The organism is Alteromonas sp. W12, assembly GCF_001924945.1.
Classification (GTDB): domain Bacteria; phylum Pseudomonadota; class Gammaproteobacteria; order Enterobacterales; family Alteromonadaceae; genus Alteromonas; species Alteromonas macleodii.
This window is the reverse complement of sequence record NZ_LQXH01000007.1, coordinates 346,028-403,698: the sequence shown is the minus strand read 5'-3', so window position 1 is coordinate 403,698 and position 57,671 is coordinate 346,028. Positions and strand designations below refer to the sequence as shown.

The 57,671-nt window shown below is 45.1% G+C and carries 54 protein-coding genes (2 of these 54 running past the window's edge); 21 read left to right on the top strand and 33 right to left on the bottom strand.

Features of this window, described 5'->3' with window-relative positions:
* The 5 genes from ftsL to AWH61_RS09345 form a co-directional block, all read right to left on the bottom strand.
* On the bottom strand, positions 1 to 69 hold the 5' end (the start) of the coding sequence (ftsL, locus tag AWH61_RS09365; protein ID WP_014950436.1) for a cell division protein FtsL. It extends 267 nt beyond the left edge of the window; only the first 69 of its 336 coding nucleotides appear in the window; the start codon lies at positions 67 to 69; its stop codon lies beyond the left edge, outside the window.
* Complete coding sequence (rsmH, locus tag AWH61_RS09360) at positions 66 to 1,007, bottom strand: 16S rRNA (cytosine(1402)-N(4))-methyltransferase RsmH (protein ID WP_014950437.1); 942 nt, start codon at positions 1,005 to 1,007, stop codon at positions 66 to 68. The genes ftsL and rsmH overlap by 4 nt, the downstream gene beginning before the upstream one ends.
* Positions 1,004 to 1,462, bottom strand: coding sequence for a division/cell wall cluster transcriptional repressor MraZ (gene mraZ / locus AWH61_RS09355; RefSeq protein WP_012519465.1), 459 nt, complete (start codon positions 1,460 to 1,462; stop codon positions 1,004 to 1,006). The genes rsmH and mraZ overlap by 4 nt, the downstream gene beginning before the upstream one ends.
* A 491-nt stretch (positions 1,463 to 1,953) precedes the next feature.
* Positions 1,954 to 2,778 carry a putative porin gene (locus AWH61_RS09350; protein WP_075176894.1) on the bottom strand — a complete coding sequence of 275 codons (825 nt, stop codon included), beginning with the start codon at positions 2,776 to 2,778 and terminating at the stop codon, positions 1,954 to 1,956.
* 158 nt (positions 2,779 to 2,936) lie between these two features.
* Positions 2,937 to 3,698, bottom strand: coding sequence for a SapC family protein (locus AWH61_RS09345; protein ID WP_075176893.1), 762 nt, complete (start codon positions 3,696 to 3,698; stop codon positions 2,937 to 2,939).
* A 393-nt stretch (positions 3,699 to 4,091) separates the two neighbouring features.
* On the opposite strand from AWH61_RS09345, the gene AWH61_RS09340 reads away from it, so the two are divergent.
* A complete protein-coding gene (locus AWH61_RS09340) occupies positions 4,092 to 5,306 on the top strand; it encodes a dipeptidase (protein ID WP_075176892.1) in 1,215 nt (404 codons plus the stop codon).
* Positions 5,307 to 5,391: 85 nt separating this feature from the next.
* Here AWH61_RS09340 and AWH61_RS09335 read toward each other — a convergent pair whose 3' ends face one another.
* The 6 genes from AWH61_RS09335 to AWH61_RS09310 form a co-directional block, all read right to left on the bottom strand.
* Positions 5,392 to 8,667, bottom strand: coding sequence for an efflux RND transporter permease subunit (locus AWH61_RS09335; protein WP_075176891.1), 3,276 nt, complete (start codon positions 8,665 to 8,667; stop codon positions 5,392 to 5,394).
* On the bottom strand, positions 8,660 to 10,372 hold the full coding sequence (locus AWH61_RS09330; RefSeq protein WP_075176890.1) for an efflux RND transporter periplasmic adaptor subunit: 1,713 nt from the start codon (positions 10,370 to 10,372) through the stop codon (positions 8,660 to 8,662). Before AWH61_RS09330 ends, AWH61_RS09335 begins: the two co-directional genes overlap by 8 nt.
* Positions 10,373 to 10,384: 12 nt before the next feature.
* The gene (locus AWH61_RS09325) at positions 10,385 to 11,779 is read right to left on the bottom strand and encodes a TolC family protein (RefSeq protein WP_075176889.1); all 1,395 of its coding nucleotides are present in this window, start codon (positions 11,777 to 11,779) and stop codon (positions 10,385 to 10,387) included.
* Positions 11,780 to 11,967: 188 nt separating this feature from the next.
* Positions 11,968 to 12,438, bottom strand: coding sequence for a hypothetical protein (locus tag AWH61_RS09320; protein WP_249922641.1), 471 nt, complete (start codon positions 12,436 to 12,438; stop codon positions 11,968 to 11,970).
* A gap of 226 nt (positions 12,439 to 12,664) precedes the next feature.
* Complete coding sequence (locus tag AWH61_RS09315) at positions 12,665 to 13,753, bottom strand: alpha/beta hydrolase (RefSeq protein WP_170870507.1); 1,089 nt, start codon at positions 13,751 to 13,753, stop codon at positions 12,665 to 12,667.
* 84 nt (positions 13,754 to 13,837) lie between these two features.
* The gene (locus AWH61_RS09310; RefSeq protein WP_014950446.1) at positions 13,838 to 14,578 is read right to left on the bottom strand and encodes a glutathione peroxidase; all 741 of its coding nucleotides are present in this window, start codon (positions 14,576 to 14,578) and stop codon (positions 13,838 to 13,840) included.
* A gap of 225 nt (positions 14,579 to 14,803) precedes the next feature.
* On the opposite strand from AWH61_RS09310, the gene AWH61_RS09305 reads away from it, so the two are divergent.
* The 4 genes from AWH61_RS09305 (at position 14,804) to AWH61_RS09290 (ending at position 18,379) form a co-directional block, all read left to right on the top strand.
* The gene (locus AWH61_RS09305; RefSeq protein WP_014950447.1) at positions 14,804 to 15,499 is read left to right on the top strand and encodes an AAA family ATPase; all 696 of its coding nucleotides are present in this window, start codon (positions 14,804 to 14,806) and stop codon (positions 15,497 to 15,499) included.
* Positions 15,459 to 15,782, top strand: coding sequence for a replication protein RepA (locus AWH61_RS09300; RefSeq protein WP_075176888.1), 324 nt, complete (start codon positions 15,459 to 15,461; stop codon positions 15,780 to 15,782). Before AWH61_RS09305 ends, AWH61_RS09300 begins: the two co-directional genes overlap by 41 nt.
* A 128-nt stretch (positions 15,783 to 15,910) precedes the next feature.
* Entirely contained in the window at positions 15,911 to 18,043 is a 2,133-nt protein-coding gene (locus AWH61_RS09295) for a GGDEF domain-containing protein (protein WP_075176887.1), read from the top strand.
* An 18-nt stretch (positions 18,044 to 18,061) separates the two neighbouring features.
* Positions 18,062 to 18,379 (top strand): GFA family protein, encoded by a 318-nt coding sequence (locus AWH61_RS09290; RefSeq protein WP_039227925.1) that lies wholly within the window; start codon positions 18,062 to 18,064, stop codon positions 18,377 to 18,379.
* Between the two features lie 93 nt (positions 18,380 to 18,472).
* On the opposite strand, the gene prsR is transcribed toward AWH61_RS09290, so the two are convergent.
* The 4 genes from prsR to AWH61_RS09270 form a co-directional block, all read right to left on the bottom strand.
* Positions 18,473 to 19,834, bottom strand: coding sequence for a PEP-CTERM-box response regulator transcription factor (gene prsR, locus AWH61_RS09285; protein WP_014950451.1), 1,362 nt, complete (start codon positions 19,832 to 19,834; stop codon positions 18,473 to 18,475).
* Between the two features lie 75 nt (positions 19,835 to 19,909).
* Positions 19,910 to 21,982 (bottom strand): XrtA/PEP-CTERM system histidine kinase PrsK, encoded by a 2,073-nt coding sequence (gene prsK, locus AWH61_RS09280; RefSeq protein WP_014950452.1) that lies wholly within the window; start codon positions 21,980 to 21,982, stop codon positions 19,910 to 19,912.
* 146 nt (positions 21,983 to 22,128) lie between these two features.
* Complete coding sequence (locus AWH61_RS09275) at positions 22,129 to 23,253, bottom strand: beta-ketoacyl-ACP synthase III (RefSeq protein WP_014977238.1); 1,125 nt, start codon at positions 23,251 to 23,253, stop codon at positions 22,129 to 22,131.
* Between the two features lie 407 nt (positions 23,254 to 23,660).
* The gene (locus tag AWH61_RS09270) at positions 23,661 to 25,463 is read right to left on the bottom strand and encodes a choice-of-anchor I family protein (protein ID WP_075176886.1); all 1,803 of its coding nucleotides are present in this window, start codon (positions 25,461 to 25,463) and stop codon (positions 23,661 to 23,663) included.
* 502 nt (positions 25,464 to 25,965) lie between these two features.
* Here AWH61_RS09270 and AWH61_RS09265 point away from each other — a divergent pair.
* Positions 25,966 to 26,763, top strand: a complete 798-nt coding sequence (locus tag AWH61_RS09265) for a M48 family metallopeptidase (RefSeq protein WP_014950456.1) — start codon at positions 25,966 to 25,968, stop codon at positions 26,761 to 26,763.
* A gap of 144 nt (positions 26,764 to 26,907) precedes the next feature.
* Here the strand turns inward: AWH61_RS09265 and AWH61_RS09260 are convergent, their stop codons facing one another.
* Positions 26,908 to 27,750 (bottom strand): mechanosensitive ion channel family protein, encoded by an 843-nt coding sequence (locus tag AWH61_RS09260; RefSeq protein WP_014950457.1) that lies wholly within the window; start codon positions 27,748 to 27,750, stop codon positions 26,908 to 26,910.
* Between the two features lie 908 nt (positions 27,751 to 28,658).
* Between AWH61_RS09260 and AWH61_RS09255 the strand changes: the two genes are divergently transcribed.
* The 4 genes from AWH61_RS09255 (at position 28,659) to ruvX (ending at position 31,598) form a co-directional block, all read left to right on the top strand.
* Positions 28,659 to 29,387 carry a 16S rRNA (uracil(1498)-N(3))-methyltransferase gene (locus AWH61_RS09255; protein WP_075176885.1) on the top strand — a complete coding sequence of 243 codons (729 nt, stop codon included), beginning with the start codon at positions 28,659 to 28,661 and terminating at the stop codon, positions 29,385 to 29,387.
* Positions 29,388 to 29,525: 138 nt separating this feature from the next.
* Positions 29,526 to 30,479 carry a glutathione synthase gene (gshB, locus tag AWH61_RS09250; protein WP_014950459.1) on the top strand — a complete coding sequence of 318 codons (954 nt, stop codon included), beginning with the start codon at positions 29,526 to 29,528 and terminating at the stop codon, positions 30,477 to 30,479.
* A gap of 128 nt (positions 30,480 to 30,607) precedes the next feature.
* Positions 30,608 to 31,174, top strand: coding sequence for a YqgE/AlgH family protein (locus AWH61_RS09245; RefSeq protein ID WP_014950460.1), 567 nt, complete (start codon positions 30,608 to 30,610; stop codon positions 31,172 to 31,174).
* A complete protein-coding gene (gene ruvX / locus AWH61_RS09240; RefSeq protein ID WP_014980071.1) occupies positions 31,167 to 31,598 on the top strand; it encodes a Holliday junction resolvase RuvX in 432 nt (143 codons plus the stop codon). Before AWH61_RS09245 ends, ruvX begins: the two co-directional genes overlap by 8 nt.
* A gap of 46 nt (positions 31,599 to 31,644) precedes the next feature.
* On the opposite strand, the gene AWH61_RS09235 is transcribed toward ruvX, so the two are convergent.
* From AWH61_RS09235 to AWH61_RS09225, 3 genes are all read right to left on the bottom strand, one after another.
* Entirely contained in the window at positions 31,645 to 31,962 is a 318-nt protein-coding gene (locus AWH61_RS09235) for a putative signal transducing protein (RefSeq protein WP_061095730.1), read from the bottom strand.
* A 140-nt stretch (positions 31,963 to 32,102) separates the two neighbouring features.
* The gene (locus AWH61_RS09230) at positions 32,103 to 33,215 is read right to left on the bottom strand and encodes a PilT/PilU family type 4a pilus ATPase (protein ID WP_014977241.1); all 1,113 of its coding nucleotides are present in this window, start codon (positions 33,213 to 33,215) and stop codon (positions 32,103 to 32,105) included.
* A gap of 8 nt (positions 33,216 to 33,223) precedes the next feature.
* Positions 33,224 to 34,267, bottom strand: coding sequence for a type IV pilus twitching motility protein PilT (locus tag AWH61_RS09225; protein WP_014950464.1), 1,044 nt, complete (start codon positions 34,265 to 34,267; stop codon positions 33,224 to 33,226).
* Between the two features lie 27 nt (positions 34,268 to 34,294).
* On the opposite strand from AWH61_RS09225, the gene AWH61_RS09220 reads away from it, so the two are divergent.
* The 5 genes from AWH61_RS09220 to AWH61_RS09200 all read left to right on the top strand — a co-directional run bounded on the left by AWH61_RS09220 (position 34,295) and on the right by AWH61_RS09200 (position 39,422).
* Positions 34,295 to 34,981, top strand: a complete 687-nt coding sequence (locus AWH61_RS09220) for a YggS family pyridoxal phosphate-dependent enzyme (RefSeq protein WP_075176884.1) — start codon at positions 34,295 to 34,297, stop codon at positions 34,979 to 34,981.
* A 70-nt stretch (positions 34,982 to 35,051) separates the two neighbouring features.
* Positions 35,052 to 35,873 carry a pyrroline-5-carboxylate reductase gene (gene proC / locus AWH61_RS09215; RefSeq protein ID WP_014950466.1) on the top strand — a complete coding sequence of 274 codons (822 nt, stop codon included), beginning with the start codon at positions 35,052 to 35,054 and terminating at the stop codon, positions 35,871 to 35,873.
* A gap of 20 nt (positions 35,874 to 35,893) precedes the next feature.
* Complete coding sequence (locus AWH61_RS09210; RefSeq protein WP_014950467.1) at positions 35,894 to 36,430, top strand: YggT family protein; 537 nt, start codon at positions 35,894 to 35,896, stop codon at positions 36,428 to 36,430.
* Between the two features lie 96 nt (positions 36,431 to 36,526).
* Positions 36,527 to 37,000, top strand: coding sequence for a DUF4426 domain-containing protein (locus AWH61_RS09205; RefSeq protein WP_039227913.1), 474 nt, complete (start codon positions 36,527 to 36,529; stop codon positions 36,998 to 37,000).
* Positions 37,001 to 37,331: 331 nt separating this feature from the next.
* Positions 37,332 to 39,422 (top strand): NADPH-dependent 2,4-dienoyl-CoA reductase, encoded by a 2,091-nt coding sequence (locus AWH61_RS09200; RefSeq protein WP_075176883.1) that lies wholly within the window; start codon positions 37,332 to 37,334, stop codon positions 39,420 to 39,422.
* Between the two features lie 30 nt (positions 39,423 to 39,452).
* Here AWH61_RS09200 and AWH61_RS09195 read toward each other — a convergent pair whose 3' ends face one another.
* From AWH61_RS09195 to AWH61_RS09180, 4 genes are all read right to left on the bottom strand, one after another.
* On the bottom strand, positions 39,453 to 40,613 hold the full coding sequence (locus AWH61_RS09195; protein ID WP_075176882.1) for a tetratricopeptide repeat protein: 1,161 nt from the start codon (positions 40,611 to 40,613) through the stop codon (positions 39,453 to 39,455).
* A gap of 97 nt (positions 40,614 to 40,710) precedes the next feature.
* Positions 40,711 to 41,046 (bottom strand): VOC family protein, encoded by a 336-nt coding sequence (locus AWH61_RS09190; protein ID WP_014950470.1) that lies wholly within the window; start codon positions 41,044 to 41,046, stop codon positions 40,711 to 40,713.
* 209 nt (positions 41,047 to 41,255) lie between these two features.
* Positions 41,256 to 43,100: a DUF885 domain-containing protein gene (locus AWH61_RS09185; RefSeq protein WP_039232067.1), complete on the bottom strand. Its 1,845-nt coding sequence runs from the start codon at positions 43,098 to 43,100 to the stop codon at positions 41,256 to 41,258.
* 237 nt (positions 43,101 to 43,337) lie between these two features.
* Positions 43,338 to 43,979, bottom strand: a complete 642-nt coding sequence (locus AWH61_RS09180) for a glutathione S-transferase family protein (protein WP_075176881.1) — start codon at positions 43,977 to 43,979, stop codon at positions 43,338 to 43,340.
* Positions 43,980 to 44,398: 419 nt separating this feature from the next.
* On the opposite strand from AWH61_RS09180, the gene sodC reads away from it, so the two are divergent.
* Positions 44,399 to 44,944: a superoxide dismutase family protein gene (gene sodC / locus AWH61_RS09175; protein ID WP_039218751.1), complete on the top strand. Its 546-nt coding sequence runs from the start codon at positions 44,399 to 44,401 to the stop codon at positions 44,942 to 44,944.
* Between the two features lie 172 nt (positions 44,945 to 45,116).
* Here the strand turns inward: sodC and AWH61_RS09170 are convergent, their stop codons facing one another.
* Positions 45,117 to 45,551, bottom strand: coding sequence for an OsmC family protein (locus AWH61_RS09170; protein WP_061486425.1), 435 nt, complete (start codon positions 45,549 to 45,551; stop codon positions 45,117 to 45,119).
* Positions 45,552 to 45,980: 429 nt separating this feature from the next.
* Between AWH61_RS09170 and msrA the strand changes: the two genes are divergently transcribed.
* The gene (gene msrA / locus AWH61_RS09165) at positions 45,981 to 46,592 is read left to right on the top strand and encodes a peptide-methionine (S)-S-oxide reductase MsrA (protein ID WP_014950475.1); all 612 of its coding nucleotides are present in this window, start codon (positions 45,981 to 45,983) and stop codon (positions 46,590 to 46,592) included.
* A gap of 28 nt (positions 46,593 to 46,620) precedes the next feature.
* Here the strand turns inward: msrA and AWH61_RS09160 are convergent, their stop codons facing one another.
* Genes AWH61_RS09160 through AWH61_RS09150 form a run of 3 tightly spaced genes read right to left on the bottom strand, consistent with a single transcriptional unit; the run spans position 46,621 to position 48,162 of the window.
* Positions 46,621 to 46,962 carry an AzlD domain-containing protein gene (locus AWH61_RS09160; protein WP_014950476.1) on the bottom strand — a complete coding sequence of 114 codons (342 nt, stop codon included), beginning with the start codon at positions 46,960 to 46,962 and terminating at the stop codon, positions 46,621 to 46,623.
* On the bottom strand, positions 46,952 to 47,674 hold the full coding sequence (locus tag AWH61_RS09155) for an AzlC family ABC transporter permease (RefSeq protein WP_014950477.1): 723 nt from the start codon (positions 47,672 to 47,674) through the stop codon (positions 46,952 to 46,954). The genes AWH61_RS09160 and AWH61_RS09155 overlap by 11 nt, the downstream gene beginning before the upstream one ends.
* Positions 47,671 to 48,162 carry a helix-turn-helix domain-containing protein gene (locus tag AWH61_RS09150; protein ID WP_075176880.1) on the bottom strand — a complete coding sequence of 164 codons (492 nt, stop codon included), beginning with the start codon at positions 48,160 to 48,162 and terminating at the stop codon, positions 47,671 to 47,673. Before AWH61_RS09150 ends, AWH61_RS09155 begins: the two co-directional genes overlap by 4 nt.
* 663 nt (positions 48,163 to 48,825) lie before the next feature.
* On the opposite strand from AWH61_RS09150, the gene AWH61_RS09145 reads away from it, so the two are divergent.
* Positions 48,826 to 50,085: an MFS transporter gene (locus AWH61_RS09145; protein ID WP_075176879.1), complete on the top strand. Its 1,260-nt coding sequence runs from the start codon at positions 48,826 to 48,828 to the stop codon at positions 50,083 to 50,085.
* Positions 50,086 to 50,145: 60 nt separating this feature from the next.
* On the opposite strand, the gene AWH61_RS09140 is transcribed toward AWH61_RS09145, so the two are convergent.
* Genes AWH61_RS09140 through AWH61_RS20025 form a run of 3 tightly spaced genes read right to left on the bottom strand, consistent with a single transcriptional unit; the run spans position 50,146 to position 51,560 of the window.
* Entirely contained in the window at positions 50,146 to 50,499 is a 354-nt protein-coding gene (locus tag AWH61_RS09140; protein WP_075176878.1) for an RNA recognition motif domain-containing protein, read from the bottom strand.
* Between the two features lie 44 nt (positions 50,500 to 50,543).
* Complete coding sequence (gene yaaA, locus AWH61_RS09135; RefSeq protein WP_075176877.1) at positions 50,544 to 51,320, bottom strand: peroxide stress protein YaaA; 777 nt, start codon at positions 51,318 to 51,320, stop codon at positions 50,544 to 50,546.
* A 15-nt stretch (positions 51,321 to 51,335) separates the two neighbouring features.
* Complete coding sequence (locus AWH61_RS20025) at positions 51,336 to 51,560, bottom strand: hypothetical protein (protein WP_139308981.1); 225 nt, start codon at positions 51,558 to 51,560, stop codon at positions 51,336 to 51,338.
* Between the two features lie 402 nt (positions 51,561 to 51,962).
* Here AWH61_RS20025 and tal point away from each other — a divergent pair, with 402 nt between their 5' ends.
* The 3 genes from tal (at position 51,963) to AWH61_RS09115 (ending at position 55,125) form a co-directional block, all read left to right on the top strand.
* On the top strand, positions 51,963 to 52,922 hold the full coding sequence (gene tal / locus AWH61_RS09125; protein WP_075176875.1) for a transaldolase: 960 nt from the start codon (positions 51,963 to 51,965) through the stop codon (positions 52,920 to 52,922).
* Between the two features lie 14 nt (positions 52,923 to 52,936).
* Positions 52,937 to 54,586: a glucose-6-phosphate isomerase gene (gene pgi / locus AWH61_RS09120; protein ID WP_075176874.1), complete on the top strand. Its 1,650-nt coding sequence runs from the start codon at positions 52,937 to 52,939 to the stop codon at positions 54,584 to 54,586.
* A gap of 362 nt (positions 54,587 to 54,948) precedes the next feature.
* Positions 54,949 to 55,125, top strand: coding sequence for a DUF3545 family protein (locus AWH61_RS09115; protein ID WP_012519516.1), 177 nt, complete (start codon positions 54,949 to 54,951; stop codon positions 55,123 to 55,125).
* 259 nt (positions 55,126 to 55,384) lie between these two features.
* Here the strand turns inward: AWH61_RS09115 and ung are convergent, their stop codons facing one another.
* The 3 genes from ung to thrB form a co-directional block, all read right to left on the bottom strand.
* On the bottom strand, positions 55,385 to 56,056 hold the full coding sequence (gene ung, locus AWH61_RS09110; protein WP_014950484.1) for a uracil-DNA glycosylase: 672 nt from the start codon (positions 56,054 to 56,056) through the stop codon (positions 55,385 to 55,387).
* Entirely contained in the window at positions 56,056 to 57,339 is a 1,284-nt protein-coding gene (gene thrC / locus AWH61_RS09105; RefSeq protein WP_014950485.1) for a threonine synthase, read from the bottom strand. Before thrC ends, ung begins: the two co-directional genes overlap by 1 nt.
* Positions 57,340 to 57,457: 118 nt before the next feature.
* On the bottom strand, positions 57,458 to 57,671 hold the end of the coding sequence (gene thrB / locus AWH61_RS09100) for a homoserine kinase (RefSeq protein ID WP_014950486.1). 731 nt of this gene lie beyond the right edge of the window; 214 of the gene's 945 nt are visible here — the last part of the coding sequence; the start codon falls outside the window, past its right edge — the gene reads right to left on this strand; its stop codon occupies positions 57,458 to 57,460.

The window sequence follows — 57,671 nt, the reverse complement described above, 5'->3', positions numbered from 1 at the left end:
CAAATCTGAAACAATTATTAGCAGTAATTTAAAATTAGTGCTGGCCTTGTCTGGCGCGGCTTTGGTCATAACTTTTCTGCCACACGTAATACCGAACTGCGAGAGCGAACGTTGTTCGCAATCTCCTGTTCTGAAGGTTTTATCGCTTTACCCAAGGCTTTTAACACTTTATCTGCATCTATTTCAGCCTGAGTGATCGGTAAGTTGTGTGGTACTGATTTCCCTTTACTTTGATCCTTAATGAAGCGTTTTACTAAACGGTCTTCAAGCGAGTGAAACGAAATAACGGCAAGGCGGCCTTCTTTAGCCAACACTTGCGTCGCCGCTTTAAGGCCAACCCGAAGTTGCTCAAGTTCCGCATTGATATAAATGCGAATACCTTGGAATGCACGGGTTGCCGGATGTTTAAACTTATCCTTTACAGGAACCGCTTCGTCGATAATTTTGGCTAGCTGAGCTGTGCGCGTGATGGGTGTTTCTTTGCGCGTGTTTACAATGGCATGGGCTATGCGTTTGCCGAACTTCTCTTCGCCAAACTCTTTAATAACCTGCGTAATGTCTTGTTCTTCGGCGTTAGCCAACCAGTCTGCAGCACTTTGTCCACGTGAGGTGTCCATACGCATATCCAGCGGGCCGTCACGAAGGAAGCTAAAACCACGCTCGGCATCATCTAGCTGAGGTGAAGACACCCCCAAATCCATAAGCACACCGTCAATCTTACCAGTTAGTCCCAGCGCTTCGATTTCTTCTGCCATATCACCAAACGGTGAGTGGATAATGCTAAAACGTTTATCATCAGCGAAGCGTTCTGCCGCTTTGATTGCTTGCGGATCACGGTCGAAGGCGATGAGTCGCCCGTGTTCGCCCAATGCATCCAAAATATGTGCTGAGTGCCCCCCACGGCCGAAAGTGGCGTCGATGTAGATACCGTTCGGTTTGATCGCTAGGGCTTCAATGCATTCATCAAGCAATACTGAAATATGTTTAAATTCGCTAGGCTGCGTCATAGAGAAAAGTCCTGTAATCGTTCGGTAAGTTCAAATTCGCCTTTGCGTTCGGTGTCTATATCAGCTTCAACTTGTTGTGCCCAAATATCGGCATCCCAAATTTCGAATTTGTTTAACTGACCAACTAACATGACTTCTTTTGAGAGTTTTGCGAAACTTCGCAGTGGAGTAGGAACAAGAATGCGCCCGCTTTTATCCATCTCACCTTCTGAAGCATAACCTAGTAGCAATCGCTGCAAGCGACGCTCAGCTGGGATCATGCTTGAAAGTTTAGAGAGTTTAAGCTCAATCTCTTCCCATTCGGGAAGTGGGTAAAGTAGCAAACAACTTTGTTGTGTATCGACTGTGCAGACCAGTTGTCCCTGACAATCATCCAGCAGCGACTGACGATACTTCGTCGGTATAGCCAGTCTGCCTTTTGTATCCAGATTGATTGCGTTAGCGCCGCGGAACATTCCCCTAGCCTTTTATTATTTGCTCTTGGTTTTCTTGTTTTTTGAGTACTAATCTGCAAAGTGATGATGATTTGATCCACAATTCGCCACATTTACCCACTGAGATACAGTTTAGGTATCAATGATCCCCACTGTCAAGTAGAAAAAAGGCGTGAAGGCCGCATAAATACTGGGTTAAAACTGTTTGGATATACAGTATTTTTAGGAAGTGTATGATTAGGCGTGTAAAAAAGATTAAAAAATATTCAGGTGAGAAAAAATAAAGGTGTAATTAATCGATGAACTGCTGTTTTTGACTGTAAATAAGCGGCGAGATCTCACGATTATGTTTAACGCTGTTTTCAGCGGTATTGCACGTATGCTGAGTCGTAATTCAAACAGCTGCGCCTCATCAGCACGTTAAAAAACGAGTGAGTTAACACGACTAGTGCTAACTCACTGCATTTACATCAACGCGTGCTAACGCATAGCGATAATCAAGGTGCCCTAACTTAGAAACGATAGGATGCGGTAAGTGAAGCCACGTCGCTATCTACATCGCTATCAATATCTGTTTCATAGCTAGCTGACACTGAAAACTGCTCATTTACCCAGTAATCAAGCGCAACACCTGCGGTTTTTACATTATCGAACCCATCTGGTGCATTGGTATAGCTATAGCTTCCCTGAACGCTCAAACCTGGAGTGAAGAAATATCTGGCGCTGCCTGATAGAACGTCAATATCGTCTGCTACGTACTGAGCAGTAAAGTCCCAGCCTGTTCCCCCATTCCCTACCGTGGTATAACGTGTAAATACAAGTGGTGAAGTCTCATTTGCACTTTCGCTGTAACTTTCCGTACCATTATTAAAGTCGTAAGTGGCACGCTGATAGATGACACCTGCACCAATTTGCCATTGACGGGATAAGTTAAATCCTACCTTTAGGTCAATATTGGTATAATCTTCGTCACTGAATTCGTCGTCAAATTTACTGTGAGCGCCTTCTATGGCAAGCATCCACGTATCGTCTAGGTAAAAAGTACTGCCTAAATTAAATACGTCAATACCATCTAAATTGGCGTAACCACCAGATAAACTAGATACACGCTGAAGATAAGGGTTGATAAGGTAAGCGCCGCTGTTTCCGCTAACTTCTTCAAGGTAGCGCACATATCTTGCACCGTAGAGGTTGTCATCTAACCCTTCAAAATCGACAGCAGTTACCTGTACTTCGTTTTGTGTAGCTGCATGGGCTGCTGAGACTGTAAATACTGAAGCCGTGATAAGTGATAGTACAGTTAGCGTAGTTTTTAACTTATTAGTGTTAGTGTTCATGTCTTTTGTCCTTAAAAAATGTGTTGGGAACGAGATGTAAGATAAGACATTAAAACTTAACGGTTTCTGAACGAAACATGACGAAGTCTGAACAAGTACAAAAGACACAAAAAAACCCGCCGTTAAGCGGGTTTTTAATATTTAGAATTGAGAAGCAATTAAGCGTTTGGTGCCGCTTCAGCGTCAGCTTTTACTGCTGAAAGTTGCATGCTGCGAATTGGGTTCGCGGTGTCATTAGAAAGCTCAACAAGGCGGTTAAGCTGGCCAACAGACATCATAACTGCATAGATAGCGCCTAGGAAGCCTTGCTTATGTAGTTCAAGCACCTGCTCTTCAGGTAGCTCAAGAAGCTTCTTCTCGTTGATGCTCATCATGCCAGTAACGTTGCGCTGCTTACCGTCTTGGTAAGTAAGACGAATTTGAATTGGGTCAAGAAGGTCTAATTCCACAACTTTAGCAACAAAACGCTGAGTTAGCATCTCGCTGTTCGCAAGGTCTGCCAAAAACTTCTGACGGCTATCAAGGAATTCACTGGCTTCACCGGCTTCAGTAAACAAAGGCTGGCCTTCGTCAGAAATAAGATCAGAGTTTTCGTCAATGAAAACACCAAGCTTGTCGCCGTCTGGACGTACGTCGAACGGGTAGCGAAGAATATTCATTGGCACGTGAGGGCCTTTCCAGCTGTCGCCAGTTAGGAAAAGGTTTTGACCTTGTTCCATACCAAGCATAGTCACAACATGGTGGCGCTGGGTGTTATTGTCTTCGATAAATACTAGCGGCATAGTGGCTGCTAGTTGAGCAAACTCACGGATTGATGCTGCTGCAAGGTGTGTACCTTTCGCAAAGCTGAAAGATGTATTTACCGCAACCTTTAGGTCTTTATGCTTTTCTTTATCTAGCGGTACAAAATTAATAGCCATATTTATTTCTCATACTTGTTAGCTGTGGCCCCGGCTTGATTATGTGAGAAGAGCGGGTGCCACTAAAAAATTACGTCGGCCGCGCTGATGCATAGTAGTCATCGATAATTGGCGGAGCGCTTGGGAGTATCCCGTATTCGCGCAATGAAGTCACGCAGTCTTCACCATAACAAGTTTTAAATTTTTATTGCAATGTAAACTTGAAGTAAACAAGCACAAGCGCTCTAAAAATGAGCAATATCGACTAATTTATGGGTTAACGAGAGCAATCTGAGGTAAATGCATAGCAAGTAAAAGCCTATTGTCGTAGTGCGCATTATCCTTTAGTCTCGTATTGCTATTAAGTTAGCGGTTGTTGACCTAAGCGATAAAAAAACAAAATAAGGATTTTCTATGAAGGGGCGCTTCCCACTCTCATCTTGCGCATTACTTATCTCTGCGCTTTTTGCTTCACACTCTGTACTTGCTGAGGCCTCTACTTATTCAGCATCTGAAAAAGCTATCAAGATCGCACAAGAAACTATTATTGTTGATGGACACATTGATGTTCCTTATCGCGTAAAGGAAAAGTGGGTTGATGTCACTAAAGCCACGCAGGATGGCGACTTTGACTACCCGCGCGCAGTAGCCGGTGGTTTGAACGCCCCTTTTATGAGTATTTATGTGCCCGCTAGTTTAGACAACTCTCCAGAGTCTACACAGCTTGCCCATGAGCTCATCGATTCAGTAGAAGCCATTGTAGCCCGTGCACCTGATAAATTTGCCATTGCTAAAAGCCCTTCTGATGTAAAATCCCAGTTTGAAAAAGGGTTAATTTCACTACCAATGGGTATGGAAAATGGTTCTCCTATTCAAGGTGACTTGGCGAATCTAACGGCTTTTTACGAGCGCGGCATCCGCTACATTACCCTCGCTCATAGTCAGGCCAACCACATTTCTGATTCTTCGTATGACCTGCGCAGAAAATGGAAAGGCCTTAGCCCGTTTGGCAAAACCTTAGTGGGCGAAATGAACAACATCGGCATCATGCTAGATATTTCCCATGTCTCTGACGACGCCTTTTATCAGGTTATTGAGTTAACAAAGGTGCCAGTCATAGCATCACATTCTTCACTGCGCCGCTTTACTCCTGGTTTTGAGCGCAACATGGACGACGAGATGATCAAAAAACTCGGCGAAAATGGCGGTGTTATTATGATTAACTTTGGTTCTAGTTTTGTTTCTAAAGAAGCTGGCAAGTGGCGTAGTGGACTTACTGCAGCGCGCAAAGCGTTGGTTGAAAAAGAAGGCGAAGACAGCCCTAAGCTAGAGAACTTTGAAGAGAATTATCGCAAAGAAGTGCCATACCCTTATTCAACCCTTGATGAAGTGCTTGACCATATCGATCACGTGGTAAAACTGATTGGTGTTGATCACGTGGGTATTGGTTCAGACTATGACGGTGTAGGTGACTCACTCCCCATTGGGCTTAAAGACGTGGCGAGTTTTCCAAACCTAGTACAAGGATTGCTGGATAGAGGTTATAGCCGTACCGACATTGAAAAGATATTGAGCGGAAACCTTTTGCGCGTTTGGCAACAAGTGGAAGACTATGCGGCAGCGCACTAGTCGCGCAATGCTTTAAAAATGAAGCGTAGGGAAGCGTGTTATCGCTTCCCCATGCTTTATCTACTCTACTGCACTTTCAACTCTATTATTTTTTGCGTGACACAATTAAGTAAAACGTGCTTGGCAATACCAACAGTGTTAATACCAGTGCACTCGCCATACCGCCTACCATAGGCGCCGCAATGCGCTGCATCACTTCACTACCAGTCCCAGTGGCATAAAGCACAGGCAACAAGCCAACAATAATAGAAAGCGATGTCATCATAACTGGGCGAAGTCTTGCCGAGGCGGCATGGACAATAGCCTTTTTCACAAGCGCATCTTTTTTAGTGTTGCCATTTTCTGTTTCGTGGCTAGTGAGTGCATCTGATACATATTGGTTTAGATAGACCAGCATGATAACGCCTATTTCTACCGCTACACCTGCTAAGGCAATAAACCCAACACCTACCGCCACCGACAGATTAAAATTAAGAAGGTAAAGCAACCATACACTGCCCACCAGCGCCAACGGTAAGGTCGCGAGTATGAGTGCCACATCGCGAAGGCGTTTAAATGCCAGATAAAGCAAAAGGCAGATAATGGCTAACGTTAGCGGTATAACCACCGACAGTTTTGCTTTCGCGCGCTCAAGGTAAGCAAACTGCCCCGCCCACGTGATGGAGTATCCAGCGGGTAAATCGAGGTGCTCTGACAAATGACGTTTCGCGCTATCTACATAGCCCCCTAAGTCAATACCTGTGGCCGAGTCTGACGAGATATCAATGTATACCCATCCATTTAATCGGGCATTTTCGCTTTTAATTCCCGCGGGCCCGTCGTCAATACGCACAGTTGCCACATCGCCAAGGGTAATGTGAACACCGCTTGGCGTGACGAAAGGCATAGATGCTAGAGATTCAGGCGTATCGCGGTAGTGCTGTAAAAAACGCATGGCAATAGGAAAACGCTCACGCCCTTCCACTGACTGCGTAACCACTTTGCCGCCCACTGCCGAGCCCACAATACTGTGAACATCGTCTATCGTCATGCCATAACGCGCCGCCAACTGCCTGTCGATATCGATATAAACATAACGGCCACCTACCACCCGCTCAGCGTAAACTGATGCTGTGTTGGGCAGGTCTTTAAGCAGTGTCTCTATATCCTTTCCGATGGCTTCAATGCCCGCAAGGTCAGGCCCCGCAATCTTGATCCCAACAGGAGTTTTTATCCCGGTTGCCAACATGTCGATGCGGGTTTTAATTGGCATTACCCACGCATTGGTCAGCCCAGGAAATTGCACCAGAGCGTTAAGCTCTTCTTTGAGCTTTTCAGTGGTCATGCCCTCCCTCCACTGCGCTTTCGGTTTAAGCTGAATGAAGGTTTCAATCATCGTCAATGGTGCAGGATCTGTGGCCGTATCTGCGCGTCCAATTTTCCCGAATACCGTTTCAACCTCGGGCAAGGTTGCAATAAGCTTATCCGTCTGCAGTAAAAGCTCTCTGGCTTTACCCACTGAAATACCCGGGTAGGTAGTAGGCATATACATCAAATCGCCTTCGTCCAGTTCGGGCATAAATTCGCTACCTAGTTGGCTTAACGGCCAGTACATGGAAAGCAATAAGCAAAATGCCCCCGCCAAGGTGAGCAGTGGGTAGTTAAGCAGCCGCGTTAGCAATGGCTGATACACACGTTCTAAAGCTCGATTTACCGGGTTCTCGGCTTCAGATCGTATTTTTCCGCGTACGAAATAACCCGCCAGCACAGGAACTAAAGTAATTGCCAGCGCCGCAGCTGCTGCCATGGCATAGGTTTTGGTAAAGGCAAGAGGCGCAAAAAGACGCCCTTCTTGTGCTTCTAATGCAAAAACAGGAATAAAGGATACGGTTATAATTAGGAGCGCAAAGAATAAAGCTGGGCCAACTTCTGTGGTCGACTTAATCACCAGTTCCCAACGTTTGGCTGCCGAAAGCTTTGCAGATGTTGGCGCAGAGGTTGGTATAGATGTTCGCGACTGGGCACTCCCTGTCCCCCCCTGACTTGCTGAATCCCTTTGACTCGCTGAATCCCTTTGACTCGCTGAGGCTCCCTGACTTGATGAAACAGCATGCTGATGAATGTGCTTGTGTAAATTTTCAACCACAACAATAGCGCCATCCACCATTGCACCGATAGCGATAGCAATGCCACCTAAAGACATGATGTTGGCATTAAGTCCCTGCAGCTTCATTACGATAAAGGCGGCGAGAATACCAATAGGCAAACTGATTAACGCAACCATAGATGAACGTATGTGAAACAAGAAGATAGCGCATACCAAACCAACAACCAGCAATTCCTCAACTAGCTTATTGGTGAGGGTATCGACGGACTTATCAATAAGGGTGGAGCGATCGTACACGGGGACGATATTCACCCCTTCCGGCAAGCTCGCTTTTAATGAATCCAGCTTGGCTTTGACCGCATCGATAGTGGCTTTTGCGTTTTCGCCATAGCGCATCACTATAATGCCCCCCAAAGTTTCGCCATTCCCGTTTAGTTCTGCAATACCTCGGCGCATCAACGGGCTTTCTACCACTTGTGCTACATCGTTAATCGTTATGCTAACGCCGTCCTTAATAACACCTGTGGGCAACGCCAGTATGTCATCAATGCCCTGAATATAGCTTTGCGCACTAACCATGTACTCTGCCTCGGCCATTTCAATAACCGAAGCGCCTGACGCGCGGTTACCCCGTTTAAGGGCAATTTCTATCATGGATGGCTGAATGTTGTAGGCACGTAATTTTTCAGGGTCGACAATAACTTGGTATTGTTTAACCATCCCTCCAACAGACGCAACTTCAGAAACGCCTTCAACTGACTGAAGCTCAAACTTCAAGAACCAGTCTTGCAACGCCCTTAACTCACCAGCATCTAGCGCATTTGGCTGACTAGCATCGTTCTCCAACGCATAAATGTAAACCCAACCTACCCCTGTCGCATCTGGACCTAACTGAGGTGTCACGCCTTCTGGAAGTTGCGAAGACGCTTGGCTTAAGTATTCCAGAACACGGCTTCGAGCCCAGTACATGTCTGTATCATCATCAAAGATTATATATACGTAGGCATCGCCGAAGAATGAATACCCTCGCACCGTCTGTGCGCCAGGCACTGACATTAGCGCAGAGGTGAGAGGAAACGTCACCTGATCTTCCACCACTTGCGGCGACTGACCGGGATAGTTTACTTTCACTATAACTTGGACATCAGATAAATCAGGGATAGCATCGACGGGGGTGTTTTTCACCGCCCAGACACCAGCAGTACTGAGCATAATAGCGCTCAGCAATACCAGTATTCTATTGTTTACCGACCAGCGAATTACCGATTCAATCATGGTGCATATGCTCCTTATGATTTATCGATTTTTGTTCTGCCGACTTGTGAACCATTGACTCGTGAGCATCGCTTTGCTCTCCATCGCCCTTCAGGTTGCTCGTATCATGTTTATGATTGCTGTGTTCTGTGCCATGAACCATGCCCTTGTCCATTGCATGTTCACTGCGCTTTCGCATATCGATAACCGTGAATTCTTCGCCAGTCACAAAGGTGAACATGATGTTGTCACCTTCTTTGAACTGAGATAAGTCAATATGCTTTGATACCGAAAATAACATTGTCGCAGGTCCCCGTCCCCATTTTTCAATCGGCCCGCGAGCGATCACTAACTTTGCGTCATTCGAAGCGCCATTCGTTTCGGTGTCAGCCGGCAATTCAATTGCCTCAATTGTACCTGTTGTCGTGGCCTGATGATCGGGCGCTTTCATTCGCTCAAAGTCACTGCTTTTCGACGACTCTGAATCAATCAAAAATTGTGCTGATACCACCACATCATCCTCTGGCAGCAAGCCTTCGACGACTTCAAAATGTGTACTATCGCTTTGCCCCAGCGTTACCCGTACCGACTTAAAGTTGCCATCGCCATCACTGAGTACCACTTTTGCGCCCTCAGCCGTGCGAATAACGGCACTGCGAGGAACCAGTAACTCTGCCTTGCGTTGAGTAGGCTTTATTCCAACGTGGGCAAACATATTGGGCTTTAACGTGTGGTTGTTATTGTTTAGCGGTATGCGCACTTTCAGGGTTCGCGTTGTTTCCGACAAAGACGGATAAATATACTCTACGTGACTTTCCCATTTAGCATCGGACCCATGGTCCATTTCGTCGAGGGTAATCACAGCGCCATTATGAGGCGCTATGATTTGCGCGTACTTTTCAGGCACCTCTGCAATCACCCACACCGTATCTAGCTGTGCGATGCTCATCAAGGTTGTCCCGGGCTGAACGTAAAACCCCTCCCGAATATTCAGAGCTTCTACCACACCGCTTTGCGGCGCGTTAAATGTGACGGTTTGTGCTACCCGTCTACTTTTCTGCAATTCTTCGATAACGCCCTTTGATAGCCCCAGTGTTCTTAGGCGCTCGGCTGCGCCCTGAATTAAACGTGCGTCTCCTCGCTTAAGGGCTAAAACGTATTCTTCTTGTGCGCTAACTAATTCTGGCGAATACAGGGTATAAAGTGCCTGTCCTTCTTCTACTTGCTCACCTTGAGATTTAATGAAAAGCCTGTCGACCCAACCTGATACTCTAGGGTGGATGTGCACAATGCTATCTTCATCGTAAGCAACGTTGCCCACCGCCGTTACGGTCTGTTGAAGTGTTCCAATGGCTACGGGCGCGACTTTAACACCTATATTGTGCTGTACATTTGGCGGAATCATTACGGTACCAGGCGTACGCTCATTACTTTTCGCAGATGTTGCTTCGTCATTGGCGTATACTGGCACCAAGTCCATTCCCATCGGTGACTTCCCCGGTTTGTCACGGCGATAGCTGTCATCCATAGGCGCTACCCAATATAAAGGGGCTTTATCATCAGTTTCGTCGCTAAGGGCACTTTCGCCATTTCCGTGTTTTGATGAATCAGACAACAATAGTGAAGCCAAGCCGAACGCTAATAGGCCGCCAAATAGCAGACCTACTAGCAAACCTTTTATTAGCGTGCTTTTTGTATCTGGAGCAGGGTGAGTTGAAGATGTCATATTAACTACTCTTTATTCGAAAAAATGGGCGTGAGTGGGCAGGTACAAATAAGCAAGTGACGCCAATGTTCTGGCGCGCTCGATGTCGATTTTGAGTAAATCATCCTGTACCTGTACTTGCTTGAGATTGGCATTGACAACATCACCGATATCACCGGTGTCTGTGGTATAAGCTGTCAGTTCAGCTTCAGAAAGTTGCCGTGTTTCACCAATTAACGCCGTTTCATAAAGCGCTTTGCGCTCACTTAGCGCTGACAAGCGTGATTTAAGCACCTCTGCATTCGCGGCAAGCTCGTTCACTTTCAAGCGGAAGTCCGTTTCAGACGCACTCATTTTGGAAGCCGCTGCGGCTATTGAAGCGTCTTGACGAGATTTATTGAAAAACGGAAGGTCTACTTGAACACCCAATGACACAAAATCAGCTCGGCTTGCGCCATTTTGTGCATCTTGTCTGTATCCATAACTTGCTTCAAATGCCCACTGAGACTTAGTTTGCTCTCGCGCTATGTTCACATTTTGCGCTTCTATCTGGGTCTGAATTTGAAGCAGCATAGCCTCAGGATGATGCTGTAGTATTGAAAAAGGCTCACTGTTCTCAATAACCGTTAAGAACGAAGAAAGGCTGAGGTTGCTGTCGTTTAAAATGGCATCGACTTCAATGGCGTCTCGTGTTGATTGAGTCAGGGGCGCACTTACAGATTCATCTAGCGGCGCACCAAACCATTTTGAAAGTGCAGATCTCGCTTCATTTTTTTGCTGATAAGCCTCCACGTATTTATCGTCTAAAGACAACAATGCCAAGCGCACTTGCAATATGTCTTGCTGGGCCGCTGCACCAACGCCTTGGCTGTATCTGGAGTCAGTAAAATCGAGTAGCTGTGTAAGCAATGATTTCTCTTTGTCCAATAATCCAATGCGACGTGTTGCATAGACCCAATCTAACCAGGTAAGGGTAACCTCACGTTTAAGCCACGCCTTTCTCGCTTGGCTCTCTACCGACATTTGATCAGCCATAACCTGATACTTTTTCTGGCTGTAAAAGTTTTCATCGCCTCGCGGTAACTGCTGCTTCAAACCAACTTTAAATTGCGTCATAGGCTCTTGGTCAAATGCGAAGCCGTCGGTAGGCAAGTTTTGTACAGAAGCTGAAACCTGAGGATTTGCCCAATATGATGACGCTTCAGCTTCTGCATTAAAGCGATCCTTTCGATGCGCATTCCCTTTAAGCAAAGGGTCGTATTGAATAGCTAACTGCAGCGCTTGTTCCAGGCTTAGGGTCTGCGCGACAACGGGCTTATTAGCCATCAAAAAAGAAGAAAGCACAAAAATTAAGGCGAACAAAGCGCTTACTTTACAAGGTCTGTTAGCGCTTTCGTTCACTTTTTTGGGTACCGAATAGTTGCTCATGTATAACATCACTTTTCAGGTGTAAGGCGTGTTGACGTTGCCCCGCTCTTCGCTAAATTCGACAAAGGGGATTAGCAAAAAGGCTTACCACGCGTTACATAGATAAAAGATTAGAGACATCTCAAAACAACAAGACGACGTCGTGACATAAAAACGTCTCTGCTGCGAAATAAATCCGCGAGATAGATCTATGCTGTGAAAAGTGACTTAGGTGGGCGAAACTGCCCGAAGTGAGGAGATGAGCGCTGCCCCAGTATAGGTGCAGTGGCAGCCATTCTGGCTACCGATATTTCGGTTTCAACGGTAGGCTGAATAAGCGCACTCGCGCTAAGATTAAAACAGTGATCGGCTGGGCAATTACATTCATCCTTGCAGCAAGACATGTCACTCATCTTCGATGCTTTCACGCTATTCACGCCTGCATCGCTAACTTGTACGCCGTCGAACTGAGCGGGTTTGCTCTTGCTGTTTTTAACACTTAAATCCGCATGTTGTGATGACAATTCTTGGTGCTGACAATGTGTATTAGCAGACTCAGACATTCGAACCTGATGGTTAGCATGAGCAGCATCCGACTGCGGTGTCATCACCGACATTGAATGGGCATGTTCGTATGAATGTTCGATAGATACAGCGCTACCTGACGACACGAGGGCCATCATTAAGAACAGTGTAAGGATAAACGAACTTGCATTCGCCGACCTATACCGTTTGCGCGTTAAACCAATCCGAAACTTTCTCAAATACTGTACTCAAAATATTGCTGTCTATTGTGCAACGAAATAATAGCGTGATGTAACCAAGCAGTAAAGCTAGCCGTTAATGTCGCTAAGCTAGGGCCTGTTGACCTTTGTTGTACACCAGAGGTCAACAGGCCCCAGTAACTTATTCAAACTGAGACAGGTAATCTCGCAACATAAGGCCCATGGTTGAAAATAGCGGGTTTGCTTTAGGTACCGCACACTCTTCTTGCTGATTAACCATGCTTGCGTTGAAATTCATTTTATTGAGCAAGCTTGTATTCACAACTAAATCTGCATGGCACAACCCGTACGATTCATCGATAACGAAAAAGGTATTCGGACCTTTACTTGCGTCCATTAACTGCTCTATTCCGAGAATTGGCGTGGTTACATCAGCTTGAGAATGAGCGGCAAATAGCGGCACTTCAATTTGCTGTCCTTCCTCGACTTTGTCCCGAATGATGTTTATTAAATCCATCAATTCCAACCCTGCTAAACCTGCCACATTTGGATACTTGTAAGGGTTGGGGCCATGAGTTTGATAGGTTCCATCAATAATTCTGGCTAAAAGTTTAATGCCCCAAATTCGAGACATACTTTCAGCATTATCAGACAGCGCCAGCGCGCCAGAAAATAGCATAAGACCATCAATATTATTTACTTCGCTTCCTGTACTATCCAGATAATGTTCAACCGCCAGCGCACCACCTGTAGAGAAGCCACCTACAAGCAAAGTATCACCCATGCTATCAGCCAATTTAATGACTTCATCAACATGCCCCTGCCAGCGCTCAGCTAAATCCCAGTCAGACATGTCATCATCGGCATCTCGTTTACCATGCCCAGGCAAAAGCGGCACGACTACAGTGAAACCCTGTTCAAATAAGATGTTGGCGATTTCACGCATGAAGAAAGGTGAGTCGCTTAAGCCGTGGATAAGCACTGCCACCTTGCTGCTTGATTTGTTGGTCAGCATGAAAGGCGAATTGCCTTCATTGCGCAATACGTTGCTGCATACCGAAAAACGATTGAGTGCCGTTTCTCTACACGGCTGGGTTTGGCCCCACTCTTTTTCGTAAAATGCTTTGAACTGATTTTGAAGGTCTGAAAAACTTCTGCTTTTCATTTCGCTCGTATCGGGTATAGATAAATTTGCGGCTATAGCCATATTTACACCTAAAAGCGCAACAATACCTATGAGCATTTTTACAAAAAACTTCGATGACACTATTATTCTCCGCTACGGATAATTAATAAAAAACGGGAGCAGTTTACCATGCTCCCGTTTCTTGTGACGATTAATACGTATATTACGTTAGCTAAAGTAAACCTCTAGATCGTCAGAACCACCGATATGTTTACCACCGATAAAGACCTGCGGCACAGTTTCACGACCGCTAATCGCCGTTAAGCTGGTTAGTGATGCATCTTTGCCCAACACGATTTCTTCGTACTCGTAGCCTTTTTCATCAAGCAGTTTTTTCGCTTTAGCACAGAAAGGACAACCCGGTTTTGTGATAATAGAAACAGGTGCGTTAGTTTGCTCTTCTGGCGCAATGTAAGCCAGCATGGTATCTGCATCCGACACCTCAAACGGGTCGCCAGCTACATCAGGTTCAATAAACATTTTGTCTACCACGCCATCTTTCACTAGCATCGAGTAACGCCAACTTCTTTTGCCGAAACCCAAATCCGCTTTATCGACTAGCATACCCATGCCATCGGTAAATTCTCCGTTACCGTCGGGAATAACGGTTATGTTAGCGGCTTCTTGATCTGCGGCCCATGCATTCATAACAAAAGTATCGTTTACCGATACACAAACAATCTCATCAATGCCGTGTTTCGCAAACTTTTTCGCTAAAGCGTTATAGCGAGGCAAGTGGGTAGAAGAACAGGTTGGTGTAAAAGCACCTGGAAGTGAGAACACCACGACATTTTTGCCAGAAAATAATTCATCTGTCGTTTTCGTTACCCACGTCTCACCTTCTCTGCACGGAAATGAAACGCTAGGTACTTTTTGGCCTTCTTTGGAAGTGAAGCGACTTTCTGACATAACAACCTCTTATCGGTAATCTCAATTATAAAGTAAGAAGACTAGAATGAGTTTTTGCACAAATCAATAGGTATTGTCTTACATTCGTTAATATCGATTTTGATGCTGAACCTAGCTGATAGCCTGCCTATGCTTTGAGTGGAGGTTAGGTACGGTCGTGACACCATTCACGACCCACCGTAACGCTCAGTATTTTAACATAAGCGATATTCGAGGGTTATCACCATGATTATTTTGGTTGGTGGAGAAAAAGGCGGTAGCGGAAAGAGCTGCCTAGCACAAAACATTGCAGTGTATCTTCGCACTGAAAAAGGTGCCAAGGTGTTAATGGTCGACTGTGACCCGCAGCGAACGACCTCAGACTGGATCCAAGAGCGTAAAGCTAACCCTCGTCTCGCTGAAATTAACTGTGTTCAGTTATACGGTAAAATACGTAACGAATTACTTAGCCTGCGTCAGTATTACGATTACGTTGTAATAGACTGTGGTGGACAAGATAACCTAGCGCTTCGCTCGTCAATGGCGGTTGCTGACCATATACTAATTCCACTTAGACCCAAACGTCGCGATCTCAAAACGGTACCTCACATGGAAGATATTTTATCTACCTGTAAAATGGTTAACCCGAAAATGAACGCCGCGTTCGTTATCACACAGTGCCCTTCTCTACCTAGCCTGGCAAACCGTATTCTAGAGGCAAAAGAAGTGTGTCGCTCATTTGGCATTCCCGTCCTAAACTCTGTTACTTTTAGTAGAAACATGTATGACGATTCAGAAGAGTCAGGGCAGTCAGTTATTGAGAGTGAACCAGAAGGTAAAGCGGCCACAGAAATAAGAACCTTGTTTGAAGAGCTACTAGCTGGCAAAGTGGAGGATGCTTATGAGTTTACTCAACCTCAAAAAGTCGAAGCCGTTAGCTAAGCCCAATCTACGAACTGTAGAAGATTTTATCGACGATGCGCTGCTTTATGCCCAAGGTAAAGTGGATAAAAAGCAACCATCGGCGGCAAAAAACGATTTAAAAGACCTTCGTACAGACCGCGTCGTGCCGATAAGAAAGCCTGCAAAATCAGAAGGTATGCGACATGCTACCTTTACGTTAACACCGCAATGTATTGAAAAACTTGCAAACATTGCCCAAAAGACAGGTAAAGCCAAGTCTGCACTGATTCGAGAGTGGATTGAAAATAACAGCATAAATTAGACTAAAGTATAAATCCAAATACGTATTTCATTCGTTTTATCCTTCACAATAATAATGTTGCCTTGGCGTTAGCCTACTGGGATACTCACCGACAGCATGTTCTGACAGCGTATAGGAGATACAATCGAATGGGCCGTGAAGGATTTAGCACAGTGCGCGTGCTGGTGTGTGCCCTGCTAATTGCTGTGCATGGCGCACAGGTAAAAACGGTAGGAGCGTTCGAGCTTTTCAATACCGAGATTGCTGATGTCGAGAACCTTTTAAATGCCAAGCAATATGCTGACGCCGATAGCAAGGCACTGTTGCTTTTAGAGCAAGCGCTACAACAGCAACAAATGTCTGCTGATACATTTTCTGCCCTCGGACTCTTACTTCAAAACGCATCGCGTTTTGAGGTGTCAAAAGCCATTTTTAATGCCGCCTTAGAGCGCTACACCACAGATGGTGAATTAAACAAAATGGCGTCAACGCTATTACAACTAGCCACCTCAGAAAGACACCTTTCAAATTATTCCATTGCACTGACTTATGTGCGTCGCGCTATGTCTATTGCTCAAATTGAGCGTAATGAATTACTTAAGGCTAAATTGAACCTTGAGCTAGGCATAATTCAACAAGAACAAGGCGAAATTGAAACCGCTTTGGAGCCGTTAAAGCAAGCGCTACGTTATTTTCGTGAAAATAACATGGCCAATGAAATGAGTGTTACGTTGCTGCGCATCGGTGAGATATACAGTTTGCTCAACCAAGCTACTTTGGCTCATACCTACTACCAAGACGCTTTCGACAGTATCGAGGAAACACAGGAGACCCGATTACTTGGTGTGATCAAAACTCGTATTGGTGCCCTGTCTCTCAAAACAGGCTCTGTAGACCAAGCGATAAGAGCAATTAACGAAGGTCTTGAACTCCTGCTATCCACCTCTGATGTAGGGGCCATAGCCGAAGCAAAAATGCTATTGGGAAGAGCATTGGTTGAAAACGGCGATACGGCTAAAGGGCGAGAGTTATTGCAAGAAGCCATGCAATTTGCCGATTCATCGGGTCAGGCAAAATTGGTCAAAGAAGGCAGACTCGCTTTAGCGCAAGCCTATATGAAAGAGCAGAGTTTCGAATTAGCCTTAGAAGAGGCCCGCACGGGTACCATTGACGCGAGAAAAAATAGAGACCTTAGAGGACAGCTTAGTTTTCTTTCGTTACAGCTAAGCGCCTTTGTATCACTAGGCGAATTCAAAAAAGCCCTAGATATTCAATCTGTTATGCAGCAGCTGCGTGAAGTACTACTTGATTCAGAAAACAAGTCTGCCATTGAAGGCCTGCAGGCTGAGATTGAGCTTGTGAGGCAATCTAGGACGTTGGAGAAACTGGAAGAATCCAAGCAGCTGGCGTTAGCGCAAGCTGAGCGAGAAAACCTGCAGACGACTCTTTTTTGGAGCATATCATTAGCAGCGTTACTCTTGACGTTTTTAGTGTGGAGCCGCTACAAACAACGTCAGCAAACGATTATTTTGCGCCGAGAAGTACGCCAGCAAACACTCAATCTTCAAGAAAAAAATCAAGAACTGGAAAGAGCCTATAAAACGCTAGAAGAGGTAAGCCTGCGCGATCCGTTAACGGGTTTGTACAATAGGCACTACCTCGAATCGCAGCTTCCCGGTGAAATAAGGCGCAGCCAGTTCTCGGCAAAACAAAGCCCCAGTACAGGAAAGACGAAACAAGACTTACTTTGCTTACTTATTGATATCGACCACTTCAAGCGCATCAACGACGACTATGGGCATATTGCCGGCGATAAAGTGCTATCAGCGTTTGCCAATGTCCTCAAAGAGGTGTTCAGACAAACGGATTTAATTATTCGATGGGGAGGCGAGGAGTTTCTTGTGGTTTGTCGCCAATCCACTCGTGAAGAGCTCCCTGAGGTTGCCGAGCGCTGCCGAGAAATGGTCGCAAGCACCCCTTTTGATATCGGCTTAGAAAAACCAATCAATATTACTTGTAGCATTGGCTTTTCGCTGCTTCCTCCAGATAGAGAGGAAGACTTTGATACCGCGTGGAAACGTACATTCGCTGTTATCGATTACGCGCTGTATGCCACTAAGTTATCAGGGAGAAATGGATGGGTTGGCGTAATCGAAACGCTTAAAACTCAAAGGGAATACCCCACTCCACTAGATACGAAGTTTAATTTTCCTGGTTCGAGAATTGCCACATCGTTCAACAACGTGGCAAGTATCAAATGGCCGGAGACCCTCGAGAAATAGCAGTAGAGGAATAGAGATATGTACAGAGGAAGCTGCAGCTGCCAAGCAATTCAATATGAAATTGATCATATCGGAGAGCTTGACGCCGATGACGAAACGCTAAGCCATTCAGATACCAGTGAACTGCGCGTTACAATTGAAAAAGAGCAGCTGGTTATTGACTGTGCACCGTCAGCGCTAGCGGAACTACACGAGGCTAATGACGAAACCCACCACGTGTGTAACATTTGTGGGAGCGTTATCTTTGTTGAGCGTGGCTCTAACCAAGTGTCGGTTGAGGTGACCTTCAGCGGTCATGACGTCTTAGCAGAGTCTCACTGCCAGTTTGTATTTTAAGTGGGTACACAAGGATAAAGGCGAACTGCGAGTTCGCCCAGATATCAACAGGTGAGAAGTACATTTCTCTCCTGTTTGGTAGTCATGTCTACCCTAGTCGCTATTTTTGATGTCTTCCATATGGTATTTATCAATGAGCGAATACAACGTGGGACGAGTGACGCCAAGTAATTCTGCCGTTTTCGACATATTCTTATCTGCTTTTTGATAGGCCCTGCGAATAGCTCGACTTTCAGCAATTTCTCGCACTTCACGCAGATTCAACGTTTCAGGCTCATCATGGGCATCTACAGGCATCAAGCCTAAATCGTCAGGTTGAATTACCGTACCTTCAGCCATAATAACCGCAGACTTTAGCTTGTTTTGCATTTCTCGAATGTTGCCCGGCCACTTATGGGCTAGCATGGCGTTAACTGCAGTTTCTGAAAAGCTCTTCGCTTTAGCTTTGAATTCTTCGCGATAAATATTCAAGAACGTACGTGCAAGTAAAATAATGTCTTGGTCTCGTTCACGTAAAGGAGGGATCATGATCGGCATTTCCCCCACACGGTAATATAAATCTTCCCTGAATGTTTCTTGTGCCACCATAGCCTGTAAATCGCGGTGCGTTGCACAAATTACGCGTATATCAACGGGAATTTCATTGCGTCCACCAACGCGCTCGATCACGCGCTCCTGCAGAAAACGAAGCATCTTAGCTTGCAGACCAATGGGCATATCACCAATTTCATCTAAAAATAGTGTTCCGCCTTGTGCTGTTTCTATCTTGCCGACGGTGGTTTTGTTCGCGCCAGTAAAGGCCCCTTTTTCGTAACCGAACAACTCACTTTCTAGTAAGTTCTCTGGGATAGACGCACAGTTAATAGCAACAAAAGGTTTGTCTTTTCTAGGGCTGTGTTCGTGAATACTGCGCGCGAAAACTTCTTTACCTGTGCCACTTTCACCAAGTAACAGAGTGCTTATGTCGGTATTGGCAATTTTCTCAGCGCGACGTACCACTTTTTGAATAGCTTCGCTGTTACCCACTATTCTGGACATGCCAGAACGGGTGCGGGCAAGAATGCTATTCTCATGCTCTAACTTAGACAGATTAAGCGCACGGTGCACCAATAATTTGATGGTATCTGAATCGATAGGCTTCTGATAAAAATCGTATGCCCCAAAATCGATTGCTTTTAATGCGTGTTGTTTATCGTTATTACCTGTAACAACGATAACTTTGGTTCTAGGCGCTAGCGCAATGATGTCGTGAAGAATACGCAAACCTTCCGACGCATTCGCTGGATCTGGCGGAAGCCCTAAATCTAGGGTAACAACCTTAGGTTCAAAACGACGGAGCTGGGCTATGGCAGATGTGTGATCGTCCGCAAAAACAACGTTGTAATCGGTAAGACTCCATTTAAGTTGCTTTTGGATACCTAAATCATCATCTACTACCAAAATGGTATCGGTCATTTCATCATCCTATTATTCTACTTCATCCATCGAAAGGGAGTGGATTTGATAATATCCACTTTTTAGTTATACACCCTATCCTATCGGAAAATACAGCGTAAAACAGCTACCGCGTCCAGGTTCACTTTGAACAGTTAGTTTGCCACCGATAGACTCGATATATGTTTTTGCATCATATGCACCGATCCCCATACCAGCATTGCCTTTCGTGGTATCAAATGGCTTGAATAGTCGCTCTTCAATAAACGCTTTATCCATACCTGACCCTGTATCTTCTATCAAAACTAACTGCGTTTTGTTGTCAGAATTTCCAGTAATCACCACGTCGACTTCTCCGTCATCTGCGGTTGCCTGCTGAGCGTTGCTGATTAGGTGATAAAGCACGTTTGCCACCTTATCCTTATCAACCGTCACGGCCGTTTCTTTTAGCACATGAACTGTTGGTAGCGGACGTAAACCTGAACAGCGGTTGTTGACCACATCTTTGGCCAGCTCCGAAATCAAAAATTCTGAGTTTACACCTTCTTCAACGGCCTTCTTATCAGTCAGCTGTTTGAGCATTTTTTCCATTCTTGCCTTAGTATGCTCCAAGGTTTCGAAGGTGTCTTCGATAAATTCAGGGTTGTGTTTATGCTGTTGAGCATTGGCAAGAATAAGGTCGACTTGAGCAAGTACATTTTTTAAGTCATGTAAAACGAACGCAGACATTCGATTGAACGCCGCAAACTGGGCGTTTTCTGCTACCACTTGAGCGGCCTCGTGGTGCTGCATGTACGTGCCTACTTGCTCAGATACGGCGGTTAGATAGTCTTTCACTTCCCAATTTAAAGTGATTTTTTCATTGTCTCCTGACGCGAGAACAGCAAATCCCCACAGTTTTCCCTCTTTTAAGAAAGGCACGAAGAGTTGGTAGCCCCATGCTTTTAGTGCATCTCTATCTAACTTTAACCCCTCGTAATCGAATGGTTTGACGAGGTAGGCGTCCGTATCAATGATCCAGCCATTTTTGTCGCTGTAACTTGCAAGCGTTTCCAACGTTGTACAGGTAGCGTTGTTTTCTTTCGAATCAGTTGACGCTTCATTGTTATCTGTTGACGCAGTGTTTGTAATAGGTGATGCCTTAGCCACGCATTCATAGCCATTCTGCGTTACTTTAAACAGCAGACCTGACTCATATTGAATGGCGTTAAGCATTCCTGTTAGGCCAGCGTGGTAAACATCTGATGAGGTATCCCCTGCACGTGTTAACCACTGCGTTAATTTCACCCATTCAACGCGGTAGTCGAACTGATTCGCAAAGAAATGTTTAGTGATAAATACTTTTATCTTAGTGCGAAAGCCGTTGGACAAGAATACAGTGGCGAGCAATGCGAATGACATCACAACCAATATGATTTGAACCGTCGCTCCCCAGTTGCCTCCCATATAATTTATGGCGTAGCCGACAACAGCCATCACAAAAAGATAACCGCCCGCCACTAAGAGTAGAGAGCTGTGCAATACCACGTCCCGCGAGATAAAGATATCAATGCCCCAGTGATGAATTCGTCGAATCGATATGACGAGTAAGGGCATTAACAAGAAGTAAATATAGCCTCGTGCCGCTATGTAGCCAATTTCAACCTGGTTTACCATGGTAGCGTTTGCATAAGTAACGAACTCAAACAGGTTGGTTGCTCCCAGATAAATAATGATTGGTTTAAACGCCCACTGCTCACGCCCCGCCTGTCGATATACAACTTCCAGAAGAACAAGCACTTCTAATGACAGCACGATCAGTACAAGAAAGCTCCACGCGGGATTTACTACCAATAGATAAGGGGCTAGCAATGCTGCTAGTGCGGGGGCAATAATAATTAACGTTACAGGTCGTTTTAGAACGTCGAATATATTACTAAAGCTGGTCTGTATACAGCCAGCCAAAAAGAGTAACCATGCGAGCTGCTTAAGCACGTCAGCGCTGAGTAACCAGCTTAGCGAGATAGGTCCAAATAGCGAAGTGATTAAGGTTGTAGACCATAAAAAGGTGGCTGCGGTCGCCAACACCAATAAATGCTTGGCTACGCCGGGTTTGCGTACCGTTAACAACAGCAATAAAAGGGCTAAATGCGCCAGACTATTTAACCCATAGCCTACATCTGAAATCATCCTTTTATCTCACCTTTATTATCATTATTTAGGAGATGAAATACAGGGAGGCGCATTGATGCAACGTCCCTGAAACCTTCGATATACAGCACATAACGTTTTCAGCTAGGTACGGTGCGCAGGCATCGCCCGCGCTATGATAAAAACTATCGTTTACGGATCACTAGTGAGCCAATTGAATACCCTGCACCGAAAGAGCAAAGTACTCCCACGTCACCGGCAACCAGGTCTTCATGGTTTAAACCAAACGCAATCACAGAACCCGCAGAAGCCGTGTTGGCATACTCGTCCAACACAATTGGCGCTTCGGTACGGTCAGCATCGCGACCTAACAGGCGTTTGCAAATCAAGGTGTTCATATTGATATTAGCTTGGTGAAGCCACCAACGCTTGACGCCTTCTGGCGTAATGTCGTGACTCGCTAAATGCGCTTCAATATGCGCTGCTGCCAATGGACACACTTCCTTGAAAACTTTGCGACCCGCTTGATGGAACAGCTTATCAGGTCCATACGGATCAACGTCTTCGGCACGTGTCATGTAGCCAAAATTTGAACGAATATTGTTTGAGAATTTCGTCAATGCTTTGGTGCTTAGCACGTCGTACACGTGCTCACTTTTGGCGGTTTCAGCAAGCTCAAGCACCGTCGCCGTAGCCACATCGCCAAAAATAAAGTGACTGTCGCGATCAGCGTAGTTAATTTGCGGTGAGACCAACTCAGGGTTAATAACCAACACGCGAGTCGCATTTTTCGCGCTCAGCATTTCATAGGCGCGATGCATACCGAACGTTGCTGCAGAACAAGCAACTAGCATATCGAAACCAAACCCTTCAATATTAAGGGCTTCTTGTACTTCAATTGCAATCGCAGGATAAGCACGCTGGGTGTATGCACACGACACAATCACAGCATCAATTTCATCGGCCGTAACATTGGCGGATGCCAGAGCTAACTTGGCTGCTTCGACGGCAATTTCAGCTTGGTGAGAAAGTTCGTCATCTGCTCGAGGGGCAATCTTAGGCTTCATTCGAGTGATGTCTAGCGCACCCTCTTTTTGATAGATGTAGCGACTTTTAATTCCTGATGCTTTTTCGATGAACTCTGCACTTGAATAAGGCATTGCTGCTACATCACCTGATTCGATTTGCGCTTTATTTTCTTCGTTAAACGCATCTACGTAAGCATTGTAGCTATCTACGAGCTCTTCGTTAGTTATACTGTCTTTAGGGTGCCATACACCCACACCACTAATCACAACTTGCTGAGACATAGGCATTCTCTATTATTTGATAGCACTACGGTGGTATTGAGCATTGCGTTACTCTGTGTCCTAAACGCATCTATACCAGTGCAATTGAGCCTAATCGTATTTACCTTTAAAAATACGACTGCGTTTTATGGGTTATAGCTTACCCTAATCCTTAAACGGTGTAACCATAGTGAACGCAAGGAAAGCTCTATTCCTCCTTTTAATACCAGTCCGCATAGATAATTACCCACTCAGCGAGACTTAAAATGTTCGTAACCGTGGCGTGTTTTCGCAGGTATAGTGGCTCTACATCAAGGTGACACAAAAAAGAGTAAGGAGACTTTAAACTCGGCCTTCGGGAAGGTCTGGCAAGCTACCAATAAAAAACCCCGCTTCAAAGCGGGGTTTCATGTAATCAATGCGGGAGCTTACAGCTGGTTGATTTGCCACACCGTTACTGTGCCGCTAACTTCGTTGCCTACAACAAGAAGAGGCACACCGCTTGGGCTGTCTTCAGCGCTAACAAAAACCAGGCTTTCTGGCGCTAAGTCACCAATGACATCGTCGCTTGTCAAACCTTCGGTTAGGTCACGGTTAATTACATATTCTGCAAATTGAACGTCATAAGGGTTAGTAACGTCGTATACGAAAATACCGCCCATGCGCTCTGTGCCGATAAACGCGTAAGTGCGATCGCCAACTTGACCCACGGTTAACGCTTCTGGCTCAGGACCTTTATTCTCCGAGCGCGAGTCGCTTGCATTTTCATCGTCACCATTGTTGAACTGCGCCCCATGAACCGACGCTGTAATACGTTCAAAATCATCACCCGAGTCATAAACCACTAAACCGTTTTGATCCCAGATTGTGAATGAACGTGCACCGTAAGCGTACGCTGCATCGTACTCTCCGTTTCCGTCAGCATCACCCATAGCTGAAGTTACACGTAAGTCGTCCGCTTCACCTGTCGCCTGTAGCATAGCTAATTCAGAGTTGGCAGCAGCGGTAAGATCTTCTACTTTAACTTCGTCTGTATAAGCTAGACAGCCATCATCTTCGTCAAAATCAACACCACCTGCAGCAGTACATGCCGCCTCATCAGCAGCGTCAAAGAAGTACTCACGGGCATCGCCTTCGTTAGCGGTAAGAATGAAAGTCGCATCCTTCCATGTAAAGTTAGCAATGGTATCAGGCTGGTATACACCATAAATACCTGTGTACTGACCAAAACTCACCGCATCATTTTCTTGGATATCAATATTAAGTCCAGCCCAAGACTTAGTTCCTAGGCCGACGACATCTACCGTTAACTCTTCCAAGTCAATAATCGCAAGGCCATTGTTTTCCTGAAGACTAACGTATGCAACGTCGTTAGTAGCGGTGATGTATTCTGGTTCCAGATCTTTCGCTACCGTTGAGGTAATAGCTGTGCCGTTAATCGTGCGTCCTGCTGGGTTAGGAAACATCATTCCCTGCGCCATCAAATCTGCTTCAGTACCGTTTAGAGCAGTAAAGCCAACGGTCGTCCCCGTTTCTTCTGGCTCACCACTTGCAAGAATATTAATGACGCTAACAGAACCTTCAGGGTCAATGGTGTAGTCATCAGAAGGCTCACCCTCGTTCGCTACCAACACTTTGCCACCATCTGGCGTAAAAGTGACCATATCCGGTAGTGCGCCAACCTCGACAGAATCCAAAAAGGCTGGAGCAGAACTGTCTAGCCCGTTGTAGAACAACACATAACCGTTATCAGTTTTAACGTCTGCAGGTACAGCTACAGCCATAAGGTCACCGCTAACCGCAATACTTGTTAAGCTACCTAAAGTCACACCATTTATATCGGCAGGCAGTGCGATAGTGGTAAGCGTTAGCGTAGTGGTGTTTATCGGATCAGCCATAGTAGCCGTGCTTACGCTAGAGGCATCAATAACTGCTATTGTATTCGTCTCGCCGTTTGTCGCGTAAATCGTATTGGTCTCAGCATGGTACTGAACAATTTCTGCGGCCGTTTGATTGCCTAAGAAAGCACGACCAACGATATCCATTGCAATGCCGATTGACGCATCGGTACCATCACTTCCGTCTGCCCCTGGGTCACCTTGTTCCCCTTGAGGTCCTTGAGCTCCTGTTTCGCCCTGCGCACCGTCGTCACCATCAAGGCCACATCCCGTGAGCGCCGCTGATACTAAAAATGCAAGTAACCCGTATTTAAACTTATTACGCACTGCCATTTGATTTCCTTTTTATTTGTATTTTTGTCGTACGTTATGAGGCTCGAGAAACCCAAGGATTTTTCCACCTTGTTCTCGCAAAGCGAAGGAAGAAAACAGGGATCCCTAACCTTAGTACACCAGAAATTTTATGTAACTTCTATGTATAAATTAGAATCAGTTTATGACACAAATATTAAATAGGCAAAAGCGCGTAACTTTTCTATAACAATAGATGGCACACACGCCGCTTTAAATATGGACAGCACGGAGCAGTAGGCTCAAAGTAATCACACTTCGTTCATGCAATTGTAAGCATATATTTCAAATATCCTAATGCGTGTAAGGAAAAACGGTTTAGCTTAACAGCGGAACACGCTTCGCTTTTTCAAAGGTATAGTTTTATTTATAAGCACTATCTGATACTAATATTGCCAAATAGACGTATAAGCTGAATGGGATAGTGCTTTAGCGCGCAAAAGTGAGCGAAGCGAGAACATTCAGTGATAAAAAAGGATTAACCATGAAATTGAAATTCACAGCTTCGGCAGTTATTGCCGCAGCGCTTACTTTAACAGCCTGTGCAACATCTCCTACGGGTAGAAATCAAGTGTTGCTCTATTCTGAAACTCAGCTCGCGCAAATGGGTGATCAGGCATTCACGGGCATGAAAGAAGAATTAAAAATTTCGAATAAAGCGGTTCAAAATTCTTACGTAGAATGCGTTGCAAATGCCATCACTGCTCAAGTACCAGCCACGGTATTCAATGGTCAATGGGAAGTCGTTGTATTCGACGATGAACAAGTTAACGCATTTGCGCTACCCGGTGGAAAAATTGGTGTCTATACAGGCTTGCTCAACGTTGCAGAAAACCAGCATCAACTTGCTGCTGTCATTGGCCATGAAGTAGGTCATGTTATTGCAGAGCATGGTAATGAGAGAATGTCGCAGTCAACATTGATAAATATGGGCAGTCAGGCGGTAGGCCAAGTTTTAGCCGCGAATGAAGTGCCTCAGTCGGGTCCCATCATGGCTGCGATCGGATTAGGTGTTCAAGTCGGTGTCCAACTTCCTTTTAGCCGAACTCATGAATCTGAAGCCGATGTCATTGGTCTTCAGCTAATGGCGAAGTCTGGGTTTGACCCAAGACAATCTGTAAACTTGTGGCAAAACATGGACGCAGCAAGCGGCGGCAACCGCCCAATGGAACTTTTGTCGACTCACCCAGCACCTCAAACCAGAATTGATAATTTACAAGCGAACATGCCTAACGCCTATGCAGACTATCAAGCTACTGCTTACCGCCCGAACTGTCGCTAAAAGTAAGTAATACCATTTCGTATAGGTCATTACCCGCTCATCGAGAGTTAAAATGTTCGTAATCGCGGCGTGTTACGTCGCACTTAATCTTAGGATAAAAAAAACGCTGCGAAATGCAGCGTTTTTTGTCTGAAACCAACGAAATTATTCGCTGTCTGCTTTGTGAAGATGTACATCCATTTGTGGGAATGGAATTGAAATACCCTCTTCATCAAAACGCAGTTTAACGTTTTCAGTAAAGTCGAATTTAACACCCCAGAAATCGGCAGAATTCACCCATGGACGAACAATAAAGTTCACGCTGCTGTCGGCCAGTTCAGATACTGCAATTTTAGGCGCTGGCTCTGCAAGAATACGTTCATCAGCCGCCACCATTTCTTCAAGAATTCTTTTCGCTTTAAGAAGGTCAGCGTCGTAACCAATACCAACAACCATGTCTACACGACGCGTGTCTCTTGCTGAATAGTTAGTGATATTGCCACCGTAGATGTTGCCATTAGGAACAATAATTTCTTTATTGTCTGGTGTGTTCATTGTTGTGGTGAAAATACCAATCTTAACAATAGAACCAGCAGTACCTGCAGCTTCGACAAAATCACCCGCTTTAAATGGTTTGAAAACTAGAAGCATTACGCCAGCTGCAAAGTTCTTAAGCGAGTCTTGCAATGACAAACCAATAGCTAAACCAGCAGCACCTAATATAGCAACTAATGACGTTGTATCTACGCCTAACTGATCAAGCGAAGCGACAATAACAAACAGCATTAGAATGGCGCTAAGGATAGCTTCCAAGAAGTCCACTAGCATGTTGTCGTATTTAGACTTGGCCATTAGGCGTCTAAATACAGATAAAATGAATCCAACTACGATCCTACCTATTACATAAATCGCGATTGCCATCAGAATGTTAATCCCCCACGGGATGGCGTAATCGTTTATGTACCTTTCAACATCGCTTGCAGAAAAAAGCGAAAGTTTTTCTTCCATAATATGGTCCTTGTCATGGTTAGTTGATAATTGCTCAAATACGGTAGCAGCTATTTGATTTAAGACCAATATAATATGGGCTCAAACACAGTAAATTTGCTCTAAAGTCTAAGCTACATGGGTATTTAAAAGCGTTAGCATTATACAAAAGTAGAGGAAATTCATTTGTTTTACTTTAGGATCCACTGTCCTTTTCTGTACATTTTTGCAGCGGTTTGTTGACCATCTAAGCAAGGCGGGTGTTTGACGGTCTAGTAGCTCTAAATCGACAAGTTTCTATGCCGTATAGGTGGCACATAAGCGCTAGAATGAAAAAACAAAAAATGAACGTATTTTCTTCACTTGTCACACGCTTGTCACTCAACAAGCGCATCCTTCATCACGAAGCTTAAATGCGCTTTGTGTTTCTTTTCCATTTTTTGGAAGTTACCGAGTTATAAGACATTTTTTTTGATGATTTTTTAGCCTCAAAGTTTTAGACTAAAGTCTCATGAAAGTTGACTGTTCACTACGCCTCATCAGTGTGTGTTGAGCAACTTCATGAAGGAGCTTTAGCAAACTATGTCACGTAAAGGATTAACGCATGTTGCTTCTCATAACCCTGTTTTCGGTGGTTTTGTGTTTATTTTTATATTCACTGCGCACCGATAAAGGAAAACATACTAAGTACGCAAGAGCGGACTACCGCCCAGCAGCCCAATCGAAGTCTTCATCCAACGTGTTGAAATCTACTTCGAGAAACTCTTCGCCTTCCGCGGCCTAGAGAGTGAGTCATGTGATTCTTAAATAGGCAGCATGCTGTCGTTTGCGTAAGTTTTTGCATATTTACTTACGCGATGTTGTCGACAGCATTGCAACCTGTATCCACACACGTATCATACGCGTTAAAACTACACATCTGATTTGCTATGCGTATACCAAGAGTTTATTACCCCAATCCAATCCCGTTAGAACAAGAGTTTGAGTTAACTGAAGACGCCGGTCATCACATCGCGACGGTACTGCGTATTAAGCCCAATCGCCCTATTGTGCTTTTTAATGGCGACGGCAATGAATACAGTGCGCAAATTATTAGCGTTCAAAGAAAAAAAGTGACGGTTGAAGCCGACGCTTGTTTATCGCTAGCGAAAGAATCCCCGCTTCATTTGCACTTAGGTCAAGGGGTATCTAAAGGCGATAGAATGGATACCGTGCTACAAAAAAGCGTGGAACTTGGCGTATCAGAAATAACGCCCATCATCACTGAACGCTGTACGGTTAAACTCGACGAGTCACGCTGGGAAAAGAAAATTCAGCAATGGCAGAAGATCATTATTGGCGCCTGTGAACAAAGCGGTCGCAACATTATTCCCGCGCTCAACGCCCCGGTTAGTCTTAATCAATGGTTGTCGTCTTCAACCAATACCACAAGATTAGTTCTCGCACCGGGCGCTGAACAAAGTTTGGCAAGGCAACCTTATAATGCTCAAGGCTTTCGTTTGCTTATTGGCCCTGAAGGTGGGTTATCTGAAACAGAAATTCATCAGGCAAACGAAAACGGCTATCAGTCGGTAAGTTTGGGCCCACGTATTTTGCGCACCGAGACAGCAGCGATTACAAGCCTAAGTATTCTTCAAGCTCAGCACGGCGACTTCTAAGTCAGTATTTTAGGCAGCTATATAGCAAGCATAGTGCTAGCTCAGTAACTTGAAGAATTCAGGTGTGCCCCCATATATGTTTACAATCAGCTGGGCCATCTGAGCCGGCATTTTATCAACATTCAAGGTGAAAACATTATGCAATATACCGTTGGCGTAATTATGGACCCCATCGCGAGCATTAAGCCACATAAAGATACAAGCTTTGCGATGATGCTTGAAGCTCAGCGCCGCGGTGCAAAGGTTGTATATTTTGAATTAAAAGACCTGTATTTAGACAATGGTAAGCCTATGGGTTTAGGTAAAACCGTATCGGTCAAGGATCAAGCTACAGATTTCTACACCATTGAAGACGAGTCGACCTTGCATTTAGGCGACATTGATGTGTTACTCATGCGCAAAGATCCCCCCTTTGACAGCGAGTTTTTGTATGCGACTCAGGTGCTGTCGCTTGCGCAGGACGCGGGAGCGCTAGTTGTAAATAACCCTCAAGCGCTTCGCGACTACAACGAGAAGCTGTTTACGTCGTACTTCCCAGAACACATTCCAAACACGTTAGTCACGAACAACCAAGCGCTTATCCGTGAGTTTCACGCCAAGCACCAAGACATTATTTGCAAACCTTTAGACGGTATGGGTGGCGCGTCTATCTTTAGAGTGAAGCCTGATGGCAATAACTTAGGCGTTATTATTGAAACTCTAACCAAGTTAGGCACGCGCTACATGATGGTACAAGAGTACCTTCCAGAGATTAAAGACGGCGATAAGCGCGTACTCATCGTTGATGGTGAAGTCATGCCGTATTGCTTAGCGCGACTGCCTACAAAAGGGGAAACCAGAGGTAACCTAGCCGCTGGCGGTACAGGACGCCCTCAGCCAATCTCAGATTCTGACCGCGCCCTAGCCGAAGCCATCGCGCCAACGCTCAAGGAAAATAACATTTTATTTGTAGGACTTGATGTTATTGGCAGCAAAATTACTGAAATAAACATTACTAGCCCAACTTGCGTAAGAGAAATAGAAGCAGCTTACGATGTTAATATAATGGGTGCGCTGTTTGACGCCATTGAAAAGCGCTTAGCCAGTAAATAAAGTAAGGTTGTATTGGTAACACAGTGCAGTTCGTATCGTAGAAAGCAAATTTGAGTGGATAGAGCGCCTTTAGCTTCAATAGTGTAAAGGCCCTCACAGAGCAAAAGATAGTAGATAAAAGACAAACTATGACGGAATTAAAAAGCCTACAAAATCATTTTCTGGTCGCGATGCCTAGTTTGGACGATCCGTATTTTTCTCGCTCACTCATTTATATTTGTGAACACAACGCTGAAGGTGCTATGGGTATTGTAGTAAATCAACCCTCTACCATGAACGTGAAGCAGCTTCTTGAACAGACTGATAAAGAACTCACTGTGTCTGACGACAAAGCAGAGCAAATCGTGCTGGCTGGCGGTCCTGTAAGCCAAGAGCGAGGGTTTGTGCTGCACTCGTCGCAAAGAGAGTGGGCATCTAGCTTAAAGCTTGCACCAGGGGTTATGGTGACCACCTCCAAGGACATTTTGACTGCTATTGCCAATGATGAAGGCCCTGAAGACGTTTTGATTGCTTTGGGGTACGCGGGCTGGACAGCCGGTCAGCTTGAGAAGGAAATGCAGGAAAACGCTTGGCTCACCATCGAAGCTGACGAAGAAATTCTGTTTAACACGCCTATGCACAAGAAATGGCAAGCAACAGTAAATAAACTCGGTGTGGATGTATGGCAGCTAGCACCGGGAGCGGGACATGCCTGATATAGGAAATCGTACGGTACTTGCGTTTGATTTTGGTACCAAAAGCATTGGCGTGGCAGTAGGTCAGGAAATTACCGGTACGGCTTCCCCTCTTGCAGCGCTGAAGGCACGAGACGGTATTCCTGACTGGACGTTAATAGAAAAGCTTTACGAAGAATGGCAACCGCATATTGTGGTGGTGGGTTTACCGCTTAATATGGATGGTACTGAGCAGGAGATGACTCAACGCGCCCGCAAATTTGCAAACCGTCTACATGGGCGTTTTAAAGTGGCCGTTGACACCTGTGATGAGCGACTGACTACCACAGACGCTAAAGCCATGCTGTTTGAGTTAGGTGGCTATAAGAAACTGACTAAAGATAAGGTTGATAGTGTGTCGGCCTGTGTAATATTCGCTAGCTGGAGCGAGAGTCAGTACGAATAATTGTTAGGGCCCGTTGACCTTTGTATGCTGCTGGCTCTTGCTGTTATTATTTTTCTGCCCCACACTGCCAGCAGACATCAAAAGCAGCGCCGTTTTGTTCACTGCACTCACCACAAATCCAGTCTTCACTAGATACTGCCTTATCGTTTGATTTCTGAATGAAGGGCTCAATAACTTTCGACGCTCTTGCATACCAGCTATCGTCAACAAGCCACACTTCCTGCTGAGAATCTTGCCAAGGCAGCTCTCCGATTGCGCCACTGGCGAACTCATTTTTTACCATATAAGGAATAGATAAAGCGTCAAGCTCACTGCGAACCGCTTGAAGTTCAAAAGCGTCTTGTGAAGTGAAGAGTTTTTTCAATGGCTACCCTCTTGTTAAACACAAAAGCAGCCCGTGGGCTGCTCATCATGCGAGAAAAACGTGTCTCTCTACTGCTTTATTTCAGTAAGCGTTTCAAATGCAGCTCCCCCTAAAGGGATTTCAGCATAAAACGAAAGCAATTAGTCATCCATATCAATAGATACATTTGACAGTGTACCTAAGCTAGAACCGTCGCTGGTATCAAGCTTGATCATTAAGCGCAGGTCATTAGGCGAGTCGGCGTGGTGCAGCGCTTGGTCCATATCAATCTTACCCGCTTTGTACAAATCATACAGGGCCATATCAAAGCTCTGCATACCCTGCTCTTTGCCTTTTTTCATTGCTTCCTTTAACGCGCCTATTTCATTGCGCTGTATTAGGTCGCGCACTAGCGGCGAATTAAGCAATATTTCTATTGCCGCAACCCTACCCTTGCCGTCTGGAGTTGGTACTAACTGCTGAGCCACGATGGCGCGGATGTTTAAGCTTAAGTCAAAGCGCAACTTATCGTGCTGATCTTTCGGCGCTAAATGCATAATACGTTCAATAGCTTGGTTCGCGTTGTTAGCGTGCAGCGTAGCCACACACAAATGCCCGGTATCAGCAAACGACATGGCATATTCCATGGTTTCCATTGAACGAATTTCACCAATAAGAATGACATCAGGTGCCTGACGTAGCGAACTTTTAAGAGCGTCGTCGAAAGACTGAGTATCTATGCCCACCTCGCGCTGGGTAATAACACAGTTTTTATGCTCGTGCACAAATTCAATGGGGTCTTCAATAGTCAGTATATGCCCGTGCGAATTTTCATTTCTATGCCCAATAAGCGCAGCCAATGACGTGGACTTACCCGTGCCTGTTCCACCTACAAATAGAACAAGACCGCGTTTAGCCATAATAATTTCTTTTAATACTCGCGGCAGACCCAAATCATCAGCTTTTGGGATTTGAGTAACAATGCGGCGAATCACCATGCCCGCTTGGTCACGCTGCCAAAATGCAGAGCAGCGGAAACGACCAATGCCCTCTCGTACTATGGCGAAATTACATTCTTTGGTCGTGTGAAACTCATTCTGCTGTTTTTCAGTCATCGCTTCGTGAACCAGCGCCAGCGATGCCTCTTCCGAGGTCGCGCTTTCCGTCACTGGCGTCAATTTGCCGTTAATTTTGGCACTTACCGGAAACCCCGCCGTTACGAATAAATCCGATGCGTTGGTATCGACCATTTTTTGTAGTAGTGAATCTAACATATTGGCCTCTAGAAACTGTTCATCGACTGTTTATCAACTGACTTTGCTGCGGCGTCTTGTTTGGTGATAACCCCCATCGCCACTAAGCGCTGAAGACACTGATCCATAGTTTGCATACCGTGAGCCTGGCCCGTTTGAATAACCGAGTACATTTGCGGCACTTTATCTTCTCGAATAAGGTTACGAATAGCGGGGATCCCCACCATGATTTCATGAGCCGCAACTCGGCCCCCACCTACTTTCTTAAGCAGTGTCTGTGAAATAACCGCACGCAATGATTCCGACAACATAGAACGCACCATGGCTTTTTCTTCTGCGGGGAAAACATCGATAATACGGTCAATGGTTTTTGGTGCAGAGTTGGTGTGAAGAGTGCCAAATACTAAATGGCCGGTTTCGGCAGCTGAAATGGCAAGGCGTATGGTTTCTAAGTCACGTAGCTCACCGACTAGAATTACGTCTGGGTCTTCACGAAGCGCCGAGCGCAGTGCGTTATTAAACGAGTGCGTATCGCGGTGTACTTCCCGCTGGTTTACCAAGCTAAGCTTGTTGTCGTGCACGAATTCGATAGGGTCTTCAATGGTGAGAATATGTTCACGCTTGTGGGTGTTGATATGGTCGACCATGGCCGCAAGCGTGGTACTTTTACCCGAGCCGGTGGCTCCTGTCACAAGTACAATGCCGGTAGGCTGATTTATAATTTCCTTGAAAATTTCAGGCGCGCCAAGGTCGTCTAAGGTTAATACTTTACTGGGGATAGTACGTAATACTGCCGCGGCGCCTCGGTTTTGCACAAACGCGTTAACACGAAAGCGCGACAAGCCATTAACTTCGAAAGAAAAATCGGTTTCCAGGTTTTCTTCGTATTCTTTGCGCTGCATGTCATTCATAATCTCATAAACGAGACCATGTACTTGCTTGTGATCGAGGGCTGGCACGTTCAGTTTACGCATTTCGCCATCTACACGAATTATTGGTGGTAGGCCCGCTGATAAGTGTAAATCTGAGGCGTTATTCTTAACACTGAAAGCCAAAAGTTCGGTAATATCCACAACCACTTCTCCAAAACAAGGTGAATAATGCAAACAATAGCAGAAAGACTAGATTCCGCACGAAAAGGAATAGACCAAGCCGCTACCAGTGCACATCGTCCACCAAATTCCGTTAAATTGCTAGCGGTTAGCAAAACAAAACCCGTATCAGATATCATGGAAGCGTATGAAGCCGGACAACGTATGTTCGGCGAAAATTACGTGCAGGAAGGTGTTGAAAAAGTTCAGGAACTTTCTCACTTATGCGATATAGAGTGGCACATGATTGGCCCAATTCAGTCGAATAAAACCAAGGTAGTCGCCGAACATTTTGATTGGGTTCAGTCTGTAGACAGAGAAAAAATTGCCCGCCGCTTAAACGAACAGCGGCCTGACTCAATGCCGCCGTTAAACGTGTGCATTCAGGTTAATATTGATGACGAAGAGAGTAAGTCAGGGGTAGCCCTAAGTGAATTAGATGCGCTAGTGGAGTTTATTAACTCTCAAAAGCACCTGACCTTGCGTGGACTAATGGCCATTCCTAAAGCTGCTCCTAGTGAAGAACAGCAGTGCGCCACACTGTCTAAGCTAAAAGAATTATTCGACCACTACCATACATCATTGAGCAATTTTGATACCCTATCCGTAGGAATGAGTAGTGATATGGCAGAAGCGATTCAACACGGGTCGACTATGGTGCGAATCGGTACCGCTATTTTCGGTAAGCGAAACTAGCGCGCTAACCCAACGGGTAGCGCTTCGCCTCGCTACACAGACTTAAACGCAACCAACAAATAGGATTTACATGCAACAGAAAAAATTAGCATTTATTGGCGCGGGTAACATGAGCCGCAGCATCATCAGTGGTCTTATCAAATCTGGGTACGCAAAAGAAAATATCCTTGCGGCAAACCCTTCCACACCAAAGTTAGACGGCCTGAAGGCCGAGTTTGGTATTCACACTACCCAGTCTAACGATGAAGCCTGCCAATTCGCTGATGCCATAGTGCTTGCGGTAAAACCACAAATAATGGGCGATATGTGCGGCGAGCTTCAGAAAAACAACGACCTATCGGGCAAGTTGTTTATGAGTATTGCAGCAGGACTTCCGGTAGCCAGATTGCAAGAAATGCTAGGTGGTGAATACCCTGTTGTTCGTATTATGCCAAACACGCCGAGCTTGTTAGGTAAAGGCATGTCTGGAATGTATGCCGACGACACGGTTTCTGAGTCAGACAGGCAATACGTTGACGATGTAATGAACAGCGTTGGCGAAACCGTTTGGGTAGATAAAGAAGAGGGTATTAACGGTGTTATCGCCGCAGCGGGCAGCAGCCCAGCTTATTTCTTCTTGTTCTTACAAAATATGCAGGAAGAAGCCATGAACATGGGCTTTGACAAAGCGCAATCTCGCTTAATGGTTCAACAAGCCATGTTAGGCGCAGCCGAAATGGTTTGTAACAACCCAGACCTTGAATTAAGCGAGCTTCGTGCCCAAGTTACGTCTAAGGGCGGCACTACCGCAGAAGCCGTTAACACTTTCATTAATGAAGGTTTAAAAGATATTGTCAGCAAGTCGATGCGCGCCGCCGTAGCACGTGCTGAAGAAATGGCAAAACAGCTATAACGTTTTAGGAAAAACACAACATGAACGCAACGGTATTTTTGGTTGATACCTTATTTAGCCTTTATTTGATGGTGGTTATTCTGCGCCTTTGGTTACAAATGGTTCAGGCAGATTTTTATAACCCACTCAGTCAATTTGTAGTAAAAGCAACCCACCCTATCGTGGGGCCGTTGCGCCGTATTATTCCGTCAATCGGCAGGTTCGACACCGCTACCTTTGTGTTAGCGGTAGCGGTATGCGCGCTTAAGCTAATAACCCTAGGGTTAATGTTTGGCGGTAGTCTAAACCCAGTCGGCATTGCGATTTTATCAGTGATTGGCGTGATAAAAGAAACCCTGTCGTTAATGTTCTGGGTGTTGCTACTACGCGCTATTTTGAGCTGGGTGTCACAAGGTCAGTCTCCGGTTGACTATGTTCTGTATCAACTAACCGAGCCGTTTTTAGCGCCAATACGCAAAGTCATTCCACCATTGGGCGGTTTGGACTTATCAGTGCTTATTGCCATCATTGCATTACAGTTTTTACAGCTTCTGATCCAAGACACTTTCCCTATGTAACTAATGTCAGTTCAAGACACTGTTAGGGAAAGTATTGGTCTTGCAGTCTGGTTCATAGAGCAAAACAAGCTGTAATGGGTAAGAATTGAAAATAAGATGAAGGCAGAGGTAGTTTCTATCATGGGTAGAATAAATCAAATCAAAAAAGCTTACGTCGCACTTCTTGTGATGGCTATGTCATGCTTAAGCGTTTCCGCATTTGCCGAGCAGAAGCAAACGCTTGGTGAATGGGATGTTCACTATATGGTGGTGAGTACACCATTTCTGACACCTGAAGTAGCGGCTAGCTACGGCATTGTAAGAAGTAAGTTCAATGCGTTGGTTAACATTTCGGTGTTAGACAAAGTCTCCGGTGAAGCGCAACGGGCAGATGTCACAGGTACGGCTAAGAATCTGTTAGGTAACTCGCGTAAGCTGACTTTCAAAAAGGTGGAAGAAGGTGATGCTATCTATTACCTTGCCGTGCTGCCATTTCGCGATCAGGAAACCTTTAGGTTTGAGATTGACGTTCAAAAAGGTAGCAGCAAACAAACGCTGAAGTTTCAACAAAAAATGTACGTTGACGAGTAATTTATAAGGCAAGCACTGCTTTAATAATGCCAATATCGTAAGTAAGCGCTCACCTTTAACGCATTCATGCTTGTGATAAAAAGCAGTGATTAACGAAGCGAGATATCCGTTAGCCCGGTATCTCGCTTTTTTATTATGTTAAAAATAGGGTAACTGCACTTTACCAATTGAATGTGGTGGTAAATAATCAAAGCAACTGGTCGGGCAAGTTAGTGTGGTCGGATTATGTGTAACCATTAGCACTTAAATCATGAAAGACAGATGAGCACTGCGCCGCAGCAAAGAGCGACATGCACTAACTGCCTTCATAGCAAATAAAAAGAGAACAATTATGAATACGCCCTCGTCTCAGACCGTATCTCAGACAGCTACACCGCAGTCTGCCCACAATTCAGAACAACTCTCACCTTACTTCCCTAACTTATTAGCTCCGTTGGATTTGGGATTTACTCAACTTCGCAACCGTACCCTAATGGGTTCAATGCATTTAGGTTTGGAAGAAGAGAAAGGCGGATTTGACAAACTTGCTGCGTTTTACGCTGAGCGAGCAAAAGGTGGTGCGGGGCTAATCGTAACAGGTGGTATTAGCCCTAATATTTCAGGTTGGGTAGCGCCCTTTGCTGGCAGAATGACCCGCTCTCGCCACGCGAAAAAACACCGTGTTATTACTGATGCTGTGCATAAAGAAGATGGCAAAATTTGCATGCAAATTTTGCATTCAGGCCGTTACGGTTATCATCCACTTGCTGTTTCGGCTTCACCGATGAAGTCGCCCATTACCCCTTTTAAGCCCCGCGAATTATCCTCTCGCGGCGTAAGAAGCACAATTAAAGACTACGTAAAATGCGCTAGCCTAGCTCAAAAGGCGGGCTATGACGGCGTGGAAATTATGGGTTCTGAAGGCTACCTCATAAATCAGTTTTTCTGTGAGCGCACCAACCACAGAAATGATGAATGGGGTGGTAGCTTAGAAAACCGCGCTCGCCTAGCGATTGAGATAGTAAAAGGTGTGCGCGAGAAAGTGGGCACTAACTTCATCATTATTTATCGCCTGTCTATGCTGGACTTAGTTGAAGGCGGCGCTAAGTGGGACGAGGTTGTATATTTAGCCAAAGAAATCGAAAAAGCAGGCGCTACGCTAATTAATACCGGCATAGGATGGCACGAAGCAAGGGTACCCACTATCTCCACATCCGTACCTCGCGCGGCGTTTACCTGGATAACCGAACGCATGAAAAAAGAGGTGTCTATCCCTCTCATTACCACTAACCGTATCAATACGCCTGAAGTTGCAGAATCGGTGCTCGCACAAGGCCATGCTGATATGGTATCGATGGCGCGACCTTTCTTGGCTGACGCACATTTTGTAGCGAAGGCCATGCGCAATGAGTCTAAGCTAATCAACACGTGTATTGCCTGTAACCAGGCTTGCCTAGACCATGCATTCGAACAAAAGCGTGCAAGTTGCTTGGTAAACCCACAAGCGTGCTACGAGACCGAACTTACCTTTCCCCCTACTCAAAATAAGAAAAAACTAGCGGTAGTAGGTGCAGGGCCTGCGGGTTTGGCGTTTTCCATGTATGCCGCAGAGCGCGGTCACGAGGTACATCTATTTGATAGAGCCAGCGAAATTGGCGGTCAATTTAATTACGCCAAGCAAGTGCCGGGTAAAGAAGAGTTTTACGAAACCCTACGCTACTTTGACAATCAGTTAGCTCGCGTGGGCGTTACGGTTCACCTTAACACCGAGATTAACGCAGAAAGCCTTGCCGATGAGAGGTTTGATGAAGTGGTGCTAGCCACCGGTATTAATCCTCGTACGCTTACAATTGAAGGGCACGACCACTCTAAAGTGATGAGTTATTTAGACGTATTGCGCGACCACAAGCCAGTAGGCAAGAAAGTGGCTATTGTTGGCGCCGGCGGCATTGGTTTTGATGTAGCTGAGTTCTTGGTTGAACACGAACATTTAGCCAAAGATAAAGAAAAATGGCTGGCGCATTGGGGTATAGATAAAGACTATGCGGCACCGGGTGCACTAAAGGAAAAAGCCATAGAGCCTTCAGATCGCGAAGTGTATCTATTGCAACGTAAAACGTCTAAAGTGGGCAAAGGGCTAGGCAAAACAACGGGCTGGATCCACAGGCAATCGTTGAAACACCACAATGTTCAAATGATAAATGGTGTGAGCTACGAGAAAGTAGACGATGAAGGCCTGCACGTGCTGATTAACGACACGCCCAAAGTATTGCCGGTCGATAACGTCATTGTATGTGCTGGTCAGGAGCCGTTTAAGCCTCTGCAACAACCTCTAGAAGAGGCAGGATTTACCGTGCACATTATCGGCGGTGCTGACGTAGCGGCTGAACTTGATGCTAAACGCGCTATTCGTCAGGGCGCTGAACTGGCAGCGCGAATTTAAGCGCGCAGCCAACACCAAGAAACCCGTGCGTTATTGGCTATTTTGAATAGCCTGTAGCTTGGCGGTGTAAAGCGCTCTGTTCTGCGAAGGCAGCGAAAGAGAGAGCGCTTTTTCCATCATACTTTCAGCTTTGATCACCTCGCCCTTTAAAAAGTAAGTTTTAGCCATAGCCGAGTAACTCTCGCCTAAATAAGGTCCTGTCGCGATGGCCTTGTTGAAAAACATTTCTGCCTCCGAAAGCTCACCTTTCGCTAAAAATGCATTCCCCAAATCTATCCATCGGTAGGGGTTGTCATCGTCTGTTTTTAAATACATGTCCCCAATTCGTGATAAGGTTTCTACGTCGCCTATTTTCTTAAGTAGCACAGCAAAATTTGATAACGTATGGACCGATTGGATATGGTTTTCAATTGCAAATTCGTAAAGTTTCCTAGCTTCTTCTTCGTAGCCGTTTGAACGGTAGAGTACCGCGAGAGAATTTAGCGTAGATGCATTCGCTGTGTTTAACTCCATTGCGCGATACAAATAACTGTAGGCTAAATCAGGGTTGTCGCTCATCACTTCAGCAGACATATTTTGGTAATACATTGAGATAAAGTCAGCCTCGGAGATATAAACTCCCCGGTCGTTACGGCTTGATGGAAAATAATCAATGATAGCTCTTCCCCGAAAAACGATGCTATCGCCTGTTTTTTCGGGTTCAGGCCCTAAAATGATGCTTCGGACATGTGTTGACGTAGTGAGAGTGTTTCCAAACCGTCGATAAAGTGGTGGGGTATGGACTTGTTGATAAACCACATCAAGGTTAACGATCTTGGCAAGCGCTGTAGTAAGCACAGCAAGCGACATACAGTTTCCGTATCGCTTGTTTAGAACATCTTGTGCTTTTAGCGTATCGCCAGCGTAACTGAAGTTCGAGACTAAGTTATCCAAATAATAAGCGAGGCGAAAATTAGGCGATACGTGTGCTTTTGTGGGCGAATTATAATAAGAAAGAAAGTGCTGCTTTTGCTGCTCAGATAACGCAAAGAGCGCACCGGGCTCTTCCACATCGATTAATGCGAATTCGCTAATCTGCCAATTGTAAGGTGCTAACTCACTCTTACTCTGGGCATCACTGCTTTTAGTGCTCTGGCACGCCACATTAGCCATCAATGCCATAGCTAGAAATAACAGTTTTGTTTTCAACATGCTTTCCCTTTCTGACTTTCCCTTAATTTAAGAGTAATTGTTCAAAAAGTGTATTACAAGTTAGCCCACAAATCGCGATTAGAAGCGCTACTTTATATTAAAACTGATCGAACATGATAGCGTTGCCATCCGGGTCTTTAACAATGAGATGCCCGGGGCCGCTATCGCCTTTCACAGGCACGTCTAAAGCGATGCCTTGTTCAACTAGATTTGCCTGAAGTGCCCTAACATCACTTGGGTTGAAGGTCATAATGTTATCTTCAAACATCCCTTCGAATAACCCTATCATGGTGGTGCCATTTTTCATCATTAACCATTTATCTTCCACCGAGCCGCATGAAGGCATGGCTTCAAAGCCCAAGGCCTCATAAAACGTCTTCGACTTGCTGATGTCTTTAACCGTTAAACTTAACGAAAATAGCCCTAACTCCACTTTATTCTCCCTTAAATTTCGTAACCATTGTTCACTTATACCAATTAATACTCTAGTGAAGCTTTTGAACAATATCACTGCCATTAGTCGCAAAAAGAAAAAAGCCAGTAATACTGAATATTACTGGCTTTACGTCAAATATCGGCGTCTTACTGCTCTTAACCTAACGCTGATTGCGCTGTAAAAAGTTTAAATAAAAATATTATTCCTTAACTTTTTTGACTAGCGATCCAGCGATCAATTTTCTGCTCAAGAATAGCAAGTGGAATGCCGCCCGTGTTTAACACTTGTGCGTGGAACTCACGGATATCGAAATCATCACCTAATGCCTTCTCCGCGCGCGCGCGCAATTCTTGAATTTTAAGCGCGCCCACTTTGTAAGATAGCGCTTGCGACGGGATCGCAATATAACGCTCTACCTCGGCAACAACTTCTGTGCGGGTCATGCCTGAGTTATCAAGCATAAAGTCGATGGCTTGTTCGCGGGTCCAACCTTTCGCGTGAATACCTGTGTCTACCACCAAACGCATGGCGCGCAACTGCTCATCTTGAAGCGTGCCATAACGATTCCATGGATCGTCAAAGAACCCCATTTCATATCCTAGCGTTTCAGAATACAGCGCCCAACCTTCACCGAAGGCTGGTAGGAAGCTAAAGCGCATGAATGAAGGTAGCGCTTCATTTTCTTGCGCTAGACTCACTTGGAAATGGTGACCTGGAGCGCCTTCGTGTAGGTACAAGGTGACGTTTCCAGTGGTTAAACGGCTAGGCAAATCGTAGGCATTAAAGTAGAAAGTACCTGGACGAGAGCCGTCTGGCGTGCCCGGCTGATATGATCCACCCGCACTGAATTGCTCGATAGCAGGGTCGTAGGGTTTGATTTCTAGCTCAGACTTCGGCAACAGTGAAAAATACTGATCAATTTTCTCATCAACTTCACGGCCAATATCGTAATAGCTCTGTGTTAGCGCTTCACGGCTTTCAGGCTTGAACTTAGGATCGGTACGTACATAGTCGAAGAATTCGTTTAATGTCCCTTCAAACTTCACTTCGTCCTTAATTTCAAGCATGTCATTTTTGATACGCTTAACTTCTTTTAAACCAAGGTTATGCAGTTCATCAGGGGTCATTGGCAGTGTGGTTGAACCTTCCACCATCAATTGATAAAGCTTTGCACCACCTTTCATATCGCTAAGGCCAATGCTTTCACGGGCAACAGGCAAATACTCATCGCGAAGGAAGTCGCGCATACGCGTGGTTGCATCGTAAATTTCTTGCGTCGCTTTCTCGTAGTCAGCGGTTAAACGGGCTTTTTCTTCGTCAGAGAAACTTTCTGGGAACATAGTAATTGGCCCCCAAAACTGTGACTCTTTAATTGGGATAGCCAGCTGAGTATCGAACTGCTTGATCACGCGATCGATTGTCAGCTTAGTTTCAAGAACACCGCTTTCCATGCCCTCGCGGAACTTTCCGATAGCGCGGTCAGAAATAGCAATGTAATCCTTATGGCGAGATAAGTTATTTTCGTAATCTTCTACTGTTTTAAATGGCGCTGCGCCCTTTCCGCTCGCGAAGGTCGGGTAGAAGGTATGGAACCCACTGAAGTGATTAACAGGACGCACTTCCGTTAGCGCTTCAATCTCGTCGGTAGACATTTTTAGCGAGCGCTCTTCGTTGTATTTAAATACGTCGTAGGCGAGTTTATCGGTGTCGCTTAACTTACTGCGGTCAATTTGTTTAAGCTCTGACAAGTTTAGCAATGTAGCTGTTTTTCCCGCTAAAGCGTGAGAGTCTGTTAAGAAGTCGCCCATTCTGTCCGCGTAACGCATGTCGCCGCGAAAAATGGCCATGATTGGGTTTAGCTCAATATCACGCTGGTCAGCGGCTGCAAATAACGCAAAAAGTTTTTCGTGCTCAGACGCTTCTTTTGACACTGAAGTACTTTTTGATGAACTCTGCACATTTGCATTGCCGTGTTCATGTGCCACAGCTGAGCTAAGGCCCAGTGCCATAGTTACTGCACTACTTACAAGTAGTGTTTTGAATGCTTTCATTTTTTGTTCCCTTGTTATTTCGCCTTTATTTTGCGGTTTGTTTTCAACAAAAAAAGGCGCTGTCGTTTTGTGTTTTTTTGATTCTATATATCGCGTGATAAACGCATTTAAACCTAATAGCGCGTACCTGACGCCAGATATCAGGCATACCGCCGATACAATGCAATTCAGCGTTTACTTAATAAGTCACAGGTTCACACGGTATCTATTCATGTAAGGTTTTTCGGACTGCACTATTTATTCAGGTAAATGAGCCATCTCTTTTCGCCACGCCCTCTCATACGCTTCACGACCTAACACACGTTGTGCGTACGCGGCTACATTGTCTGTTTTACCGTTCAAAGTAATATCTAATTTACTGCCCTTTGCCCACGCCAAAATATGACCGGCTATTATGTCGGCCATGGTAAACATGGTGCCACATACAAATTCTTTATCGCCCAGCATAGAAGAAAATACGGGCAACACGCGCTTAAACTCCCACACCGCTACATCACGCATTTGTTCAAGTCTTTGCTCTTTAGGCAACGCAAAGGTGTGCTTTGCCAAATTCCAAATCGGTTGCTCTAACTCATTGGTAAGAAACAACATCATTTCTTCATATTTGGCTCGCTCGAAGCTACCAGGCTCTGGAATGAATTCATGCATGCCGTGACGTTCAGCTAAAAAAGTGACGATAGCCGCCGATTCCGTCAAGGTACCTTCTGGCGTCGAAAGCGCTGGGATTTTAGAGGCAGGACTGATGGCTTTATATTCTTCTGACAGGTGTTGCCCTTGTTTTAAGTCAACTAAGCTGTACTCAAAAGGTAAACCTAGCTCTTCCAGTGCCCATGCCACGCGAACCGAGCGGGTTTTCGGATATCCGTAAAGTGTATACATACCTATGCCCTTGCTTATGTAATGTGAGCTAACTGTAAGTCGAATAGGAAAAAAGTGCTACTGCCATATTGTTACTGAGTTTTAACACTGTAACTTCTGTATGACAGTACCGCCTACTTATGGAGAGGCTCCATATCCAAAGACCATATAAAGAGGCTACCTTCAAAAAGAGTGAAAATAATAAGGAAAAGCCAAAAAGATAAGGTAATGGTCGGTAACTTTTTCACGTAACCAATATAATGATTTCCGTAAATGCCATTAGCTATGCGCTAACACACAACTCGGTTGTCGCTTCAACGCCCTAGTATTCCTAGTCTTGCGTAGTATCCCTGAGTTATGCGCCACAATGGTTCACTTTATGCTCATCTCACTTCAATGCTTTTAACAAATTCGTTAATAATTGAGTGAAGGAGAACACGATGAAGAAACGTTTATTATCTACCTTAGCAGGCTCACTGACATTAATGTTAAGTGCGAGCAGTTTCGCAGGCCATCATGATAGCGATGGAAAAGAAGTGATAATGAATAACCTGGAAACAGGGATGAGCATGGGCTCAGTAATGGTGAGCAGTTATGATGATGACGGTGTAGTATTTACGCCAAACCTGTCAGGGTTAACCTCGGGCATTCATGGTTTTCATGTTCATCAAAATGGTGATTGTTCACCAGCAGTGACAGATGGAAAAAAAGTGTTGGGCGGCGCAGCGGGCGGCCATTTCGATCCAGAAGATACCGGTAAACACCGTGCTCCTTGGTCTGAAAAGGGTCACGAGGGCGATCTACCCGTGCTTTATGTTGATGAAAATGGAAACGCAACCCAACCTATCTTTGCACCAGAGCTTGAGTTAGATGATATTGAAGGCCGCGCCTTAATGATTCACGCAGGTGGCGACAATTACTCTGATTCACCTAAAAAGTTAGGTGGCGGTGGTGACCGCGTAGCATGTGGCGTAATTGGGAAATAAACTAACGCCACCTCATGTTATGCAATCAACATCTTATACAAAAAAGCGGCTTCAAAAGCCGCTTTTTTATGCTTCACTTGATAAAAACAACTTGCCTGGTCTTGTCTAACAAAGCGAGTGTCTAACAAAGCGAGTCCTATCTTTCGATAAGGGTAGTATTAGCCTTTATCTCTTATTCAATATTCAATCGGTATTCCAATGTGATGTTGGCATTAAGAAGTTGAGATACTGGGCAATTTTCTTTTGCTTCCTGTGCAATTTTCTCAAACTCATCTTCGGTAATCCCTTCAACCTCAGCATCTAAGCTTAGTGCCGATTGAGTTATTTCAAAGCCGTCATCGTTTTTCTCTAAACTGATTTTTGCAGTGGTATTTAACTCGCCGTCATTGTATCCCGCATCTGAAAGCGCAAAAGAAAGTGCCATGGTGAAGCAACTCGCATGCGCCGCACCAATTAATTCCTCGGGGTTGGTTCCCTTTCCATCTTCAAACCGCGTGTTAAAACCATAAGGCTGGTTCGATAAAGCACCGGTTTGTGTAGAAATGCTTCCCTTTCCCTTTTTACCTAGCGGTTTGTAAACTGCACTACCTGATTTGACTATCGACATATCATCTTTCCTTTCATTTTAACTAAACGGTTTTCATGTAGTTGGATAAGATGCAAATGCTCTGCCGATCATAAGAAATCGCTCTATCCCTTGTTATAGCGGCTTTACAGCCCCGTCTTTTAAATGGTGGAATCAAAGACAGTTCCCTTTTTGAAAGAAGAGTACAGAGTTAGATGAAAATTTTACTTACATCCTTTTAGTCTTTTTCAGTACCTATGCTTTCGCGCAAAGCCTCAAGCTTCGCAATGTGCGCTTAGAAAAAATGTACGCTTGTAAAACAAAAATGGAATTAACTCGCTGCACCGCGATGAAATTAATTTCAGCTTAAACCGTTCTTTATTTGTTAACCGTATATCTTCGCAAACTGGGGTCTGACGAATTAAACGCGAAGGTCGCTACAACGTCAAACCAACACATAAAAGGTGAATGATGAAATTAACACTTTCTGCAGTTTTTATTAGCACAGCGTTGAGCGCTTCGGTTTTTACGCCATCAACAAGTGCCGACGAGGCCATACTAGCTGGGGGCTGCTTTTGGTGCATGGAGTCTGATTTTGAAAAGCTAGACGGGGTTACTGATGTGGTGTCGGGGTTCACTGGCGGAAGCGCGCCAAATCCGACTTATAATGGCAATCACAAGGGACACTTTGAGGCGGTAAAGATCACCTACGACGGCGATATGCTTTCTTATAATGATATTCTCGATCATTTTTGGGTGAACATTGACCCTTTCGATGACCGAGGTCAGTTTTGTGATAAGGGACCCAGTTACTTAAGCGCCATCTTTGTAGCAAACGATAAAGAACGTGCTATAGCAGAAAAAACAAAAGCTGACGTGGTAGCCCAATTTCCCAATAAAAAGGTGGTAACGCCCATACTCGATGCTTCTACCTTTTATCCGATAAAAGGCGACGAAATTGGCCATCAAGATTTTTATAAAAAAAGTCCCGTTCGCTATAAGTTCTACCGATGGAACTGTGGGCGTGACCAGCGCTTGGAAGAAATTTGGGGCGAGAAAGCCTTGGGTAAGAATAAGTCTTAGCCCAGCAACTTAACATCTACGCCCAACGCTAAACCAAAGCGATACCAAAAGCCACACCAAAAGAAAGCACGCCGCAAAACACGGGCAGCCCTAAGCTTTTGAATTTGCGCCAAACAAGCACAGTGACAACAGTGCCTATTGCGGTTGCAATCCAACTCGCCGCTGACGGTGCTTTTGGAATAAGTGACGCTCCTAGCATAGCGGCAATCATTAACGGCCCTAACACGCTTAGCCACGTAGGTAAACGCGCCTCAGTGTTATTGGCCTTGTGTTTATTAAAGTGACGCTGAGTCCACAGCAACGGTACTACGCGCAATGCATATGTTCCGATGGCCGCTACAACAATAGCTATCCAAATATCAACGTGCATGAGATTGCTTCCTTTCAACGTGCGAGGTGAGAAGATAAAAGGTTATCGCACCGCATAGTGCTGCCAGTGGAATTGCAGCGTTTTTAAAGGCGCTGAGAGCCAAAAAGAGAGCCGCCGTCATAGTAACGAGCAAGGTAGCGCTCCACAGTTTACTTGAGAATTTAGGCGCGAGTAGCACTAGGAAAAGTGCAGGTAAAGCAAAGGGCATCACGCTGTCTAATATTGGCCATTGTTGGGTAAGGGAGTCCCCTGCGATACCGCCAAGCGCTGTCCCTACGATCCAACTAAGCCACGCCACCATCGATACACCTTTAAACCAATCTACCTTTTTAGCATCGTCCATTAGCGGCAAGCGAGTATGGGCTAGCGCAAAAATCTGGTCAGTAAGGCCGTGCATTAAATAGGGCCAAGCTTTACTTTGCGGTAAATACGGCACCAAGTTGGGCGCATAAACCACATGACGCACATTAACTAATAACGTCATACAAACCGCTAGCCAAAGTGGCGCACCTGATGCCACCATGGCTACCAAAAGAAACTGAGACGCGCCTGCGTAAATAAATATAGAAATTAGCGTGGCTTCCAGCGTAGAAAACCCGGCTTGAACTGCGATCACGCCAAATGAAATAGCTACAGGAATATAACCACCTAACAAAGGTAACCCGTCAATAACCCCTTGCTTAAGTCCGCTTTTTGATGAAAGTTGGCTCATTCCTTTGCCTCTTTATGATAAACGATTGTGATAAGACATGTCGCCCACTCGTCTCGCGTTTTGTATACGTGAGGCAAATCAGCGTTAAATGCTAGACATTGACCCGGATGCAGCCATTGAGTATTTCCACTATTCCCAGCTTCTAGAGAGCCGCTAACAACGGTAATCGTTTCTTCTGTTCCTGTGGCGTGAGCTTCTGCCTCTCGAAAAGTATTGGGTGCAACCGACATCCAATAAGCATCAACGTTCGGGATACCTTGTCCTTGCTCAATTAAACGAACTTCTACCCCCTTTTCTCCAACGCTTGCGCTAAGAGGCTGAACTAGCTGACCGAACGGAACGTCTAGTTGCTTAGCTAACCGCCAAATGGTGTCTAGCGTCGGGTTGCCGTTGCCCTGCTCTAATCTTGAAAGGTTAGATTTAGCGATACCTGCCCCTGCTGCCAATTGCGACAGCGAGACACCTTTGTCTTGCCTGAGTTTCTGCAAATGCCTTCCGAGGATGTTGAGCGTTGATTGATTCACACCTTACCAACTTAATGTCGTTCCATTTAAAGAACGTTCTATATATAGAACACCTCAAAGTCAAGAAGTTTGTTTTAAATGGGGGTATGGATACGGCGTTGTGCTCACGCCACAACTGGAAAACGTGACAAATGTTAAAAGATGACAAAGGGATGAACTAAAAGGTAATCAATATTTGTGCACAGAAAACAGTCACCTTCGCTTTTTATAAACGCCCATTCGACTTTCTAACGCAAAAGGTCCGACGTAATTTATTAACAAAAGCACTACATTTAAATCGCTGAATTGATTAAGAAACCTTATCAGTTACCGTTACTTGCTATCTGAGCGATGCTACGATCTCTTGCATTAAACGAATACGAAAAGCACGAACCTGTGGGCTGTTGATCATTGCTAAATATTACCGACGGTTGCTAAATATTATCTATGATAAGGGCGACTATTCGAAGAGAGCCGGCAAACATTCCGTTGAGCCGGTTTTTGCGTTTCATCAAAGCGCTAGTCTGCTGAGAGTCTTTTATCTTTGATGACACACAGACATTGTAAAAATGCACAGCAAAGCTCAACAGACCCTCGCTAAAACAGCCACTAAGTACGTGATTGAACTCAATGAACAAAAGGACGTTTATGACGAATCAAACTGACAAGATTCTTTCTGACCAAGCCTCTTCAAAGCAGGCCTATTCAGAGCAGCACTCAGCGTTGGGTGAATACTCACTGGCCACTATAACCTTTTGGCTGGCTTTCGGAACCTTTGTGATTGGTTGCAGTGAATTTGCGGCAATGGGTTTATTACCTTACTTTGCAGAAGATTTTGGCATTACTGAAAATGTCGCTGGTCACGCAATTAGTGCTTATGCCATTGGTGTTGTAGTGGGCGCGCCGCTTATCACTATCTTTTTTTCCAGGCTTGCAAGACGCACCATGCTTATTTCCATGATGGTATTTTATGCTGGCGGAAACTTGCTAACAGCACTAGCGTGGTCAGAATGGACAATGAACATAGCGCGCTTTATTGCTGGCCTACCTCATGGCGCTTACTTCGGCATTGCCATGCTCTTTGCTGCAGACATTGCCGGTAAGAATAAACGGGCGCAAGCGGTCAGTAACGTCATTTTAGGCTTGGCTATTGCCAATATTATTGGTGTGCCGTCAATTAGCGGTATTGGGCAAATGTTCGGATGGCGAACTGGCTTCTTTATTATTTCAGCCTTTGCGTTAATTACTGCATTAATGGTTTGGAAAACCGCACCGTACCGCGGCCCTAATCCAGATGCCAAACCGCTAACCGAGCTTAAAGCTCTGAAAAACAAAGACGTGCTGCTGGTACTACTTATGGGCGCGATTGGCTTTGGTGGCATGTTCTCCGTGTATTCTTACTTCAGTGCCTCTTACCTCAATACAACCTCTTCACCTGAGTGGGGAATCTCGGCCACATTGCTTATCTATGGCATAGGCGTAACCTTGGGCAATATTATTGCAGGCCGCTATTCTGAAGGCAGGCTACTGACGTCAGCGATTACGTTTCAGGTTTTATTGGGCCTATCAGCTGCAGCTTACGCTGCGTCGATGGGGAATCCATACTTAATGGCAGCATCACTGTTTTTCATTGGTATCGGTGGTGGCATGGTGGTGCCGCTGCAAACAAGGCTTATGGATGTCGCTGGCGAGGCTCAGACTTTAGCCGGCGCCATGAACCATGCGGCTTTTAACACCGCTAATGCACTTGGCCCTTGGTTGGCAGGAATGACACTGTCAGCGGGTTATGGCTATACATCAACGGGTTGGGTAGGCCTAGCGCTTGCCGGTGGTGGTGTACTGGTGTGGCTGGCCATTGTTATGACTGCTCGCAATACTCAAGTACAAACAGCAACCGTATCTGGTTAAATGAAGGTTTAGCGCTGACAACCTTCGTTGTCAGCGCTTGTTAGTTGTATCCCCTCGGTATTACTCGGCGTCGTTTTCACGCTCAGAGTTATTGCGAGAAGAACTTCCCCATACATCTTCGGGAATGTCTCTTTTGGGCGCTGGCGCACTAGCTATCGCTTCAGCCTGCTTCTTCTCTTGATTTGACCACTTAACACGAATTTTCTTACCGTCGATAACTTTGGCGTTAAGTTTTTCAATGGCTTTATCGGTTTCTTCTTGCGTGCTCATTTCTACGAAACCAAAGCCTTTCGATAAGCCAGAAGCCTCATCCATCACCAAGTCGCACGACGCTATGGTGCCAAACTCGAAAAACAAGTCTTCAAGATTCTCCTGAGTAAATGTTTTAGGTAAATTGCGAACTAATATGCTCAAATTTATGTCCTACTTTTAAGGTGATTATGGATGAACGGGTGTTATTAACTTTCTTGGTTACGCAGAAACACAAGTTCCGTTGATGAACTTTGTTCTTCGTTAAACACATAGCCATCTACGTCGAAGTTTTTCAGACCTTCTACGTCTTCTACACGGTTTTCAAGAATATAACGCGCCATTAAACCACGGGCTTTCTTCGCGAAGAAACTGATAATTTTATACTGACCATTCTTGCAGTCTTTAAATGTTGGCGTAATGATCATGCCATCTAAAGATTTTTTCTTCACTGCTTTAAAGTACTCATTTGAAGCAAGGTTGATCAACACATTGTCACCCTGTTCTTCTAATGCCTTATTTAGCATATAAGTAATGCGATCATCCCAAAACGCATACAGGTCTTTACCTTCAGGGTTTGCTAATTTAGTGCCCATTTCTAAACGATAGGCCTGCATTAAGTCTAGAGGACGAAGCAATCCGTATAGGCCAGACAAAATTCGAAGATGTTTTTGCGCATATTCTACCGTTTCGCTATCAAGCGAGTAAGCATCTAACCCAGTATACACATCACCATTAAACGCATACATTGCTTGGCGTGCATTATCGGGCGAAAATGGCGTAGAAAACTCAGCAAAACGGTTGGCGTTCAACGTTGCTAACTTGTCGCTTATCTTCATCAGCGATGATAAGTCAGCAGGCGATAAGGTGCGGCAAACTTCCATCAAACGTTCAGTGTCTTCAAGCATGGCAGGCTGAGTGAACTGGCTCACAGGAATTTCGCTTTCAAAATCTAAATTTTTTGCTGGGGATACTACAACTAACATTTCGACTCCTTAGGTTTAATACCAATCCGCATAGATCATTGCCGACTCAGAAGGCTCTGGCAAGTTTCCTAGCAAAGCGTGGGAATGCAGGAATGGCTGTTCCCTTTCAAATTCCCAGAATGAAGCTAGGAAGCTTGCCAGACCTTCCCGAAGGGCGAGTTTAAAATGCCCGTACTCTTTGTTGTGCCACCTTAATGTAGAACCACTATACCTGCGGTGACACGCCGCGATTACGAGCATTTTAACTCTCGCTGAGTGGGTAATGATCTATGCGGAATGGTATTACACTGGTATTGTACCACCTGATACGCTTCAAAAAGCAAAATGGCATAAGAAAGACGTAAATTGGCTTAACAGAGAAATCCGATTAGCCATTTTGTCGCTATTCAATGTATGAATTGTCACACGGGTTTGATATAAATAGCGTTACAAATAATTATTCAAACAATAATTGAGATACACCCTCCGTGAACGTACCTCAATTACCAAAGCGCTGCATGTACCAGTACTTGTTAAAGAACTAAGAACTGGTAAAAAAGAACGCAAGCGCGAAGCCCTACACACGCGCAAGCGAACCGTTTTATTCAACTGGCTTTTCCAGCGAGTTGTCCAAATTTATTTTGATAAAGAACAGAGAGAATTATGAGCAATCAGTTAGCTTCATTACGTGATATCACTACCGTTGTTGCCGACACGGGCGACATCGATGCCATTAAAAAGTATCAACCAGTCGATGCCACAACTAACCCGTCGCTACTTTTAAAAGCGGCTGGTCTTCCTCAATATGCAAGCCTAATTGATGATGCTGTAGCATGGGCAAAACTTCAGTCAAACGACGCTGACCAGCAGCTTACCGATGCAGCAGACAAACTAGCGGTAGCCATTGGTAAAGAAATCTCTGCAACTATTCCAGGCCGAATCTCAACTGAAGTAGACGCACGCCTTTCGTTCGACACTGCCGCCACTTTCGAAAAAGCGGAACGTTTGGTTCAGCTATATGAAGACGCGGGTATCGATAAGTCACGCATTCTTATTAAAATTGCCTCTACTTGGGAAGGTATTCAGGCAGCAGAAGAGCTAGAGAAGAAAGGCATTCAGTGTAACTTAACGCTTCTATTTAGCTTCGCCCAAGCACAAGCTTGTGCAGAGGCCGGTGTTTATCTTATCTCTCCATTCGTAGGGCGCATTTTAGACTGGTACAAAAAAGCGACCGGTACTGAGTCTTACGCACCAGATGAAGATCCAGGCGTAGTATCTGTAACTAAAATTTATAACTACTACAAAGACCACGGCTACAATACCGTAGTGATGGGCGCAAGCTTCCGTAACATTGGTGAAATTCAAGCGTTGGCAGGTTGTGATCGTCTAACCATTAGCCCAGCACTGCTAGAAGAACTGGCAAACGAGCCTGGCGATCTAGAGGTTAAACTTAAAGACAATGGCGCTACAAAAACACCAGGTGACCGCTTAACAGAAAGCGAATTCCGCTGGGCAATGAACGAAGATGCAATGGCAACCGAAAAGCTGTCTGAAGGCATCCGCAACTTCGCCGCAGATCAGGAAAAACTTGAAACCATGCTTCGCGAAAAACTAAGCGCGTAAGGGCTATTGAAACAATGAGTGTTTTAACTTCTCTCCCTGAATGGAAAAAGCTGTCTGAACTTGCTGCAACGGTAAAAGATGCGCACATGCGCGACTGGTTTGCACAAGATGCAAATCGCGCAGATAAAATGCAGCTTGAAGCCTGCGGCATTTTTCTTGATTACTCCAAAAACCGTGTAAATGAAGACGCGCTTAAAGGGCTTTTCGACCTTGCCCGAGCGTGCAAACTAGAAACCCTTCGCGACGCGATGTTTTCTGGTGAGCAGATTAACTCAACAGAAGGTCGCGCTGTGCTTCACACCGCACTTCGTAATTTCTCAGACCGTAAAGTACTGGTAGATGGCGAAGACGTAATGCCTGAAGTGCATGCTACGCTTGCAAAAATTGAAGCGTTTACTGCATCGGTTCACAGCGGTGAACACAAAGGTTATACCGGCAAGCCTATCAAGCACATTGTGGCAATTGGTATTGGTGGTTCGTTCCTTGGTCCTAAGATTATGACCGAGGCACTTAAGCCGCATACAGTCGATGCTGTAAAGGTTCACTTTGTTGCCAATGTTGACGGTTGCCACATTCACGATGTGCTATCTGGCGTAGATTTTGAAGAAACTTTGGTGGTCATGTCATCAAAGTCGTTCTCTACCCAAGAGACGCTTCAAAATACACTTACAGCTAAAGACTGGTTCTTAAAGTCTGGCGGTACACAAGAAGATATTGCTAAACACTTTGTAGCCGTGTCTTCAAACGTTAAAGCAGCCACCGAGTTTGGTATTAGCGCCGACAATATTTTCCCTATGTGGGATTGGGTTGGCGGTCGTTACTCACTGTGGTCTGCCATTGGCCTGCCTATCTCGCTAGCCCTTGGGTTTGAAAACTTCAAAGGCTTACTTGAAGGTGCATTTGGCATGGACACCCATTTCACAACCGCACCGCTAGAAGAAAACATGCCTGTTCTACTTGCACTGTTAGGTGTGTGGTACAGAAACTTCTTCGACGCGCAATCACACGTTTTATTACCTTACTATCACTATCTTCGCGGCTTACCAGCTTACGTACAGCAGTTAGATATGGAAAGTAATGGTAAAGAAGTGACGCAAGAAGGTGAGCACGTAGATTACCCTACTGGCCCAATTATTTGGGGCAGTGAAGGTACAAACGGCCAGCATAGCTTCCATCAGCTTATTCACCAAGGTTCTGGCGTTATCCCAGCAGACTTCATGTTGCCACTTAACGTTCCTAACCAGGACGACACGCATCACGCTATGCTTGCGTCTAACTGTTTTGGTCAAACACAGGCACTAATGCAGGGTAAAACCTTTGAAGAGTGTTATGCAGACCTTGACGGTAAAGGCCTAGACGACGCTGAACGCAAACGCTTGGCCGCTCATAAAACCATGCCTGGCAACAAGCCTAGCAATACTTTCTTGTTTGATAGCCTTACGCCTAAAACACTTGGCGCGCTGGTTGCAATGTATGAACATAAGGTATTCGTTCAGGGTGTTATCTGGAACCTTAACTCATTCGACCAATGGGGCGTTGAGTTAGGTAAAGTACTAGGAAACCAAGTACTTGCAGGCATTCAAGGCGAGGCAGACAAAGATAATTTCGATGCTTCAACACAACAATTGATTGCCAAATTCAGAGCAGCGAATGCACCAAAATAAGGAATGCGAGGTGATTTAAAATCACCCAATTGGTGCAAATAACAAACTGAACGGCTAGCTTTTTCGAAAGCTAGCCGTTTTTTGTTGCGGTTTTCATCAACAATACGACAGACATTTTTGATATCCGTAACACTGTACAATTGATTACTAACAAAACAAATAGGATCAATTACATACAGTTATTGTTCACGCTTTAAACACACTGGACATTTCCTTACCGTTGTCATCATATCGTCACAATTTGTTAATAAAAGGTAAATTAAACTATTTTATTTTAGTGGCGGCTGTGATACAAAATTGTACAGAGGGAATTAAAAACAAAAACTCTGTATTAGTTGTAGTGGTATAAAAAGGAGATCCCAGTGGATAAATCAGATCTATTTGCCATGTTAGACATCGAAGCAAGCCCAGCAAAAACCAAAAGCAAAAAACGTAAGTGGAGAGAAATCGAAGCGCTACAAGATCGCTACAAATTAGAAAAAGAACTGGCCGAACTCGACTGTGGTTTCGAGTACGAGCTAGAGACACTGGAAAGATAAAACGAAGGCCGCCTGTTAAACAGGCGGCCTTTTTACTTTCTAGCGTGCTGTAAATGCTTCACTTGCAAGCATGGTGTCTCTTCGCTGGCTCTATGTAATAGCGTAATAGCTAAGGAATATGCTCTGTGCCTAATTGCGGCCAGACCGCATAACATGGTCTCATAGCTATTTAGGCATTTATCTAGTGAGCTAGCTATTGATAGGGCGCTGAATGGGGCAATCACACTTGCTGTGTGGCTAGCTGCTGTTTCTGCCAGTACTATACCTGCCAATTAATGGGTTCTTTGCCCTTAGCAATAAGGTATTCGTTTGTTTGGCTGAAGTGTTTGCAACCTAAAAAGCCTCTGTGTGCTGAGAGTGGCGACGGATGAGGCGCATGTAAAACGTGGTGTTTTTCACGGTTAATGTGCTTACCTTTCTTTTGCGCATGGCTACCCCACAGAAGAAACACAACGTTTTGGCAGTGCTCATTGACCACATCGATAACCTTATCGGTGAAGGTTTCCCATCCCCATTTCGCGTGGCTATGTGCTTTGCCCTGCTCAACGGTCAATACAGTATTAAGTAGCAATACCCCTTGCTCCGCCCACGACGTCAGCGTGCCGTGGTTGGGCTCGGTGAAACCCTCAATATCAGACAACAGCTCTTTGTACATATTTTTAAGCGATGGCGGTGTTTTAACGCCAGCTTTTACTGAAAAACAAAGTCCATGGGCTTGATTAGGGCCGTGGTACGGATCTTGACCTAAGATCACGACTTTTACTTCGTCTAGCGGCGTGTATTTAAGCGCATTGAATACGTCAGACTGAGGCGGGTAGATAACGCTTCCCGCTTCACGAGCGTGCTTCACGCGCTCAAGCAACGTAACAAAATAGTCTTTTTGCTTTTCATCACCAAGCGCGCTTTGCCATGTTGTAGCCGAGGGTGTCATTACTTAAGCAAATCCATCATATGCTGCTTAAGTGCATCATAAGACGCTGGCAAGTCTACCGCTAAGCTGTCTTCGCCTGCTACATCGGCCAACGCTTTCGGTAAGCTGATTGGATTACCTAGCACGTTTTCAACGGTTTCTCTGAACTTAGCCGGGTGCGCTGTTCCTAAGAACAAACCAATTTCGCCGTCTTCTAAGTCATGACTTACTGCGCGATAGGCAATCGCGGCATGTGGCTCGCTGGTATAGCCTTGTTGCGCTAATTGACGCATAGCAAGCTGCGTATATTCTTCGTCAACCATCTCACCTTTAAGACACGCTTTGTCGATATAGCCACGCTCAATAAGCGCCTCTATTCGCGGCCAGTTATTAGGCTGACTCACATCCATTGCGTTAGACATGGTCGCAACCGTCGCCTTAGGTTCCCACTCGCCGGTTTTAAGGTAGCGAGGTACCGTGTCGTTTAAGTTAGTTGCTGCGATAAAACGCTTTATAGGTAAACCTAACGATTTAGCAATCATGCCAGCCGTGAGGTTACCAAAGTTACCGCTAGGTACTGAAATAACGAGTTGGTCTCGTTTCTCTTTTGGCAACTGACTTACTGCTTCAAAGTAATAGCAAACCTGCGCTAGTAAACGGCTGATGTTGATTGAGTTTGCTGAGTTCAGGTGAAGGCCTTCACGTACGTCAGGGTCGTCAAACGCGGTTTTTACTAGTGATTGGCATGCGTCAAAGTCTGACTCAACAGCAACGGTATGAATATTACCGCCTAGCGTAGTGAATAGCTTTTCCTGCAGCGAGCTAATCTTGCCCTTTGGAAACAAAATAACCACGTTGATATTGTCGATGCCGTGAAATGCATGTGCAACCGCTGCGCCGGTATCACCTGAAGTCGCTGTTAGAATGGTAACTGGCTTCCCTTCACTAATACGCGATAGGGTTTGCGCCATAAAGCGGCCGCCAAAATCTTTAAACGCTAGTGTTGGGCCATGGAAAAGCTCTAAGCAGTATACGTTATCGTTGACCTGCTCAACTGGTGCACCAAAAGCAAATGCGGTCTGAACAATTTCTTCTAGCTCGCCATTATTCAGCTCATCGCCGATAAGGGCGCGAAGTACTTCAATACTGCGCTCTACAAATGGCTTTTCCAACAATTCGTCAATATTGTCTAGGGTAGGAATATGCTCTGGAAAATAAAGCCCTTGGTTTTTACCTAAGCCCCGCTTAACGGCTTCAGCAAAATTTGCTGTGTCCGATGAATCTTTTAAATTTACCAATTCCACTTGCTGTTACCTTTTTATGTGGGCAAGTACTCTGCCCTTTTAATCTTTTAAAAAATAATTGTGCTTTTAGGAAATCATTTGCCTTTAAGAAACCATATACCTTAAAAAGCTATGTACCTTAAGAAACAATGGTGCCTTGGCTTGGTATTTGGCACACATGGCTAAAGCCATCTTCATTTTGAATGTAGTTCTCTGTTAAATAGGCGGCGACTTTTTCCGCCTGCGCTTTACTTGGACACACGGCAAAAACCGTAGGTCCCGAGCCAGAAATACCAAAAGCGAGCGCACCCGCTTGCTCACTAAACGCACGAGCGTCATCAAAGCCAGGCAGT

Coding starts and splice junctions, on each gene's coding strand:
- rsmH (WP_014950437.1), bottom strand. CDS start 1,007: ATGACGCAGCCTAGCGAATTTAAACATATTTCAGTATTGCTTGATGAA.
- mraZ (WP_012519465.1), bottom strand. CDS start 1,462: ATGTTCCGCGGCGCTAACGCAATCAATCTGGATACAAAAGGCAGACTG.
- AWH61_RS09350 (WP_075176894.1), bottom strand. CDS start 2,778: ATGAACACTAACACTAATAAGTTAAAAACTACGCTAACTGTACTATCA.
- AWH61_RS09345 (WP_075176893.1), bottom strand. CDS start 3,698: ATGGCTATTAATTTTGTACCGCTAGATAAAGAAAAGCATAAAGACCTA.
- AWH61_RS09340 (WP_075176892.1), top strand. CDS start 4,092: ATGAAGGGGCGCTTCCCACTCTCATCTTGCGCATTACTTATCTCTGCG.
- AWH61_RS09335 (WP_075176891.1), bottom strand. CDS start 8,667: ATGATTGAATCGGTAATTCGCTGGTCGGTAAACAATAGAATACTGGTA.
- AWH61_RS09330 (WP_075176890.1), bottom strand. CDS start 10,372: ATGACATCTTCAACTCACCCTGCTCCAGATACAAAAAGCACGCTAATA.
- AWH61_RS09325 (WP_075176889.1), bottom strand. CDS start 11,779: ATGAGCAACTATTCGGTACCCAAAAAAGTGAACGAAAGCGCTAACAGA.
- AWH61_RS09320 (WP_249922641.1), bottom strand. CDS start 12,438: ATGGCCCTCGTGTCGTCAGGTAGCGCTGTATCTATCGAACATTCATAC.
- AWH61_RS09310 (WP_014950446.1), bottom strand. CDS start 14,578: ATGTCAGAAAGTCGCTTCACTTCCAAAGAAGGCCAAAAAGTACCTAGC.
- AWH61_RS09305 (WP_014950447.1), top strand. CDS start 14,804: ATGATTATTTTGGTTGGTGGAGAAAAAGGCGGTAGCGGAAAGAGCTGC.
- AWH61_RS09300 (WP_075176888.1), top strand. CDS start 15,459: ATGAGTTTACTCAACCTCAAAAAGTCGAAGCCGTTAGCTAAGCCCAAT.
- AWH61_RS09295 (WP_075176887.1), top strand. CDS start 15,911: ATGGGCCGTGAAGGATTTAGCACAGTGCGCGTGCTGGTGTGTGCCCTG.
- AWH61_RS09290 (WP_039227925.1), top strand. CDS start 18,062: ATGTACAGAGGAAGCTGCAGCTGCCAAGCAATTCAATATGAAATTGAT.
- prsR (WP_014950451.1), bottom strand. CDS start 19,834: ATGACCGATACCATTTTGGTAGTAGATGATGATTTAGGTATCCAAAAG.
- prsK (WP_014950452.1), bottom strand. CDS start 21,982: ATGATTTCAGATGTAGGCTATGGGTTAAATAGTCTGGCGCATTTAGCC.
- AWH61_RS09275 (WP_014977238.1), bottom strand. CDS start 23,253: ATGTCTCAGCAAGTTGTGATTAGTGGTGTGGGTGTATGGCACCCTAAA.
- AWH61_RS09270 (WP_075176886.1), bottom strand. CDS start 25,463: ATGGCAGTGCGTAATAAGTTTAAATACGGGTTACTTGCATTTTTAGTA.
- AWH61_RS09265 (WP_014950456.1), top strand. CDS start 25,966: ATGAAATTGAAATTCACAGCTTCGGCAGTTATTGCCGCAGCGCTTACT.
- AWH61_RS09260 (WP_014950457.1), bottom strand. CDS start 27,750: ATGGAAGAAAAACTTTCGCTTTTTTCTGCAAGCGATGTTGAAAGGTAC.
- AWH61_RS09255 (WP_075176885.1), top strand. CDS start 28,659: ATGCGTATACCAAGAGTTTATTACCCCAATCCAATCCCGTTAGAACAA.
- gshB (WP_014950459.1), top strand. CDS start 29,526: ATGCAATATACCGTTGGCGTAATTATGGACCCCATCGCGAGCATTAAG.
- AWH61_RS09245 (WP_014950460.1), top strand. CDS start 30,608: ATGACGGAATTAAAAAGCCTACAAAATCATTTTCTGGTCGCGATGCCT.
- ruvX (WP_014980071.1), top strand. CDS start 31,167: ATGCCTGATATAGGAAATCGTACGGTACTTGCGTTTGATTTTGGTACC.
- AWH61_RS09230 (WP_014977241.1), bottom strand. CDS start 33,215: ATGTTAGATTCACTACTACAAAAAATGGTCGATACCAACGCATCGGAT.
- AWH61_RS09220 (WP_075176884.1), top strand. CDS start 34,295: ATGCAAACAATAGCAGAAAGACTAGATTCCGCACGAAAAGGAATAGAC.
- proC (WP_014950466.1), top strand. CDS start 35,052: ATGCAACAGAAAAAATTAGCATTTATTGGCGCGGGTAACATGAGCCGC.
- AWH61_RS09210 (WP_014950467.1), top strand. CDS start 35,894: ATGAACGCAACGGTATTTTTGGTTGATACCTTATTTAGCCTTTATTTG.
- AWH61_RS09205 (WP_039227913.1), top strand. CDS start 36,527: ATGAAGGCAGAGGTAGTTTCTATCATGGGTAGAATAAATCAAATCAAA.
- AWH61_RS09200 (WP_075176883.1), top strand. CDS start 37,332: ATGAATACGCCCTCGTCTCAGACCGTATCTCAGACAGCTACACCGCAG.
- AWH61_RS09195 (WP_075176882.1), bottom strand. CDS start 40,613: ATGTTGAAAACAAAACTGTTATTTCTAGCTATGGCATTGATGGCTAAT.
- AWH61_RS09185 (WP_039232067.1), bottom strand. CDS start 43,100: ATGAAAGCATTCAAAACACTACTTGTAAGTAGTGCAGTAACTATGGCA.
- AWH61_RS09180 (WP_075176881.1), bottom strand. CDS start 43,979: ATGTATACACTTTACGGATATCCGAAAACCCGCTCGGTTCGCGTGGCA.
- sodC (WP_039218751.1), top strand. CDS start 44,399: ATGAAGAAACGTTTATTATCTACCTTAGCAGGCTCACTGACATTAATG.
- AWH61_RS09170 (WP_061486425.1), bottom strand. CDS start 45,551: ATGTCGATAGTCAAATCAGGTAGTGCAGTTTACAAACCGCTAGGTAAA.
- msrA (WP_014950475.1), top strand. CDS start 45,981: ATGAAATTAACACTTTCTGCAGTTTTTATTAGCACAGCGTTGAGCGCT.
- AWH61_RS09160 (WP_014950476.1), bottom strand. CDS start 46,962: ATGCACGTTGATATTTGGATAGCTATTGTTGTAGCGGCCATCGGAACA.
- AWH61_RS09155 (WP_014950477.1), bottom strand. CDS start 47,674: ATGAGCCAACTTTCATCAAAAAGCGGACTTAAGCAAGGGGTTATTGAC.
- AWH61_RS09145 (WP_075176879.1), top strand. CDS start 48,826: ATGACGAATCAAACTGACAAGATTCTTTCTGACCAAGCCTCTTCAAAG.
- yaaA (WP_075176877.1), bottom strand. CDS start 51,320: ATGTTAGTTGTAGTATCCCCAGCAAAAAATTTAGATTTTGAAAGCGAA.
- AWH61_RS20025 (WP_139308981.1), bottom strand. CDS start 51,560: ATGCTCGTAATCGCGGCGTGTCACCGCAGGTATAGTGGTTCTACATTA.
- tal (WP_075176875.1), top strand. CDS start 51,963: ATGAGCAATCAGTTAGCTTCATTACGTGATATCACTACCGTTGTTGCC.
- pgi (WP_075176874.1), top strand. CDS start 52,937: ATGAGTGTTTTAACTTCTCTCCCTGAATGGAAAAAGCTGTCTGAACTT.
- ung (WP_014950484.1), bottom strand. CDS start 56,056: ATGACACCCTCGGCTACAACATGGCAAAGCGCGCTTGGTGATGAAAAG.